We start from the raw sequence: 49,697 nt of genomic DNA, 5'->3' as shown, positions 1-49,697 counted from the left end.
GGCGGATGGGCCGTAAAAACCGGGAGGGGCGGGGAGGGGCCGCAAGTGCGGCCGGGGCGCCACAGGCCCGCTGGCACGCAGCCCTGCGCAGGGGCGGCGAGCGCCGCTAGAGCGCCTTGTCGGGGGCCGTGCCGCGCGGGCCGCTTTGGGCCGAGCGCAGGAACAGGCGCGAGACCGTGTCCATGGTCTGGCTGCGCTGGTCGGCATCGCCCTTGTGCAGCTCGGCCAGGGTGCCGTGCAGCATTTTCTGCGTGAGGCCGCGCGACAGGGCCTCCAGCACGGTGTCGATGTCTTCGCCCTTGGCCAGCAGCTTCTTGGCGCGCGCAATCTCCAGCGCACGCCATTCATCGGTCTGGGTGTTGAGCTGGCGGATCAGCGGCACAACGCCGGCCTGCGGGCGGCGCTGGTCCAGCCAGTGCATGAAGCTTTGCACCCCATGGTCGATGATGACTTCGGCCTGCTCGACCGCTGCCTGGCGCTGGGCTTGGCCCGTGCGCACCACGGTAGCCAGATCGTCCACGGTGTAGAGGTAGACGTCGCGCAGGTCCTTGACCTCGGATTCGATATCGCGCGGCACGGCCAGATCGACCATGAACATGGGACGGTGCTTGCGCTTCTTGAGCGCGCTCTCGACGGCGCCCAGGCCGATGATGGGCAGGCTGGACGCCGTGCAACTGATCACGGCATCGTATTCATGCAGATGGTCGGGCAGGTCGGCCAGCCGCATGGTGCCGGCGCCGAACTGGGCAGCCAGCTTCTCGCCGCGCTCCAGCGTGCGGTTGGCGATCATGATCTGCTTGGGGTGGCGGGCCGCGAAGTGGGTGGAGACCAGCTCAATCATCTCGCCCGCGCCCACGAACAGCACGCGGATCTGGGACAGGTCTTCGAACAGCTGGCCGGCCAGCCGCACGGCGGCAGCGGCCATGCTGATGCTGTGGGCGCCGATCTCGGTGGAGCTGCGCACTTCCTTGGCCACCGCGAAGCTGCGCTGGAACAGCTGGTTCAGCGTGCTGCCCAGGGCGCCTGCGTTCTCTGCGGCGCGCACGGCATTCTTCATCTGGCCCAGGATCTGGGCCTCGCCCAGCACCATGGAATCGAGCCCGCTGGCCACGCGGAAGGCATGGCGCGCCACATGGCCGTCTTCCAGCAGATAGGAGTGCGAGCGCAGCAATTCGGACGAAATACCGCCGCTGTTGGCCAGCCAGTGCAGGGTATGGTCCATGGCCGGCATCTCGGCCGCGCAGTAGATCTCGGTACGGTTGCAGGTGGAGAGAATGGCGGTCTCGACGGCGCTGTGCTGGCGGCCCGGGCCGGTCAGCGATTCGCGCAGGCCCTGCAGCGTGGGCACGATCTGGTCAAGCGCGAACGCGAAACGTCCCCGCATATCAAGCGGAGCCGTGTGGTGGTTGATGCCGAGTGCCCAGACTGCCATAACCCGGGATTATAAAATTTCGCGCAGTTTCAGGCATCCCTGATCACAACACCCTGGAATCGGAGCCCGCACATGGGATGGATTGCGAGTACGAATCATTGGCTGAACTTCCTGGCGCCTGCACTTTTCCTGTCGCCGGCCCTGATGTTGTGCGCGCTTTTGATCTATGGAAAATCGCAGCAATCCCTTGCCTGGTGGTTGCAGGTTGCTATCAATTTGGTTGTTGGCGCGCTGGTGTTGCTGGCCGGTTTGTGGTGGTTCGGGCGCGATGCAAAGATGGCGACCTACACCGCCCTGGTCCTCGTGATGGCGCTTTGCCAGTGGGTGCTTTCGCGCGGCTGGCGCTGATGGCCGACAGCAAAGATTGATGCAGATCAACGGAAGAGGGCGTTTCTCCCGGCGATCAGGGGCCTGAGACTGCAGCTGGAGGCACGGCACCCGGCGCGGCCTGCTCCAGAAGCCATGCGCGGAACTGGACAAAGGCTTCGGAAGGCGCCCGCGCGGCCGGCCGGCACAGAAAGTAGCCGCGTTCGATGTGGACGGGTGCAGGCAAGGCAAGGGCCACGCGGCCGGCGGCCAGGTCTTCCTCCACCAGGCAGCGCTGCACCAGGGCCACGCCCATGCCGGCGGCCACGGCCTGGACCAGCAGGGCCACCAGTTCGAAGTCCGCCGCAGGCGCGGGGCAGGGCCCGGGCAGGCCTAGGTGGCTCATCCAGCGCGCCCAGTTGCCCGGATAGTTGGTGTGAAACAGCAAGGGGCGCGTAAGCACATCCGCTGCGCTGCGAATGGCTTGCGGGCCCTGCAATTCGCGCGGATGGCAGATGGGCACCAGGTCGCGGCCCACCACATAGTCGGCCACCACATGGGCGGGCCAGGGCTCGCTGCCCACGCGCAGCCAGCCGTCGATCTCGGCGGCGGACAGCGGGTCATCGCGCCGGTAGGGGGCGAACGAAAGGACGATGCCCGGATGCAGGGCGTTGAATCGCGGCAGGCGTGGAATCAGCCAGTGGCTGAACAGCGTGGGCACCACCGACAACCGCAGTTGCGGGCCGAAGTGGCGCCTGCGTGCGGCGGCCGAGGCTGATTCGATGGACTGGACGGCAGGCTCGACGGCTTGCAGGTATTCACGGCCAGCCTCGGTCAGCACGCTGCGCCGGCCCTGGCGCTCGAAAAGGGCAAAGCCCAGGTGCTCTTCCAGCCGGGCGATGGCGCGGCTGATGCCGCCCTGGGTGACATACAGCTCCTGGGCTGCCAGCGAGTAGCTGCCCAGGCGCGCCGCCGCCGCAAAGGCGTGCAGCTCGGAAAGCGAGGGAGAGTGCATGCGCATGACGGACGCAATTATGACGGTTTGTCATAGTTGCTTGCCGTCTTGTCTCTTTTCGCGCGTGCGGCGGCTGTCCAGAATCGGCGCCTGTTCCGCGAAGCCCTGCCCTGCCGCAGGCCGCTCTTTCATCCATCACGAGAGGAAACACACCATGGCAATGCGCCGCACCCTGTTGTCCAGCCTGGCCGCCTGCGCCGCCACTGCTCTTTTGGCTCCCGTCGCCTGGGCCCAGGGCCCGGCTGCCGACTATCCCAGCCGGCCGATCCGCCTGGTCGTGCCGTTTGGCGCGGGCGGCTCCACCGACATGGTGGCGCGTCTGCTGGCCGAGAAGATGAGCGTGATCCTGGGCAAGTCCGTGGTGGTGGACAACCGGGGCGGGGCGGGCGGCTCCATTGGCGCCTCCGAAATTGCGCGTGCTGCGGCCGATGGCTACACCATTGGCATGGCCACGGTGAGCACGCATGGCTCCAACCCGGCCATCTTCCGCAAGCTGCCCTACGACCCGATCAAGGACTTCGCGCCCATCACCAATGTGATGTCCGTGCCCAGCGTGTTCGTGATCAACGCCAGCGTGCCCGCCAAGACCATGAAGGAGTTCATCGCCCTGGCCAAGGCCAACCCGGGCAAGTACAGCTTTGCCTCGCCGGGCACGGGCTCCCTGGGCCACGCCAACATCGAGAATTTCATGAACCTGGCCGGTATCGACCTGCTGCACATCCCCTACAAGGGCGCGGGCCAGGCCATCACCGACGCGCTGGGCGGCCAGGTCAATGCCATGACGGACAACCTGCCCTCCACGCTGCCCCACATCAAGGACGGCAAGCTGCGCCCGCTGGCCGTGCTGGCCTTCAAGCGCGCCGACGTGCTGCCCGACGTGCCCACCTACACCGAGCTGGGCTTCCCGCAGATGGGCGACGGCGGCTGGTTCGGCCTGGTCGCACCTGCCGGCACGCCGCGCCCCATCATCGACAAGCTCAATGCGGCTGCGCACAAGGCCATGGCCATGCCTGACTACCTGGAAAAGCAAAAATCCATCTCGGGCGAGTCCATGGGCAACACGCCCGAGGAATTTGCCAAGCAGATCAAGGCCGCCATCGAGCGCTACACGGCCGTGGCCAAGCGCGCCAACATCAAGCTCGACTGATGGACCGCATGGCACAGACCGATTTCCTGCGCCCCCGGCCGGACACCCCGGTCGTGGTGCACCCCGCCACCGGCGAGGTGCTGCCCATCGTCTGCGACTCGCCGCACAGCGGCACGTCCTATCCCGAGGATTTCGGCCATGCCGTGCCCATGTCCCTGCTGCGCCGTGGCGAGGACACGCATGTGGCCGCGCTCTGGGACCAGTGGCCCGCGCATGGCGCAACGCTGATCGAGGCCACCTTTCCGCGCACCTACATCGACCCCAACCGCAGCGAGGCCGACCTGGACCCCGCCCAGATCGACGGCCAGTGGCCCGTGCCCCTGGCGCCCAGCGTCAAGACCCGCCAGGGCCTGGGCCTGATCTGGCAGCGCATCAGCCGCGACGGCGTGGCCACGCCGCTGTATGAACGCCCGCGCACGGTGGCCGAGGTGGAGCACCGCATCGCGCGCTACTGGCGTCCCTACCATGCGGCGCTGGCGCAGGCCATCGATGACAGCGTGCAGCGCTTTGGCGGCGTCTGGCACCTGAACCTGCACTCCATGCCCAACGATGTCTACAAGCGCCTGGGCCGTACCGACGCGCCGCCGCTGGCCGACTTCGTGCTGGGCGACCGCGACGGCACGACCTGCGCGCCCCAGTTCATCCAGCTGGTGGGCGAGACGCTGGCGGGCTTTGGCTACAGCGTGGCCTACAACGAGCCCTACAAGGGCGTGGAGCTGATCGGCCGCATAGGCCAGCCGCACCTGGGCCGGCACAGCCTGCAGATCGAGATCCGCCGGCCGGTCTACATGGACGAGGACACGCGCGAGCCCAACGCGGGCTTCGAGCCGCTGCGCGGCCATCTGCGTGAGCTGATGGCCGTGGTTGCGGCGCATGTGCGATCTGAAATGGCAAGGCGCGGCTAGGCCGGGCTGGCGGGGTCGCCGGACATGGGCGGCGTGCCTGGCGAACCCGGCATGCCTGCCACCACCGGCGCCGCCACCGAGGTGGTGGCCGGTGGCGACAGGTACAGGCCCGCGCCCTTGAGCGAGGCCAGGATGCTGAACAGCACATCGCTGCGCACCCCGCCCGCATTGCGCGGGTTGCCCACGTAGCCGATGGCCAGGAAGGTCAGCGTGCCGTTGGCGATGCCTTCGAGCTGCACCAGAGGTTCGGGCGTGTCCAGGATGCCTTCATGCGTGCGAAAGGCCTCCAATATCAGGGTCCGCATGCGTTCGGCATCGGTGTCCAGCGGCGCGGGCAGGCGCAGCAGCACGCGCCCGGGCGCGCCGGCCAGCGTCATGTTGCGCACGGTCTTGGTGATGAATTCCGAGTTGGGCACGATGACGGTGGAGCGGTCGCCCAGCTGGATCTCGGTGGCGCGCACGTTGACGCGGCGCACGTCGCCCTCGGTATCGCCCAGCACCACCCAGTCGCCCACTTTCACGGGCCGCTCGGCCAGCAGGATCAGGCCCGAGATGAAGTTCTGCACGATGGCCTGCAGGCCAAAGCCAATGCCCACCGACAGCGCGCTGGCCACCCAGGCGATGCGCTCCACGCTGATGCCCAGCCCCGCCAGCGCCACGGCCACCACGAAGATGCCGCCCACATAGCCCAGCAGCGTGGTGATGGAGCTGCGCATGCCCGGCTCCAGCGAGGTGTTGGGGAAGTAGCGGTCCGTCAGCCAGCGCTTGATCACGCGGATCACGATCAGGCCCGTGACGATCACGGCGAATGCGGTGAACAGGGCCTGCGGCGCCATGGTGAAGTCGCCTACCTTGAGACTGTGGTTCACCGTGCTGCCGCGGCGAAATACCTCGTCCGGCCCCGTGCCCAGCGGGGCCAGCAGGGCGATCACCATGTAGAACAACAGGGCCACGCGCAGCAGGCCCGAGACCAGGACCGAGGCCTGGTCCAGCAGCCGGCCCTCGATGCCCAGGCTCTGGTTCAGCCGGGTGCCGAAACTGCCCTTGGACGACAGCAGGGCCTCGCACAGATCGTCGCCCAGCTGGAACAGCAGGTAGGTGGTGGCAAAGACCACGCCGGTCCACACCATCTGGCGCGCCAGCGTTCCGGCCAGAGCCACGTAGCCGGTCACGGCCAGCGCAATGGTGGCAATGCTGGCCACCGCCGCACAGGCCACGAGCAGGCCCACCCACAAGGGCCGGGGCGGCACGGGCTCTGCCTGGGCACCGTCTTCCTGCGCGACCGGTGCCGGCGCGCGCAGATGCCGCAGGGCCAGCATGACCACGGCCGAAATCAGCAGGGCCGACAGGGCGTGCACCGTGACCTCGGCGGCCAGGCTGGCGCCGATGATGGCGTTGACCTCGGTCACCAGGCCGTTGAGCGCGGCTCCGGCGGCAATCCACCAGGGATAGGGGCTGAGCCGCTCGGCCAGCTCGTCCGACACGCCGGGCAGGCGCCAGGAACTGCGCCTGCGCGACAGCAGGGTCTGGCCCAGCGACACCACGAAGGCGCCGAACAGCGTGACCTGCACACTGGCCTTGGCCAGCGCGTCCAGCGATTCGCTGAAGCCATCGCCGGCCTTGAGCACGCTCCAGGCCAGTTGCGCTGCCAGGCCGATCAGCAGCGTGTTGATCAGGACGGTGGCCGCCGCGCGCAACGAGCGGCGCAGGCGGCCGCTGGGCAGGCGCGCGGGCGCGGCGCGCACCAGCAGACGCTCGGCCAGCCAGGGGCCGAGCAGGGCGATCAGTAAGGCGGCGGCCAGGCTGGCGATGAAGCCGCCCCGGCGATCGGACGCCATGGTGGAGGCGACGGCCTGGCGCAGCTCGCGCCCCAGGCCCTGCAGGCGCGCCGCGTCCAAAGGCGCGGCAGCGCGCAGGTTGCGCCAGAAGGGGCGGCCCAGCGGTGAATCTGTGCGGGCCGTCAGTGCGGCCTGGAATTGTTCGCGGCGCTGGCGTATCAGCTCGTTGCCGCGCTGGTCGGCATCGACCGACACCAGCCGCGCGAGCTTGAGTTCGGAATCCACGGCGCTGCGCTGCCTGGCCAGGCTGGCGCGCTGCTCGGCCACATCGGGCGCATCGGCAGGGGCGCCTTTTTCGGGCGCGGGGCCCAGGCCTGCCAGGCGCGAATCGATGTCGGCCAGTTCCTCTGTGCGGCGGGCTGCGACCTGGTCGGCCGCCGTGCCTATGGCCGCAGCCTCGTCCAGCAGCTTGCGGCCGTCATCGTCCTCGGCCAGCTTGCGGGGAATGGCGTCCAGCTGCTTGCGCAGATCGTCCACGCTGGGCAGGGCGGGCCGGCCGTCGGGCGCCGCCGTGGCCGCGCGGTCCTGCGCATGGGCCGGAGCGGGCGCAGTGAGGACCAGCATGGCCAGGACCATCAGGCCGGTGGCCAGGCATTGGCGCAAGGCCTGCGCCCATGTAGGGCGCAGCGGGAGAGGGCACGGGCTGGGCGGTGTCATGGACGCACATTGTGCGGCGGGCCGCCGCGACGGTTGTTTCCAAAGGTCCGGCCCCGCCAGCCGGCAGCCGTCTCAGCGCGATGCGGGACTGAACATATCGACACGGTCGGTGATGACGCCGTCCGTGCCCAGGTCGATCAGGCGCTGCGCGGCCCATTCATCGTTGACCGTATAGCTGCTGCAGCGCAGGCCCGCGCCATGCACCTTGGCGACCAGGGCGGCATCCCACAGCGCATGGTTGAGCACCATGGCCGCGCAGCCCAGGTCCAGCGCGGTGCGCAGGTCGGCATCGCCCGTGGCATCGGCCAGCTTGTCCACCAGCAGGCCCCGCGGAATGTGCGGTGCCGTGTCGCGTGCGCCCTTGAGCGCATCGGTCTTGAACGAGGTGAACAGCGGCTGGATGCGGTCCTGGGGCCAGATGCGGTTCATCAGCTCGCCCGTGGCGCGGCCCGTGGCCTCTTCCTGGCCGGGCGTGGGCTTGATCTCCACATTCAGGAAGAAGTGGTTGGCCAGGCACCAGCGCGCCAGGGCTTCCAGCGTGGGCAGGGCCTCGCCCGCAAAGGCGCGCGAGTGCCAGCTGCCGGCGTCCAGCTGGGCGATCTCGCCCATGGACAGGTCGCCACCCGTGCCGTGGCCGTTGGTGGTGCGCTCCAGCGTGGCGTCGTGCATCAGGAACAGCACGCCGTCGGCAGACAGCTTGGCATCGCACTCGAACATGCGATAGCCGTGCGCAGCGCCCAGGCGGAAGGCGGCCATGGTGTTCTCGGGCGCCAGCTTGCCAGCGCCACGGTGGGCCACCCACAGGGGGTAGGGCCAGGATTTCAGGTTCTCGGTCATGGCGAGTCCGTCAAAAGAAGGGAGCTTGGATGGAAAAAGAGAGCCTCTGGGGCTCTCTTGGAAAAGGTCGGAGAGCCGGCCTTCAGGGGATCAGATCCGCTTTCCGGATTCTGCGTCGAACCAGTGCAGGCGACGCTCTTCGGAAGGACGCACGCGCATGGTCTCGCCGGACTTGGGGAAGGGCGCGCCTTCGTCGATGCGCACCGTCATCGTCTCGCCATTGAGCGAACCATAGACCAGGCGCTCGGCACCCAGCATTTCAACGGTGTCCACCTTGATTTCCCAGCCGCCTTCGTTGACGACGACCAAGTGCTCGGGGCGAATGCCCAGGATGCGGCCGGCCGTGCCGCCGGGCGCGTTCTTGAGCAGGTTCATCGGGGGCGAGCCGATGAAGCTGGCCACGAAGGTGGAGGCGGGCGTGTGGTAGACCTCTTCGGGCGTGCCGAACTGCTCCATCACGCCGCCGTTCATGACGATCATGCGCTGGGCCAGGGTCATGGCCTCGACCTGGTCGTGGGTCACGAACAGGCTGGTGATGCCCAGCTCGGCGTGCAGCTTCTGGATCTCGATGCGGGTCTGGCCGCGCAGCTTGGCGTCCAGGTTGGACAGCGGCTCGTCGAACAGGAAGACCTTGGGTTGGCGCACGATGGCGCGGCCCATGGCCACGCGCTGGCGCTGGCCGCCCGACAGCTGGCGCGGCTTGCGGTCCAGCAGGTGGGACAGCTCCAGGATCTTGGCGGCCTTGTCCACGCGGCGCTTGATCTCCTCGGGCGGCACCTTGGCGATCTTCAGGCCATAGGCCATGTTCTCGTAGTTCGACATATGCGGGTACAGCGCATAGTTCTGGAACACCATGGCGATGTCGCGCTTGGCCGGTTCCACGTCGTTGACCACCTTGTCGCCGATCAGCAGCTGGCCGTCGGAGATCTCCTCCAGGCCCGCCACCATGCGCAGCAGGGTGGACTTGCCGCAGCCCGAAGGGCCGACGATGACGACGAACTCGCCGTCCTTGATTTCGGCGTTGACGCCGTGCAGTACCTGGTTGGCCGACGGGCCCTGGCCGTAGCGCTTGATCAGGTTGCGAAAGGAAATGGATGCCATACGAAGATTCTGGTTGAGTCGCAGAGCGAAGGGCGCTGGCGCTTGCTCTGCGGGGTTCTATACGGTGGGTTGGGGCGGCGGCGGGCGGTTTACTTTTCGGTGTCCACCAGGCCCTTGACGAACCAGCGCTGCATCAGGATCACCACGGCGGCGGGCGGCAGCATGGCCAGCAGGGCCGTCGCCATCACCACGTTCCAGTCGTTGCCGGTATCGCCGCTGGCCACCATGCGCTTGATGCCGATGACCACGGGGTACATGTCTTCCGAGGTGGTCACGAGCAGCGGCCACAGGTACTGGTTCCAGCCGTAGATGAACTGGATCACGAACAGCGCCGCGATCGAGGTCTTGGACAGCGGCACCAGCACATCCTTGAAGAAGCGCATGGGGCCTGCGCCGTCGATGCGGGCGGCCTCCACCAGCTCGTCCGGCACCGTCAGGAAGAACTGGCGGAACAGGAAGGTGGCCGTGGCCGAGGCGATCAGCGGAATCGTCAGGCCGGCGTAGCTGTTGAGCATGCCCAGCGTGGAGACGACTTCGTAGGTGGGGCCGATGCGCACTTCCACGGGCAGCATCAGGGTCACGAAGATCAGCCAGAAGCAGATCTTCTTGAACGGGAAGCGGAAGTACACCAGCGCGAAGGCCGACAGCAGCGAGATCGCGATCTTGCCCACGGTGATCACCATGGCCGAGACGAAGCTGATCCACATCATGCGTGCCACGGGCGCGCTGGAGCCGGGGCCCGAGCCGCCGAACAGCGCGGCCTTGTAGGTTTCCCAGAAGTTGCTGCCGGGCACCAGGGGCATGGGCACCTGGATGATGTCCTGCGGCGTGTGCGTGGAGGCCACGAAGGCCAGGTACAGCGGAAAGCCGACGATGATCACGCCCAGCACCATGATCAGGTGCGAGAAAAAGGAGAGAAGGGGACTGCGTTCAACCATGATCAGTACTGCACTTTCTTCTCAACATAGCGGAACTGGATCACGGTCAGTGCAACCACGATCACCATCAGCACGACCGACTGCGCGGCCGAGCCGCTCATGTCCATGGCCTTGAAGCCGTCGTGATAGACCTTGTAGACCAGGATGGAGGTGTCCTGTCCCGGACCGCCCTGGGTCGTGGCGTCCACGATGCCGAAGGTGTCGAAGAATGCGTAGACCACGTTCATCACCAGCAGGAAGAACGTGGTGGGCGACAGCAGCGGGAACTGGATGTCCCAGAAGCGGCGCATAGGGCCCGCGCCGTCGATGGCGGCGGCCTCGATCAGCGACTTGGGGATGGACTGCAGGCCCGCAAGGAAGAACAGGAAGTTGTAGGAAATCTGCTTCCAGATCGCGGCGATGACGATCAGCGTCATGGCGTTGCCGGAGTTCAGCAGGTGGTTCCAGTCATAGCCGATCATGCGCAGCGCATAGGCCACGACGCCGATGGACGGCGAGAACATGAACACCCACAGCACACCCGCCACGGCGGGCGCAACGGCATAGGGCAGCAGCAAGGCGGTCTTGTAGGCAAGCGCGCCCTTGATCACGCGGTCCGCAAAGATGGCCAGCATCAGCGACAGCGCAATGCCGAACACCGCCACCAGCACGGAAAAGATGGCCGTGGTCTTGAACGAGGCCAGGTAGGCAGGGTCATCCAGCAGGTGCTGGAAGTTGGCAAACCCCACCCATTCGGTGGAGAAGCCAAACGTATCCTGCGCCTGGAACGACTGCACGATGGCCTGGCCTGCGGGCCAGAAAAAGAAGACCAGCACGATGACCATCTGTGGTGCTATCAGCAACCACGGCAGCCAGGCGGATCGAAAAAGAACGCGTTTTTCCATGACGGAACTCGGTAGAACAAAACAGCCCGCAAACCGGATGGCCGTGGGGCCGCCGGTTGCGGGCCTGTGATGCACGGTGCGGGCTGCCTGCGCAGCGGCCACACCGCAGATCACATGGGAGGATTACTTGTTGGCCCGGGCGAAGCGGCCCAGTTGCTCGTTGCCACGGGTGACAGCGGTGTCCAGGGCTTGCTGGGGAGTCTTCTTGCCGGTCCAGATCTGTTCGGTTTCCTCATCGATGATGGTGCGGATCTGAACGAAGTTGCCCAGGCGGATGCCGCGCGACTTGTCGGTGGTCTTGCGGATCATCTGCGTCACGGCGGTGTCGGTGCCGGGATGCTTTTCGTAGAAGCCCGAAGCCTCGGTCAGCTTGTACGCAGCGGTGGTCACGGGCAGGTAGCCGGTGCGCTGGTGGCTGGCGGACTGGATCTTGGTGTTGTTCAGGAAGTTGAAGAAGTCAGCCACGCCCTTGTAGCGTTCGGCGCTCTTGCCGGCCATCACCCACAGGGAGGCACCGCCGATGGCCGTGTTCTGGGGCGCGCCCTTCACATCGGCGTAGTAGGGCAGTTGCGACTGGCCGAAGGCGAACTTGCCTTCCTTGACCACGCGGGCATACAGGCCGGAGGAGCCGGTGATCATCGCGCACTCGCCGGAAGCGAAGGCGGCGTCAGGCACGTTGCCGCGGCCCTTGTAGACGAAGCTGCCATCCTTGGCGGCCTTGGCCAGGTTCTCGAAGTGCTTGACGTGCAGCGGCGAGTTGAACACCAGCTTGGCATCGGTGCCGTCAAAGCCGTTGTTCTTGGTCGCGTACAGGGTGTTGTGCCACAGCGAGAAGCTCTCCAGCTGGGTCCAGCTCATCCAGCTCGTGGTCAGTGCGCAGCGGTGGCCCGAGGCCTTGAGCTTTTCGGCGGCGGCGAACACTTCGGGCCAGGTCTTGGGCGGCTTGTTCTCGTCCAGGCCTGCCTTCTTGAAGGCGTCCTTGTTGTAGTAGAAGATGGTGGTCGAGCTGTTGAGCGGGTAGCTCATCATCTGGCCGTTGGGGGCGGTGTAGTAGCCGGCCACGGCGGAGATGTACTCGCCCTGGTCGAACTTGAAGCCGCCGTCGTTCATGATCTTGGTGACGGGCACCACGGCGCCCTTGGAGGCCATCATGGTGGCCGTGCCCACTTCGAAGACCTGCAGGATGTCAGGCGCGTTGCCGGCGCGGAACGCGGCGATGGCGGCCGTCATCGACTCGTCATACTGGCCCTTGTATGTCGGCACGATCTTGTACTGGGTCTGGCTGGCGTTGTACTCCTTGGCCAGGTCGTTCACCCAGTCGCCCAGGGCTGCGCTCATCGAGTGCCACCACTGGATTTCGGTTTGGGCTTGTGCCGAGATGGTGGTGGCCGCGATCGCGGCTGCCATGGCCAGTTGCTTCAGTTGCATGAGGACTCCTCTAGTTCGGTGACGGTTTCAGACCGCTGCCACGGTAAGGCAGGGGCATGACATGTCTGTGTCATTGTTTTCGGATGCTTCGTACCGCACTACAGGCCAAACCCGGTGAGCCGCTGGTCCCGTATGTCAGTCGTGTGACAAAAAATGACACGCGAAGCGGCGCTATTTTAGGTCAATACCATTTCGTTTCAAAAGCCGGGTTGTTCGTATTGGCTCGTTTGTGCTCTTTCTGTATAAGGCACCTTCACCGGGCTCCGCAAGATCCCGCCACGTTGGCGAGGGCTGGCTTCGCGGGCCAAGACGGCGCGCCGTCCAGAGCCCCGTGGGAAGCGCATCCTCGGGGCGCTCGCTTAAAATTGCGCTCCCACTTGGCTTAGCGGCGCCCCGAGAGCGCCAGACACGGTCTACCCCATGAATGTACCGATTGCGTTGGCAGCCCTGCAGGCACAGGCTGCCGAACCTGCACGTCTGCGAGAGATTCCCTACAACTACACCTCGTTTTCCGATCGCGAGATCGTGATCCGCCTGCTGGGCACGTCCATGTGGGATGTGCTCAACCAGCTGCGCCAGGAGCGGCGCACGGGCCGCTCCGCCCGCATGCTCTACGAGGTGCTGGGGGACATCTGGGTCGTTCAGCGCAATCCCTACCTGCAGGACGACCTGCTGCACAGTCCCGACCGCCGCAAGTCGCTGGTGGAGGCTCTGGAGCACCGCCTGGGCGAGATCGACAAGCGCCGTGCTCCGCAGCAGGACCCCGTGCGCGATGCGCTGGTGGGCCAGCTGGTGGATGCAGCGCGCCGCGCCGTGCATGAGTTCAACGCCACCTTCGTCGAGGCCGAGCAACTGCGCCGCCGGGTGCAAAAGAGCCTGGGCCGCCACACGGCCAAGGACAACATCAAGTTCGACGGTCTGTCGCGCGTGGCCCATGTGACGGATGCCACCGACTGGCGCGTCGAATACCCCTTCGTCGTGCTCACCCCCGATACCGAAGCCGAGATGGCCGCCCTGGTGCGTGCCTGCATCGAGCTGCGCCTGACCATCATTCCGCGCGGCGGCGGCACGGGCTACACGGGCGGTGCGATCCCGCTGACCTGGCGCAGCGTGGTGATCAACACCGAAAAGCTCGAAGCCATGACCGAGGTGGAGATGCGCCGCATTCCCGGCGTGGACCATGAGGTGCCCACCATCTTCACCGAAGCCGGCGTGGTCACGCAGCGCGTGGCCGATGCGGCCGAGCGCGCGGGCTTCGTCTTCGCCGTGGACCCCACATCGGCCGAGGCCTCGTGCATCGGCGGCAATGTCGCCATGAATGCGGGCGGCAAGAAGGCCGTGCTCTGGGGTACGGCGCTGGACAACCTGGTGTCCTGGCGCATGGTCACGCCCGATGCACAGTGGCTGGAAGTCACGCGCGTGGGCCACAACCTCGGCAAGATCCATGACGCCGAGATGGCCAGCTTCGAGCTGCAGTACTTCGAGGCAGACGGCAAGACCCCCATCCGCAGCGAGCGGCTGGACATTCCCGGCCAGAAATTCCGCAAGGAAGGCCTGGGCAAGGACGTGACCGACAAGTTCCTGTCGGGCCTGCCCGGCATCCAGAAGGAAGGCTGCGACGGCCTGATCACCAGCGCGCGCTGGGTCGTGCACCGCATGCCCGAGCACACGCGCACGGTCTGCATGGAGTTCTTCGGCAACGCCAAGGACGCCGTGCCCAGCATCGTCGAGATCAAGGACTTCATGTTCGCCGAGCAAAAGCGCTCGGGCGTGCTGCTGGCCGGCCTGGAGCACCTGGACGACCGCTACCTGAAGGCCGTGGGCTACGCCACCAAGAGCAAGAAGGGCAACGGCCATCTGCCCAAGATGGTGCTGCTGGGCGACATTGCCGGCGACAACGCCGACGATGTGGCCCGCGTGGCCGCCGAGGTGGTGCGCATTGCCAACTCGCGCAACGGCGAAGGCTTCACGGCCGTCAGCGCCGAGGCGCGCAAGAAATTCTGGCTGGACCGCAAGCGCACGGCCGCCATCTCGCGCCACACCAACGCCTTCAAGATCAACGAAGACGTGGTGATCCCGCTGCCCCGCATGTGGGAGTACACGGACGGCATCGAGCGCATCAACATCGAACTGTCGCTGCGCAACAAGCTCAAGCTGTGCGATGCGCTGACGGACTTCTTCCAGCACGGCGACCTGCCGCTGGGCAAGCAGGACGATGCGGGCGACATCCCCTCGGCCGAGCTGCTGGAGGACCGCGTGCAGCAGGCCCTGGCCCTGGTTGTCGACGTGCGCACGCTGTGGCAGGGCTGGCTCGACGATGTCGAGAACCTCTTCCCGCAGCTGCAGGACCACACGCTGCGCGCCAGCTGGAAGACCCAGCTGAAGGCGCCCATGGCCCAGATCTTCGCGGGCGCGGCCTTCCAGCCGCTGCTGGCCGAAGTCAACGCCATCCACCAGCGCGTGCTCAAGGGCCGTGTCTGGGTGGCGCTGCACATGCACGCTGGCGACGGCAACGTGCACACCAATATTCCGGTCAACAGCGACGACTACGAGATGCTGCAGACCGCCCATGAGGCCGTGGCACGCATCATGGTGCTTGCGCGCCATCTGGACGGCGTGATCTCGGGCGAGCACGGCATCGGCATCACCAAGCTGGAATTCCTCAGCGACGACGAGCTGGCGCCCTTTGCCGCCTACAAGCAGCGCGTGGACCCCGAAGGCCGCTTCAACAAGGGCAAGCTGATCCGCAACGAGAAGCTGCAGGCCGTGGTAGGCCAGAGCCATGACGGCCGCTCGCCGCGCGAATCGCTGATGTTCGCCGACCTGACCAACGCCTACACGCCCAGCTTCGGCCTGATGGGGCACGAGTCGCTGATCATGCAGCAGAGCGACATTGGCGCCATTGCCGACTCGGTCAAGGACTGCCTGCGCTGCGGAAAGTGCAAGCCCGTGTGCGCCACCCACGTGCCGCGCGCCAACCTGCTGTACAGCCCGCGCAACAAGATCCTGGCGACCTCGCTGCTGGTCGAGGCCTTCCTCTACGAGGAGCAGACGCGCCGCGGCGTGTCGCTGCGCCACTGGCAGGAGTTCGAGGACGTGTCGGACCACTGCACGGTCTGCCACAAGTGCTTCAATCCCTGCCCGGTGAAGATCGACTTCGGCGACGTGACCATGAACATGCGCAACCTGCTGCGCAAGATGGACAAGAAGAGCTTCAGGCCTGGCAACAAGCTGGCCATGGCCATGCTCAACGCCACCAATCCGGACACCATCAAGTTCATGCGCTCGGCCATGGTCGGCGTGGGCTTCAAGGCCCAGCGCCTGGCCTCCGACGTGCTGCACAGCCTGGCCAGGAAGCAGACCCAGCGTCCGCCCGCCTCGGTGGGGCGCGCTCCTCTCAAGGAGCAGGTGATCCACTTCGTCAACAAGAAGCTGCCCGGCGGCCTGCCCAACAAGACGGCGCGCGCCCTTCTGGACATCGAGGACAAGGACTACGTGCCCATCATCCGCAGCCCGCAGACCACGAGCGCGGACACCGAGGCGGTGTTCTACTTCCCCGGCTGCGGCTCCGAGCGCCTGTTCAGCCAGGTGGGCCTGGCCACCCAGGCCATGCTCTGGCATGCCGGCGTGCAGACCGTGCTGCCACCGGGCTACCTGTGCTGCGGCTATCCCCAGCGCGGCAGCGGCCAGTTCGACAAGGCCGAGAAGATGATCACGGACAACCGCGTGCTCTTCCACCGCGTCGCCACCACGCTCAACTACCTGGACATCAAGACCGTGGTGGTCAGCTGCGGCACCTGCTACGACCAGTTGCAGGGCTACGAGTTCGGCAAGATCTTCCCGGGCAGCCGCATCATCGACATCCACGAATACCTGCTGGAAAAGGGCGTGACGCTGCAGGGCAAGGAGGGCTACCTCTACCACGATCCCTGCCACTCGCCCATGAAGCTGCAGGACCCGATGAAGACCGTCAAGGCGCTGGTGGGTGAGGGAGTGGTCAAGAGCGAGCGCTGCTGCGGCGAATCGGGCACGCTGGGCGTCACGCGCCCCGACATCTCCACGCAGATCCGCTTCCGCAAGGAAGAGGAACTCAAGAAGGGCGAGGCCGCGCTGCGCGCCAGCGGCGCCCTGGCCGAGAAGGACAACGTGAAGATCCTCACCAGCTGCCCCAGCTGCCTGCAGGGCCTGTCGCGCTACGGTGGTGATATGAACAATGGCCTGCTGGAAGCCGACTACATCGTGGTCGAGATGGCGCGCCAGATCCTGGGCGAGAACTGGATGGCCGAGTACGTGCAGCGCGCCAACGCCGGCGGCATCGAACGGGTTCTGGTCTGATGGCTGCTCCCGCTTCCTGCCCCCTGTGCGCCACAGAAGGCGGCGTGCCCATCTGGCGCGGCCCGCGCCTGCGAGTGATCCGCGCGCAGGAAGAAGGCTTTCCGGCCTTCTACCGCGTGGTCTGGAATGCGCATGCGGCCGAGTTCTCCGACCTGGACGCCGCCGACCGCCAGCACTGCATGGATGCCGTGGTCCTGGTCGAACGCGTCTTGCGTGAGCGCCTTGCGCCGGCCAAGATCAACCTGGCGGCGCTGGGCAACATGGTGCCGCACCTGCACTGGCATGTGATTGCGCGCTTTGACTGGGACAGCCATTTCCCGGGCGCGGTCTGGGCTCCGGCCCAGCGCCCGCGCAATGGCGAGCGCGAGGCCGAGGTGGCAGCGCACTTGCCAGCCATAGACACGGCGCTGGTCCAGGCACTCGATGCCTGGCAGCAGCACCCCGCCACTGAATGAGGAGCACCGCATGGCCGGCCTGACCCCTGACACCCCAACCCCCGAAGCCCTGACCGTGCACGGCGCATCGCGCGTGCTGGAAGTGGCCTATTCCGACGGCGCAAGCTTTCGCATCCCCTTCGAGCTGCTGCGCGTGTACTCGCCCTCGGCCGAAGTCCAGGGCCATGGCCCGGGCCAGGAAGTGCTGCAGACGGGCAAGCGCGAGGTGTCCATCACGGCCATCGAGCCCGTGGGCAACTACGCCATCAAGCCCTTCTTCAGCGACGGGCATGAAAGCGGCCTTTACACCTGGGAATACCTCTACGAACTGGGCCGCCGCCAGGACGAGTTCTGGGCGCAGTACCTGGACCGGCTGCAGGAGTCCGGCATGGACCGCGACACGCCCATGCCCGGCAAGGCCAGCGGCGGCGGACACGGCTGCGGCAGCCACTGACGCCGCGCACGGGTGCGCGCTGTATGGCGCCGTTCCCCTCGCACCACATTCCGGACCTCTGTATGGCACAGGGTTATTGGGGGTAGTGCTATATTTAAAATAGCTTGAAAGTCTTTGTTTGAAGGCGTTTCAAGCTGTTTGTTCTTGATAACCCTTGCCCGGCAAAGCCCGTGGCCACACGGGGTTGTCGCTGTACGCATTACTACTGCTTGCTTAGCATCGTTGTTATGAGCACCACACATTTCGGATTCCAGTCGGTGGACGAGCGCGAGAAGGCCAGCCGCGTGCGCGGCGTGTTCGACTCGGTCGCTTCGCGCTACGACGTCATGAACGACCTGATGTCGGGTGGTCTGCACCGTGCCTGGAAGGCCTATACGGTGATGGTGGCCAACCTCAAGGAAGGCGACAAGGCGCTGGACATCGCGGGTGGCACGGGCGATCTGGCCCTGGCCTTCGCCAAGAAGGTCGGCTCCACCGGCCAGGTGGTGCACACCGACATCAACGAGGCCATGCTGCGCGTGGGCCGCGACCGCCTGATCGACAAGGGCGTCATCCTGCCCACCATGGTCTGCGATGCAGAAGCCCTGCCGTTTCCCGACAACCATTTCGATCTGGTCAGCGTGGCCTTCGGCCTGCGCAACATGACCCACAAGGATGCGGCGCTCAAGGAAATGAACCGTGTCCTGCGCCCCGGCGGCAAGCTGCTGGTGCTGGAGTTCTCCAAGGTGGCCAAGCCCCTGGAGAAAGCCTACGACTGGTACTCCTTCAAGATTCTTCCGGCCATGGGCAAGCTCGTGGCGGGCGATGACGCCAGCTACCGCTATCTGGCCGAGTCCATCCGCATGCACCCCGGCCAGGAGGATCTCAAGCGCCTGATGCAGGAATGCGGCTTCGGCCATGTGGACTATCACAACATGACGGGCGGCATTGCGGCCCTGCATGTGGGAATCAAGTGCTGAGCGCGCGAGGCGTTCGGTGAGGTGACGGCAACACGATTATTCGAGGAGATGACATGAAAAAGCTATGGTCTATGGTCTTGGTCGCGATGCTGGTGGTGGTCCACGGCACGGCCGACGCCAAGCGCATGGGCGGTGGCGGATCGGTGGGCAAGCAGTCGAGCAATGTGACGCAGCGTGAAGCTACGCGCGCGCCGGCGCAGAACACGCCGCCGCAGAACGCCGCCACACAGAACGCTGCGGGCAAGCCTGCCACGCCGCCTGCAGCCGCTCCGGCCAAGAAGCCCTGGGGCGCCATGCTCGGCGGCCTGGCCGCCGGCCTGGGTCTGGCATGGCTGGCCCACTCGCTGGGTCTGGGCGCCGCCTTCGGCCAGTTCCTGCTGATCGCCCTGCTGGCCCTGGTCATCATGGTCGTGGTGGGCATGGTCATGCGCTCGCGCCGTGCAGCGGCCGGCGCGCAGCAGGCATCGTCCAGCCCCTTCGCCTTCCAGAACGCGGCCCCTGCGGGCGCGGGCAACATGGGTGGCAACGTGGACAGCGCACCGCTGGCACGCCAGTACAACCCCGAGAAGGTCGGCAACGACGCCTCGGCCCGTCCCTGGGAGCAGAACCACCAGCCGGCCGCCCTGGCCTCGGGTTCCGGCGTGCAGATCGGCTCTGCCCTGGCAGGCTCGCAGAACTGGGGTGTGCCTGAAGGCTTCGACACCGAAGGCTTCCTGACGGCTGCCAAGCGCAACTTCGTCACGCTGCAATCGGCATGGGACCGCTCGGACATCGCTTCGCTGCGCGCCATGATGACCGACGAGATGCTGACCGAGATCCGTGGCCAGCTCAGCGAGCGCGAGGTGCAGCGCCCTGGCCAGCCCAACCAGACCGACGTGGTCATGATCGATGCCCAGTTGCTGGGCATCGAGGATCTGGGCAATGACTACATGGCCAGCGTGGAATTCTCGGGAATGATCCGCGAGGACGCCTCGGCAGGCCCCACGCCCTTCCGCGAGGTCTGGAACATGACCAAGCCCAAGAGCGGCAGCAGCGGCTGGCTGGTCGCCGGCGTCCAGGCACTGCAGTAAGTAATTTGCAGAGGACCGGCGCAAGCCAGGGATGCGACAGGCGGTCACGCCATGGGCTGGCCACTTGTCTCGACCGGATTTGCGTCGGCCGCATCCTCTTACTTCGGGAATAATCGGGGACTATGGCAACACAGTCCCCTTTTTCTTTTCTGAACGGTCTCATGGAACGCGTGATGGCCGGTCCGCAACCGCCGCAATGGCTGGTCAGCGAGGTGCATCAGCGCCTCGTGCTGTTCCTCAACCATGTGCTGATGCAGGAGAAAGAGGCGATGGAGCGCCTCGTGCGGCAAAAGGGCCGCGTGGCGCGCGTGCAGTGGCGCGGCTACTCCATGGCCCTGCAGATCACGCCCGCCGGCCTGTTCAACGTGGCTCCCGAAGGCGCGCAGCCCGACCTGCTGCTTGAAGTCACCGAGACCTCCCCGCTGGCCCTGGCCCAGGTGGCCCTGCGCGGCGACAAGCCCTCCATCCGCATCGAGGGCGACGTGCAACTGGCCGCCGACATCAACTGGCTGGTGGACCACGTCGAATGGGACGTGGAGGAAGACCTGGCCCGCATCATCGGCGATGCGCCCGCGCACACCGTGGCCAAGGTCGCGCGCAGCGCCGCCCAGGCGCTGCGCCAGTTCGTGGGCGCCCGCATGGCCGGCAAGCCCGATGCCGATGCCCCCGCCCCCGAGGCCGCACGTGCGGCAGCGCCCGCCAGCGCGCCCGTTGGTTCCCCCGTGGTATCCCTGCCCGGTTTCGAGAACGACAAGCCATGAGCCGGTTTCTTCGCGGGCTGACCATCCTCTGGGTGGTGTTCCGCTACGGACTCGACGAACTGGTGCTGTCGAGCTTCGAGCATCCCTGGATGCGCCGCGCACGCGCGGTGCTCACGCTCGGCCGGCGGCTGGATAAACCGCGCGGCCAGCGCCTGCGCGAGGCCCTGGAGGAGCTGGGGCCCATCTTCGTGAAATTTGGCCAGGTGCTGTCCACGCGCAGCGACCTGATGCCGCCCGACGTGGCCGAGGAGCTGGCCCGGTTGCAGGACCGCGTGCCCCCCTTCGATTCGCAGATTGCAGTGGACACCATCGAGCGCGCCTTCCGCAAGAAGCTGGACCAGATCTTCGTGAGCTTCGAGCGCGAGCCGGTGGCCAGCGCCTCCATCGCCCAGGTGCACTTTGCCGTGATCAGCGACCGCAACGGCGTGCAGCGCGACGTGGCCGTCAAGGTGCTGCGTCCGGGCATGAAGACCGTGATCGACAAGGACCTGGCGCTGATGCACATGATGGCGCGCTGGGTCGAGCGCCTGTCGGCCGACGGCAAGCGCCTCAAGCCCCGCCAGGTCGTGGCCGAGTTCGACAACTACCTGCACGACGAGCTGGACCTGATCCGCGAAGCCTCCAACGCCGCGCAGCTGCGCCGCAACATGGAAGGGCTGGACCTGGTGCTGATCCCCGAGGTGTACTGGGATTTCTGCCGCAACGACGTGATGGTCATGCAGCGCATGACCGGCGTGCCCATCAGCCAGGTCGAGCGCCTGCGCGAAGCCGGCGTGGACATCCCCAAGCTGGCACGCGACGGCGTGACCATCTTCTTCACCCAGGTCTTTCGCGATGGCTTCTTTCACGCCGACATGCACCCGGGCAACATCATGGTCAGCCTGGAGCCCGAGACCTTCGGGCGCTACATCTCGCTGGACTTCGGCATCGTCGGCACGCTGACCGAGTACGACAAGGAATACCTGGCGCAGAACTTCACTGCGTTCTTCCGCCGTGACTACAAGCGCGTGGCCGAGCTGCACATCGAAAGCGGCTGGGTGCCGCCGAGCACGCGCGTGGACGAGCTGGAGGCAGCCATCCGCGCCGTCTGCGAGCCATACTTCGACCGTCCGCTGGCCGAGATTTCGCTGGGCATGGTGCTGATGCGCCTGTTCCAGACTTCGCGCCGCTTTCAAGTCGAGATCCAGCCGCAACTGGTGCTGCTGCAAAAGACGCTGCTCAACATCGAAGGCCTGGGGCGCCAGCTGGACCCCAACCTGGACCTGTGGAGCACGGCCAAGCCCTTCCTCGAAAAATGGATGCTGGACCAGATGGGCCCGCAACGACTGTGGCGCGAACTGCTGGCCGAGGCGCCGCGCTATGCCAAGCTCATTCCCGAGCTGCCGCGCCTGATCCATCGCCGGCTCACGCGCAACTCCGGCGAGCACGACGAACTGCTCAAGGAGCTGCTGCAGCAGCAAAAGCTCACCAACCGCCTGTTGCAGGCCATCGTCAGCGCCGGCATCGGCTTTGTCATCGCGCTGATCCTGCTGCAACTGGTGGTGCGGCTGCGCTGGTACTGAGAACACTGACGGGTTTCCGGACCTCTCCCTTTTCCCACTTTGAAACAGGAGTGCCAGCGTGCTGCTCTCTATGGTGATCGCCTACCTGTTCGTGACCATCGCCATCGGCCTGTGGGCGGCCAGGCGGGTCAAGAACACGGCCGACTTCGCAATTGCCGGGCGCCATCTGCCCATGTACATGATCATCACCACCACGTTTGCCACGTGGTTCGGCTCGGAGATCGTGCTCGGCGTGCCCGCCAAGTTCATCGAGGGCGGCCTGCGCGGCGTGGTCGAAGACCCGTTCGGCGCTGGCATGTGCCTGATCCTGGTGGGCCTGTTCTTCGCGGGCAAGCTGTACCGCATGACGCTGCTGACCATCAGCGACTACTACCGCCATCGCTATGGCCGGTCCATCGAGATCGTCTGCTCGCTGATCATCATGCTCAGCTACCTGGGCTGGGTCTCGGCCCAGGTCACGGCCCTGGGCCTGGTGTTCAACCTGCTGTCGGGCGGCACGGTCAGCATTCCCGTGGGCATGGCCATCGGCGTGGTGTCCATCCTGGCCTATACGCTGTTCGGCGGCATGTGGTCGGTGGCGGTGACGGACTTCCTGCAGATGATCATCCTGGTCGTCGGCCTGGTGGTGCTGGCCTGGTTTGCCAGCGACATGGCTGGCGGTGCCGGCAAGGTCATCGACCTGGCCGTGAGCCGCGATCTGTTCCAGTTCTGGCCCGAGCCCAGCTGGCATGAAATCCTCTTCTTCTTTGGCGCGGCCATCACCATGATGCTGGGCTCCATTCCCCAGCAGGACGTGTTCCAGCGCGTGATGTCGGCCCACAGCGAGAAGGCCGCCACGCGCGGCACCGTCATCGGTGGCTCGGCCTATATCTGCTTCGCCTTCGTACCCATGTTCCTCGTGGCCAGCGCGCTGATCATCATGCCGCAGGAGGCTGCGGAACTGCTCAAGCAGGACCCGCAGAAGGTGCTGCCCACCCTGGTCATGGACAAGATGCCCTTCGTCATGCAGGTGCTGTTCTTCGGCGCGCTGCTGTCGGCCATCAAGTCCTGTGCCTCGGCCACGCTGCTGGCGCCCAGTGTGACCTTCACCGAGAACATCTGGCGCCAGTTCCGCACCCAGGCCAGCGACCGGGAAATGCTGCTGGCCATGCGCATCAGCGTGCTCGTCTTCAGCATCTGCGTGCTGGCCTACTCGATCAAGATGGAAGGAACGCCCATCTATGAGCTGGTCTCCAGCGCCTACCAGGTGCCGCTGGTCGGCGCCTTCGTGCCGCTGGTCTTCGGGCTGTACTGGAAGCGCGCCACCACGCAGGGCGCCATTTGCGCCGTGGCACTGGGCATTGGCGTGTGGGTGGTCTTCATGGCCACGCCGGCTTTGCACGAGGCATTTCCGCAGCAATTGGCGGGCCTGCTGGCGGCTGTGACGGGGATGGTGGGCGGGTCACTGGCACCGCAGTGGCTGGCCAATCGCAGCGCAGACATTCTTGAATTCAGCCCCGAAAGGTAAGCGCCGCTGCCTCGTTATTTGAGAAAACAATTGATGACAATCATCAATAGTTATTAACTATATAGTCGGCGGCTGGGATTGTGGAGGTCCCGGAATGCTGACTTGGGTGGTGTGAAGCACAGGTCGTGACAGTACGGCGGACCTCCGAATAGCAAACGCTTGGGAGGAAGCACCGTCATGAAAACACTCAAACTGATTGCGAGGGCTCGCCGGCTGAAGCTGCGGCCTGTCGCTGGCGTCCGGTTCCGATGGAGTTGGCTTGGAGGCGCCTTGCTTGTGCCAGCCCTGTGCGGCCAGGTGGCAATGGCTGCGCCGAGGATTCCGGTCGCTCCGGTCATTGTCTGGAGCGAGGACTTCGAAAACCCGCAGACACCCCCCATCACCACGGAGGGGCGGGATCTGCTGGTCTACCAGGGCGCGGACCCTGCGGGGCAGATGTATACCGCCGACCCCCTGTACCGGATGAGCGCCAACCAGTGCAATGGCATAGTCACGTCCTTCAACCAGGATCCAACTTCGGCGACGATGAGTGCGGCCTGCGGTTCCCAAGGCAATTGGAACGCCCTGCAGCAGATGGCGGAGGTCGCAGGGCGCTATCAGGGCCAGAGTGCGGCGGATGCGGTCAAAAATCACGTCATGGCGATGCTTACAGCGAATGGGACCTTTCCTGCTGGCGCAATTGCCTTTCGCACCAAGGCCAATATTCCGCAAAGTTCCGGCAGCAGATTCCTCACGGCCCGTGCCGATGTGGTGGCGAACTTCTGCTCGTCAGGATTCGTCGCTCCGTTGCTGCGTTTTTCTCTTGTCAATGACGCTAATGCGGAACTGCCCATCTCCATGAACGCTGTCGATCCATGCGTGGATGGTGTGTCGTTCAATACGATGCCTATCGGTATTGGGATCATACAAACGGCCAGGGCCCAGACAGTGACCTCTCCCGGAGCCCTGCTCTTCAGCGGAGCCTCTGTCGGGTTTGTTCTGCACAACGACCAGACCAGCTCCATGGGCAACGATTCGTCGATCGACAACGCGCAGATCATCGATGTCACGCCGCAGCTGGACAAGGCCTTCTCGCCTGCCAGCATCCACCTCGGCCAGGTCTCCCGGCTGACCATGACCATCACCAATACGACCGATCTGCTGCGCAAGCGAGGCTGGTCGTTTACCGACAACCTGCCTGCAGGACTGGTCGTCGAGGGCAATGCCAGCACCACCTGCCCCGGCACGACCGTGCAGGCTGCAGCAGGCGGCAGCACCGTGACCGTGTCCAACGGAGACCTGGCCCAGGGCGCCGCCTTCTGCGAGGTGAGCCTCGACGTGCGTCCGACCGCGACAGGCAGCTTCACCAACGGTCCTTCCAACCTCAGTCTTATTGGCCTGAACCAGCCGGCCACACTGGCTGTGCTGGCGGTTGCGCCAGCGGCCGACATGCAGGCCACCTCCATCACGCTTCCCACGACCATGACGGTGGGCGTGCCGGTGTCCGGCAGCTTCAGCTGCACCAATGCCGGCCCCAGTGCGGCGACGGCGGCTTCGTGCGTGATCTCCGGCCTGCCAGCCGGGGCGACCACGTCCTGCACGCCCAGCGTCCCCACGGCCTCGCCATTGGCATCGGGCGGCAGCATCGCCTGCACAGTGCAGTTCACGCCCACCACAACGGGCACCATCGCGGCCTTGGTGACGGCGAGCAGCAGCACGGTGGATCCGGTGCCGGCCAACAACACCAAGGCCCACCCCTTCAACCCCGTGGAGCGGGCCGACATGCAGGCCTCCAGCGTCACGCTGCCGGCCACCGCCAACGTGGGTGTTCCCGTGAAGGGATCGTTCGTCTGCACGAATGCCGGCCCCAATGCGGCGGCCTTTGCCAATTGCTCCATCGCAGGGCTGCCGGCAGGTGCCAGCACCTCATGCACGCCTGCGGTGCCGACTGGCGCGCCGCTGGCCTCGGGTGCCAGCATTTCCTGCACGGTGAGCTTCACGCCCACCACGCAGGGCAGCCTGACAGCCACGGTGACGGCGGTCAGTGGAACCACGGACCCGGAGCCGGCCAACAATTCGCGTGACCAGGAGTTGGTGGTTGCTGCCGCATTGACGCCGGAGCCGGTCCCCGCCACCGGGGTGCCTGCCCTGGTGCTGATGGGCCTTGCCGTCATGCTAGCCGGTATGGGGATGCAGCGGCGCCGGGCACGGCGCTGAACATGGACGCGGCAGGCGCCCCGGCAGCGGGGCTTGCCGGCACCGCCCTGATGGAATGCCAGTCCCCGCGACTGGCATTTTGCATTTCGGGGCCATCAGGTACCGACTGATGCATGCGGCTTGCGGCTCTCCGGCCTGGGCCTTTGGGGGCAAGGCAGCCGCAGTATCGGGCGGATGCCTATAATCGAAAGTTTTGCATCTTCTCTCGTATAAGCATTAGCGCCATGCCTATTTATGCATACAAGTGTGGCTCCTGCGGTCATGCCAAGGACGTGCTGCGGAAAATCTCGGATGCTCCGCTGACGACCTGCCCGGCCTGTGGTGCCGAGGCCTTTTCCAAGCAGCTGACGGCTGCCGGCTTCCAGCTCAAGGGCTCGGGCTGGTACGCGACCGACTTCAAGAACAGCGGCAGCAAGAGCGCCGCCACGCCGGCTCCAGCGGCAGACACCCAGGCCTCGGATACATCTGCCGCACCTGCGGCAACTGCGCCTGCTGCGGCCCCCGCATCTGCTCCCGCACCCTCCACGGGCCATTAATCAAGGCTTGCATTTCTCATGTCCGCTCTGCGCAAATGGCTGTTCGCCGGCCTGCTGGTGATTGTTCCTCTGGTGATCACGCTGGGCGTGCTCAACTGGATCATCGGCACGCTGGACCAGACGCTGGCCATCCTGCCCGAGGCCTGGCATCCGGACCGGCTGCTGGGTTTCCACATTCCCGGCTTCGGCGTGGTGCTCACGCTGCTGATCCTGCTGGTGGTTGGCGCTGCGGCCAGCAACTTCATCGGCCGCAAGCTTGTCTCCTGGGGCGATGCGGTGGTCAGCCGCATTCCCGTGGTGCGCTCCATCTATTCCAGCGTCAAGCAGGTGTCCGACACCGTCTTCTCGGACAGTGGCAATGCGTTTCGCACCGCCGTGCTGGTGCAGTGGCCGCGCGAAGGCGTCTGGACCGTGGCCTTCGTCACCGGCTCGCCCAGCGGAGAGGTCGCCGCCTATCTGCGTGACGAATACCTGAGCGTCTTCGTGCCGACAACGCCGAACCCGACGGGCGGCTATTTCGTCATCGTTCGCAAGAGCGATTGCATCGAGCTGGAAATGAGCGTGGATGCCGCGCTCAAGTACATTGTTTCGATGGGCGTGGTGACTCCTCCGGATCTCACACTGCCCGCGGAATCCAAATAACAAACTGTCGCGCCCGTCCCGGGCGCAGGAAGCTTTTCATCATGGCCATGCGCTCCCATTACTGCGGTCTAGTGACCGAAGCCCTGATGGGCGAAACCGTTACCCTGTGCGGCTGGGTGAACCGTCGCCGCGACCATGGCGGCGTGATCTTCATCGACCTGCGCGACCGCGAAGGCTATGTGCAGGTGGTCTGCGACCCCGACCGTGCCGAGATGTTCAAGACCGCCGAAGGCCTGCGCAACGAGTTCTGCGTGCAGGTCAAGGGCCTGGTGCGCGCACGTCCCGAAGGCACGACCAACGACAAGCTCAAGAGCGGCCAGATCGAAGTGCTGTGCCACGAGCTGAACGTGCTCAACGCCTCGGTTACGCCCCCGTTCCAGCTGGACGACGAGAACCTGTCCGAGACCGTGCGCCTGACCAACCGCGTGCTGGACCTGCGCCGCCCCTACATGCAGCGCAACATGATGCTGCGCTACCGCACGGCCATCCAGGTGCGCAACTTCCTGGACAAGGAAGGCTTCATCGACATCGAAACGCCCATGCTGGGCAAGAGCACGCCCGAAGGCGCGCGCGACTACCTGGTGCCCAGCCGCGTGCACGATGGCGAGTTCTTCGCCCTGCCGCAGTCGCCCCAGCTGTACAAGCAGATGCTGATGGTGGCCGGCTACGACCGCTACTACCAGATCACCAAGTGCTTCCGCGACGAAGACCTGCGCGCCGACCGCCAGCCCGAGTTCACGCAGATCGACTGCGAGACCTCGTTCCTGGACGAAGAGGAAATCCGCGCCATCTTCCAGCGCATGATCACCGAGGTCTTCAAGACCCAGCTGGACGTGGATCTGGGCGAGTTCCCGATGATGACGTACCAGGATGCGGCCTTCCGCTTCGGCTCGGACAAGCCTGACCTGCGCGTCAAGCTCGAGTTCACCGAACTGACCGAAGTCATGAAGGACGTGGACTTCAAGGTGTTCTCCACCCCCGCCACGACCAAGGGCGGCCGCGTGGTCGCGCTGCGCGTGCCCGGCGGCTCGCAGATCTCGCGCGGCGAGATCGACCAGTACACCGAATTCGTCAAGATCTACGGCGCCAAGGGCCTGGCCTGGATCAAGGTCAACGAAGTGGCCAAGGGCCGCGATGGCCTGCAGTCTCCCATCGTCAAGAACCTGCATGACGCGGCCATTGCCGAGATCCTCAAGCGCACGGGCGCACAGGACGGCGACCTCATCTTCTTCGGCGCCGACAAGGAAAAGATCGTCAACGACTCCATCGGCGCGCTGCGCCTGAAGGTGGGTCACAGCGAATTCGGCAAGGCCAACGGCCTGTTCGAGAACCGCTGGGCGCCGCTGTGGGTGGTGGACTTCCCCATGTTCGAGCACGACGAGGAAAACGACCGCTGGGCGGCCGTGCACCATCCCTTCACCTCGCCCAAGGACGGCCACGAGGAGCTCATGGTCACCGACCCGGCCAACTGCCTGGCCAAGGCCTACGACATGGTCCTGAACGGCTGGGAGCTGGGCGGTGGTTCGGTGCGTATCCACCGCGCCGACGTGCAGAGCAAGGTGTTTGACGCGCTCAAGATCTCGCCCGAAGACGCTCGCGCCAAGTTCGGCTACCTGCTGGACGCGCTGCAGTACGGCGCGCCCCCGCACGGTGGCCTGGCCTTCGGCCTGGACCGCCTGATCACGCTGATGACGGGTGCCGACTCCATCCGTGACGTGATCGCCTTCCCCAAGACCCAGCGCGCCCAGGACCTGCTGACGCAGGCACCTTCGCCCGTGGACGAAAAGCAGCTGCGCGAGCTGCACATCCGCCTGCGCAACCCGCTGGCGGCCACCCAGGGCTGAGGACCGGGCCTGGCGGCTTGATACGGACGGCAGAAGCTGGCACAGCTTCTGCCGTTTTTCTTTTTGCGGAGAGCTTTCATGCGTTTTCAAGGCATTGCATCGGTGGCGCTGGCTGTGCTGGCAGGGCTGAGCCTGTCCGGCTGCGGGGAAAAGAAGACCGAGCTGGGGCAGGGCGGCTCGGAGATCACCGGCTCCGCCGGGCCCCTGGGCGCGAACAATGGCTCGCGCGAACTCGTGCGCTGCGATGCGCCCGTGGCCACGCTGGCCCTGGCCGAGAATCCCAACGGCTACGTCATGGGGTCGGGCTACCAACTGCCCGCCTCGCCCGTGCCGCTGATCAAGCTGCTGGCCCAGCAAAGCGGGTGCTTCCGTGTGGTGGACCGGGGCGCGGGCCTGCGCGGCACGGTGCAGGAGCAGGACCTGAAGAACGCCGGCGTGCTGCGCGAGAGCTCCACGGTGCGCAAGGGCCGTGGCTATGAGGCGCAATACACGCTGACGCCCAGCCTGACCTTCAGCGAGCAGGACGCGGGCCGGGGCCTGGCCGGCGTGGTTGCCATGATTCCGGTGCTGCGGGACATCGCGGGGCTGGCCGGCATGGTCGAGCAGGTCAAGTTCAAGGAGGCGCAGACCGCGCTGCTGCTGTCGGACAACGAAACCACCGAGCAGGTGGCCGCTGCCACGGGCGCCGCCCGCACCACCGATCTGGGCGTGGGCGGCATGGTGCTGGGCCGCCTGGGCGCGGCGGGCGCGGGCTGGAGCAATACCAACGAGGGCAAGGTCATCGCCGCCGCCTTTCTGGATGCGCACAACCAGCTCGTGCATCAGGTGCGCGCGCTGCAGGCCAAGGAGCTGCCACCGCCCGTGGCGACCAAAGCGGTCCAGGGCAAGGGCTGATGCCTGCCATGCCAGGCTACAAGATCCCTGAATCGGTGCTGGTCGTCATCTACCGCGATGACGGGCAGGTGCTGCTGATGCGCCGCACGGCACCGGCGCCTGAGGGCGGGGAGTTCTGGCAGTCGGTGACGGGCAGCAAGGACCATGAAGGCGAGTCCTGGCGCGAGACCGCAGTGCGCGAGGTGCGGGAAGAAACCGGCATCGATCCCGAGGCGCCCGGCTGCCTGCTGCAGGACTGGGCGCTGGAGAACATCTACACCATCTACCCGGCCTGGCAGCACCGCTATGCGCCCGGTGTATGGCACAACCGCGAGAGGGTTTTCGGCCTGCGGATTCCGTCCTACACCCCTGTGTTCTTGAATCCGAGGGAACATACCGCATCTGCTTGGCATCATTGGCATGGCGCTGCCGAGCGCTGCTACTCCCCGTCCAATGCGGAAGCCATCCTGATGCTGCCGCGATTCGCTTCACTGGAGCTGGACTGATCCCGATTCCCTGTGTTCCTGACCGCCTATGACTGACAACGTGAAATCCTCCCACGAGGTGGACCCCGGCCCGTCCATACTGCGCGTCGCGACCTACAACATCCACAAGGGCGTGCAAGGCATGGGTCCCGTGCGCCGCCTGGAAATCCACAACCTGGGACACGCTGTGGAGCAGCTCGATGCCGACATCGTCTGCCTGCAGGAAGTGCGCAAGATGAACCACAAGGAGGCCGCGTACTTCGAGCGCTGGCCCCAGGTGTCGCAGGCGGAGTACCTGGCTCCCCTGGGCTACGAGGCCGTCTACCGCACCAATGCCTACACTCGCCACGGCGAGCATGGCAACGCGCTGCTCACCCGCTGGCCCGTGGTGGGCCACCAGCACGAAGACATCTCCGACCACCGCTTCGAGCAGCGGGGCCTTCTGCATGTGGAGGTGGAGGTGCAGAACCGGCGTGTGCACACCATCGTGGTGCACCTGGGCCTGATCCCCGGCAGCCGCGTGCGCCAGGTCTCCCAGCTCAAGCGCTTCATCGAGCGCGAGGTGCCGCCCGGCGCGCCCGTGGTGGTGGCTGGCGACTTCAACGACTGGGGTGGCCAGATCAAGCGCATGCTCGGCGGTTTCGGCCTGTACGAATACGACGAATTGCCCAGCGTGCCCACCTATCCCTCGCGCCTGCCGCTGGCCCAGCTGGACCACGTCTACGTGCGCGGCCTCACCCCGCTGGGCCTGCATGTGCCCAAGGGACGCATCTGGTGGCGCATGTCCGACCATCTGCCGCTGATTGCCGAATTCCGCCTCTAGCCCCGGGTTCTGTCACACAAGCCATTCTTTTGCTATTGAAATGATAGCTTTCAGCGCGGGCAGAACCTGCGTTTGGGTGGAAAATCCCTTGCGTGCCATGCCGCGGGTTTCGCTGTTACCATGCCAGCCATGTTCAGAGAACTCGTCGACATGAAACAAGACAGCCAGGCCGAGGGCACCCCCGTCTCGGTCAAGATCCGCGAACGGTTGAAGCAGGCGCAAAAGCGCTTTCATGCGAACGACAACATCTCCGAATTCATCGAGCCCGGTGAACTCGAGCAGTTGCTCGACGAAGTCCAGGACAAGATGCAGGGCGTGCTCGACAGCATGGTCATCGACACCACGCACGACCACAACACGCGCGCCACGGCGCGCCGCGTGGCCAAGATGTATGTCAACGAGGTGTTCCGCGGCCGCTATGTGGCGCAGCCCGCCATCACCGAGTTCCCCAACGCCGAGCACCTCAACGAGCTGATGATCGTCGGCCCGATCACGGTGCGCAGCGCCTGCAGCCACCATCTGTGCCCGGTGATCGGCAAGATCTGGATCGGCGTGCTGCCCAACAAGAACACCAATGTCATCGGCCTGTCCAAGTACGCGCGGCTGGTGGACTGGATCATGGGCCGCCCCCAGATCCAGGAAGAGGCCATCATCCAGCTGGCTGACCTGATCCTCGACAAGACCCGCCCTGACGGCCTGGCCGTGGTCATGGAGGCTTCGCACTTCTGCATGTCCTGGCGCGGCGTGCGCGAGATGGACAGCAAGATGCTGAACTCCGTCATGCGCGGCGCCTTCCTCACCAACCCGGAACTGCGCCGCGAGTTCCTCTCGCTGGTGTCCAGCCGCAGGTAACTCCCCGGGGTGGCGTCCCCGGACGCCTCAGACAAGACCCCAGGCTGCGCAGTGCGCGGCCTTTTTTCTTTCCCGCGCCACGCCCCGCTTTCCCCCGGACCTGCCCATGTCGCTGCAAGCCTTTGCCCTGATCATCGTCGCCGGCCTCATCCATGCCGGCTGGAACATCGTGGCCAAGAAGGCGGGCGGCGACTCGCGCTTCGCCTTCTTCACCTCGGTCATCATGATGGTGATCTGGGCACCGCTGGGCTGGTGGGTGGGGCGCGATGTGGTGCCTACATGGGGGCGCAACGAATGGCTGGTGGTGCTGGCCAGCGGCCTGCTGCACGTGGCCTACTACGTGACCTTGCTGCGCGGCTACCGCAGCGCGGACCTCACCGTGGTCTATCCGCTGGCGCGCGGCTCTGGGCCGCTGCTGTCGTCCATGGTGGCGGTGGTCTTCCTGGGGGAGCAGATTTCCTCGCTGGGTGTGCTGGGCATTGCCGGCGTGGTGGTTGGCGTGTTCCTGATCGCGGGCGGCCCCGGCCTGCTGCGCGCACGCCATGACCCCGAAGCGCGCGAGCGGTTGCGGCTGGGCCTGTGGTACGGCCTGCTGACGGGCGCCTTCATCGCCAGCTACACCGTGGTGGACGGCTACGGCGTGAAGATGCTGCTGATGTCGCCCATCCTCATCGACTACATGGGCAACTTCGTGCGCGTATTCCTGCTCGCTCCCGTGGTGCTGCGCGACCTGCCCACTGCGCGCAGCCTGTGGCGCACGCAGTGGCGCTTCGCGGCCCTGGTGGCGCTGATCAGTCCCATTGCCTATGTGCTGGTGCTCTACGCCATGCAGGATGCACCCATGTCGCACGTGGCGCCTGCGCGCGAAGTCTCCATGCTGTTCGCGGCGCTGATCGGCGGGCACATGCTGCGCGAAGGCGACCGCCTGGCGCGCATTGCAGGCGCGGTGTGCATTGCCGTCGGCGTGACGGCGCTGGGCCTGGGCTGAGCGCCATGGCGGCAATGCGGGTGCTGGGCTGCGATTTCAGCAGCCGGCCTACGGCGCGCAAGCCCATCACCATGGCCCTGGGCCGTCTGCTGGCTGGCGACACGGTGGTCCTGCAGGATTTGCTGGAGTTCGCCTCGCTGGAACCATGGGCCGCCTGGCTGGCCCGGCCCGCCGATTCGGCGCAGTCGGCGCAGTCGGCGCAGTCGGCCTGGGTGGGCGGTTTCGACCTGCCTTTTGGCCTGCCGCGCGAACTGGTGGAGCAACTGGGCTGGCCCACGGATTGGGCGGCCTGCATGGATCACTACGCCAGCCTCACGCGCCAGAGCTTGCGCGAGCAGTTCAGGGCCTTTTGCGCGGCGCGGCCCGCAGGCGGCAAGTTCGCGCACCGCGCCACGGATGGGCCTGCCGGTGCCAGCCCTTCCATGAAATGGGTGAACCCGCCCGTGGCCTACATGCTGCATGCCGGGCTGCCCTTGCTGCGCGCGGCCGGAGTGCATCTGCCGGGCCTGCAGCCGCCCGGCGAAGGCGATGCGCGCCGCGTGGCGCTGGAAGCCTATCCGGGCATGCTGGCGCGCGCCGTGATCGGCCGCCTCAGCTACAAGAGCGACGAACCCGCGCGGCAAACGCCCGAACGCCATCAGGCGCGTGTGCAATTGCTGGCGGCGCTGGAGAGCGGCGACAACCCGCTGGCGCTGCGCCTGCGTATCGACGCCGAAGAAACCCGCAACCAGTTGCTGGCAGATGGCAGCGGAGACCGGCTGGACGCCGTGATCTGCATGCTGCAGGCCGCCTGGGCCGCGGCCCGCCATGCGCAGGGCGATGCGCTCTACGGGCTGCCGCACGACCTGGACCCGCTGGAAGGCTGGATCGTCACGGCGCAAGCCTGACCCAAGCCGCGCTGGAACATGCGATGAATCGAAAAGAGAGAAGCGATGCCGACCTTTGAACCCCTGCTGGCCTTTTTTGGCGTGGCCGTGCTGCTGGGCCTGAGCCCGGGGCCTGACAACCTGTTCGTGCTCATGCAATCGGCCCAGCGCGGCTGGCGCGTGGGGCTGTGCGTGGTGCTAGGCCTGTGCCTGGGGCTGGTGGTGCATACGGCGGCGGTTGCGTTGGGCCTGGCGGCGCTGGTGGCTGCATCGCCCCTGCTGTTCACCGCCATCAAGCTGTGCGGCGCGGCCTATCTGGCCTGGCTGGCCTGGGGCGCGCTGCGCGCCGTGGCCCGGCCGGGCGAGATGCCGCTGGCCGGCGCAGCCGACCCGCTGACCCCCGCACGGGCGCTGCGCTGGGTGGGGCGTGGCGTGGTGATGAACCTCACCAATCCCAAGGTGCTGATCTTCTTCCTGGCCTTTCTGCCGCAGTTCGCGGACCCCGCGCGCGGCAGCGTGGCCACCCAGGTGATGGTGCTGGGCTGCGTGTTCATGCTGGCGGCGCTGCTGGTGTTCGGCGCCATCGCCTGCTGTTCGGGCTGGTTCGGCGTGCTGCTTCAGCGCTCCGTGCGCGCCCAGAACTGGCTCAACCGCGTGGCCGGGCTGGTCTTTCTGGGCATGGCCGTGCGGCTGGCCCTGGTGCAGCGTTAGGAATACTCTGCTTTTCGCTGCGGGCCACGGCGCAAGGGCCGGGCCGTGGCACAGTCCACGCCATGCTTTCCCGATTGCGCAATCTTTCATGGCCTGCCGCCTTGCTGATGGCGGGATTGTCCGGACTGGCCCTGCTGATGGCGGCGGCCTGGCTGGTGGGCAGCCTGTTGAGCCAGCCGGACCACCAGCCTGTCGGCGCGCCGCCCGCGGACTGGCCGGTCCAGACGCTGCAGTTGCCCACCGACGAGGGCGGGCAGGTCCGGGGCTGGTTCGCCAAGGGGCAGCCGGGCCATGGTGCCGTGCTGCTGCTGCACGGCGTGTACGCAGACCGGCTGGCCATGCTGGCGCGTGCGCGCATGCTCCATCGGCAGGGGTACTCCGTCTGCCTGATCGACCTGCCCGCGCACGGCGAAAGCAGTGGCGAGCGCATCAGCTTCGGCATGGTCGAAGGCGCAGGCGTGCGTGCCGCCATGGCCTATGTGCGGCAGCAGCTGCCGGGCGAGAAGGTGGCGGTGATCGGCACATCGCTGGGCGGCGCGGCCCTGCTTTTGTCCCATGTGGAGCCGGGGCCGGATGCGGTGGTGCTGGAGTCCGTGTTCCCCGACATACGGCAGGCCATAGACAACCGCGTGCGCGCGCACATCGGCTGGCTGGCGGACGTGGTCACGCCCTTGCTGGCGTGGCAGCTGCCGCTGCGCCTGCATCTGGAGCTGGCGCAACTGCGCCCCATCGACCATGTGAAGGCGCTGGGCGCTCCCGTGCTGATCGCGGCTGGCCTGCAGGACCGGCACACCACGCCCGCAGAAACGCGCGAGCTGTTCGATGCGGCGCGTGAGCCCAAGGCGCTGTGGATGGTGGAGGGCGCCGCGCATGTGGACCTGTACGACTACGCGCCCAAGCCCTACGAGCTGCGGGTGCTGGGATTCCTGGATCGATATCTGGGCCATTGATGGAGACAATGGCGGGCAGGCCTTGACCTGCCCATCTGATGCCGTCTCCACCAAGCCCATGCCACAGACCACGGCCCACACCATTGCCATTGCCCAGGTCCTGCAGATCGTGCAGGGCGTGCAGCGCAATGGCATGGATGTGCCGGCCATCCTGCGCCGCGCCGGCATTGCGCCTGCACTGCTGGATGCGCCGCTGTCGCGCGTGACCCAGGCGCAGTACGCGGCGCTGATCCGCGTGCTGCGCCGCGTCTGCCGTGACGAGCTGTGGGGCCTGTGCCGCCATCCGCTGCCCGTGGGCAGTTTTGCCCAGGCCTGCCGCACCATGCTGCCCTGCCGCACGCTGGGCGAGGCATTGCAGGCCGGGCTGCGTTTCTACCGCCTGGTGCTGCGCGACTTCGCTCCCCGGCTGCAGGTGGTGGATGGCGTGGCCCGCATCGCCATGGTGTCGCTGCGCGAGCGTGATGCGCCGCTGGCCTATGCCGAGCGTTCCTTTTGCTTTCTGGGCTATGGCGTCATGTCCTGGCTGGTGTCGCGCAGGATTGAGCTGACGGGCGTGTGTGCGCCGGCCGGAGCCAGCATGCCGTATGGCACGGAGGCGCAGCGCCTGTTCCTGGCGCCGCTGCAGCGTGACCGCGACTTCACGGGGCTGGAGTTCGATGCGCGCTGGCTGGAGCTGCCCGTGGTGCAGACCTCGGAGAGCCTGGCCGAATTCCTGGACCAGGCGGCCATGGGCCTGGTGATCCGCTACCGCGACCGCACGCGCCTGGGCGAGCGCATCCGCCGCCTGCTGCGCCGCGATCTGGCGGGGGAGCTGCCTTCGCTGGAGCAGGTGGGCGCCGCGCTGTCCATGACACCGCAGACGCTGCGCCGCCGCCTGCGCGACGAAGGCCTGGGCTTCCAATCCCTCAAGGACGACCTGCGCCGCGACGCCGCCATCGAATTGCTGAACCGCCCGGATCTGACCCTGGCCGACATCGCGGCCCGCGTGGGGTTTGCGGAGGCCAGCACCTTTCACCGCGCCTTCAAGGGCTGGACCGGCCTGCCGCCGGGCGCCTACCGGCAGGCCCAGCATCGCGGCCGCTGATCTTTTTTGCCAATCATTTTGAGACGATCGGCGATTGGTGGCTGAAGGCCCGGTGGCCACACTGTCCATGGACCCTGCCACTGCGGCAGGGCACACCGCCCCGCCAACGAGGGCGGAGCACCGAAGGACAAGGAGACAAGCCATGGAATCGAGCCGACGCGGCTGCCTGCGGGCAGCGCTGGCATGCGCCGCCAGCGCCTCACTGGGCGCCGCCCTGGGAACGGCATCGCCGATCGCCTTTGCACAGCCGGCAGGCGGTGCCTATCCGTCCAAGCCGCTGCGCATGGTGATTCCCTATCCGGCGGGTGGCGGCACGGACATCATCGGCCGCATCATTGCCCAGCAACTGAGCCAGGCCTGGGGCCAGCCCGTGGTGGTGGAGAACCGGCCGGGCTCCAGCGGCATCATCGGCGGCGATGTGGTGGCCAAGTCGGCGCCCGATGGCTATACGCTGCTGCTGGGGATCACGGCCATGATCCAGTCGCCGGCGCTGTACGCCAGGATGCCTTATGACGTGCTCAAGGACTTTGCCCCCGTATCGCAGGTGGCCCTGTCCTCGGACCTGTTCGTGGTGCCGCGCGACGTGCCGGCCACGACGCTGCAGGAGTTCATCGCCCTGGTCAAGGCCCATCCGGGCAAGTACAGCAACGGCAACTACGGCAACGGCACCTCCTCGCACATGCATGGCGAGCTGCTGCGTGCCCGGGCCGGGCTGGATCTGGCGCTGATTCCCTACAAGGGCGCGGCGCCGCTGGTCAACGATGTGCTGGGCGGGCAGCTGTCGTCGGGCTTCATCGACGTGTCCTCGGCCAATGCGCACCTGAAGTCGGACAAGATCCGCATCCTGGCCATCACCGGCATGCAGCGCCATCCGGCGCTGCCCGATGTGCCCACCTTTGCCGAGCTGGGGCTGGCGGGCTTCGAGGCCAATGGCTGGTTTGCCACCTTCGTGGCGGCGGGAACGCCCCGGCCCATCGTGGACAAGCTCTCGGCCGAGGTGCGGCGCATCGTGGCCTCGCCCGAACTCAGCGGGCGCCTGGCGGCCATGGGGTTGCGTCCGGTGGGCGGCACGCCCGAGGAGCTGTCAGCGGCCATGGCGCGCGACTTGCCGCGCTGGGCGCGCATCGTCAAGGATGCGGGAATCAGGCTGGAGTAGCCGACGCTGCCCGTGCCTGTGCGCCGTCTTCGCTGTCGCCAGTGCTCTGGCCCGGCGGCAGGGGCTGTGGCCAGGCAGGCTGCGGCGGCCGCAACTGCTCCAGCACGCGGCTGAGCCGCAGCACGCCCAGGTCGTCAAAGCGCCGGCCCGCGATCTGCACGCCGATGGGCAACTGCCCGTCATGCCCGCAGGGCACGGACGCGGCGGGCTGCTCGGACATGTTGTAGGGCACGGTGAAGGCAATGTGCTCCAGCGGTCGCAGCGGGTCGTTGGTGGGGCTGGGCAGGTGGGCCGGGAAAGCCGTGATGGGCGCCACGGGCGACAGCACATAGTCGAAGGCCGCCGTGGCACGCACCGTGGCCACGCGCAGCAGGTGCGATTGCTGGCTGGCCACGAACAGCTGGGTGGCGGTGATGGACCCGGCACTGTCGGCCCAGTCGCGGATGAAGGGCAGGACCACGCGGCGCTGGGCGTCCGGCAGCGACTGCATTTCCACATGCGAGCGCATGCGCCAGAAATGGTCGAGGCCGTCGAGCATGTCGCGGGTAAGCCAGGGCTGGATGATCTCGATATGGGCGCCGGCCGATTCCAGCCAGGCAGCAGCCTGCTCCACCACGGCACGCACGCGGGGCTGCAGGGGCAGGCCGCAGCCGGCATCCAGCAGCAGGCCTATGCGCAGGCCGCGCACCTGGGCGGGGTCCATGTCGAAGCCGCTCCAGGCAATGTCCTGGTGCGGCAGGCCCATGCTGTCGCGCGCATCGGGCAGGGACAGCGCCTGCATCATCAGCGCGGCATCGGCCACGCTGCGCGTCATGGGGCCGGCGCAGCGGCCGGTATAGGGCGGGTCTATGGGCACGCGGCCCAGGCTGGGCTTGAGGCCGAAGATGCCGCACCAGCCTGCGGGCAGACGGATGGAGCCGCCAATGTCCGTGCCCACATGCAGCGGCCCGTAGCCGGCTGCCGCAGCGGCGCCCGCGCCTGCGCTGGAGCCGCCCGGCGTCTTGTCCGGATCCCAGGGGTTGAAGGTGTTGCCGTGCAGCGAGGACAGGCCCGAGGACAGCATGCCGTAGTCGGGCATGGTGGTCTTGGCGAAGAGGATGGCGCCCGCTTCGCGCAGGCGCGCAGCGGGCGGTGCGTCCAGCGGGGCCGCGACCTGCGGCATGGCGGCCGTGCCCACGGGCGTGGGGTCGCCGCGCGTGGCGATGTTGTCCTTGACCGTGGCGGGGACGCCGTCAAGCAGGCCTGCCGGCTCGCCGCGCAGCCAGCGGGCCTCGCTGGCGCGTGCCTGGGCCAGTGCGGCCTCGGGGCGCAGCAGGTAGGTGGCGCCCAGGGCCGGCTCCCAGCGCTGCACATGGGCCAGCAGGTCTTGCATGACCTCGACGGGCGAGAGGCTGCGCTCCCGGTAGGCGCGCAGCAGCGCATGGGCGGGTAGGTCGTGCAGAGCCTGTGTCGTTCCAGTCATCGCGGCTTCCTTGAGGATGGCGGTTCCAGCGGCAGATCTGCCGCAGTGTGGCCCGGGGCCACCGACGCACCTGTCGCCTGTGGCTCAGCCGGTGCGCGGCTCAGGTGGCCCAGGACAGTGCCGAGAGATCGTTGACGAAGATGGGCATGTCCTTCCACAGTCCGCGCAGGTTCTTGTTGGCCACGGTGACCCATTGCGGCGTGTAGAGGAAGGCGTGCACGCAATCCTGGGCCAGCAGGCGCTGGGCATCGCCCAGCAGGCGCGAGCGGTCGGCGGGGCGCGAGGCGTTCTTGATCTTGTCGTACAGCTCGTTGAACTGGGCGGACTCGTAGCCCCAGTAGTAGTCGGGCTTGGCGAAGTTGCCCAGGTCGAAGGGCTCGACATGGGAGATCAGCGTCAGGTCGTAGTTCTTGAGGGTGTAGGTGCCCGACAGCCACTGCGCCCATTCGACGTTCTGCAGCTTGGCGCGGATGCCGATCTTGGCCAGCTGCGCGGCAATCACCTCGCCGCCCTGGCGCGCGTAGGGCGTGGGCGGCAGGGTCATGGTCAGCTCCAGCGGGGTTTTGACGCCGGCCTCGGCCAGCAGCGCCTTCGCCTTTTCCACGTCGAAGGGGTTGATGCCCGTGGTGTCCACGTAGCCGAAGGCCGTGGGCACGTAGTAGCTGCCGATGGGCAGGCCGTAGCCGTCGCCCGCGCCGTCGATCACGGCCTTGCGGTCGATGGCCGCGGCGATGGCGCGGCGCACGCGCGCGTCGCCCAGGGGCTTGCGTGCGTTGTTCATGGCCAGGATGGTCTTGGCGCGCGAGCCGCTGACCACGACCTGGAAGCGCCCGTTGGCCTTGAACTGGGCCACGCTGCGCGGCGTCACGCGCGGGAAGGCATCGACGTCGCCAGCCAGCAGCGCAGCGACCTGGGCCGCAGGATCCGAGATGAAGCGAAAGCTGGCGCGGCGAATCCGCAGGCCGGAGGCCATGCGGTGCTGCGGCCACGCCGTGAGCGTGACCGAGGCGCCCTTGCTCCAGTTGCCCAACTGGTAGGGGCCCGTGCCCACGGGGCGCGTGGCGTTGGTGGCCGCGCTCTTGGGCTCGACGATGATGGAAGTCGCCTGGCCGAGCACGAAGAGGAAGTCCGGATCGATGTCCTTGTTGATCACGACCACGGTGTGGTCGTCCACCACGCGCGTGGACAGGGAGGCGAAGGTCCGCTTGTCCTTGTTGGTGCTCTTGTCGTCGCCCGCCCGGTCGAAGGAATACTTCACGCTGTGGGCGTTGCAGGGCTCGCCGTTCTGAAAAATCACGCCCTTGCGCAGGCGGAAGGTGTAGGTCTTGAGGTCGGGCGAGACCTCCCAGCTCTCGGCCAGCAGCGGCGAGACGCTGCCGTCCGGGTTGATCTTGGTCAGCGTCTCGAACAGGTTGTAGAGCACGATCTCGCCGATGGACGATGCGGCGCCAGCCGTGGGGTCCAGCCCCGGGGGCTCCAGCGTCATCGCCAGCGTGATGCTGTCCTTGCGGCTCTGGGCCAGCGCAGGCCAGGGCATCAGCAGGGGCAGGCCGGCAGCAGCGGAGCTGGCCAGCAGGGAACGGCGGTTGAACATGAACAGGTCTCCGGAAATTCTTGCAGATGGTTCTCGGGCCGCTGTCTGCGGCCTGCAGCAGTGTTTTTACACCACGGCGCACGGGTGCGTGGCCCTGGGGGCCTGGTCCGCGCGGGCGGCCGTCAGCTTTCAGGCCCGGTGCTGCAGGGCGATGCGCGGCACGGCCCGGACCAGGGCCTGCGTATACGGGTGCTGCGGGGCGTGGAACAGCTGCTGCGGCGCTCCGCGCTCGACGATGCGGCCCTCGCTCAGCACGATGGCGTCGTCGCACAGGTGCTGGACCACGGCCAGGTCGTGGCTGATGAACAGATAGGACAGGCCCAGCTGCTGCTGCAGATCGTGCAGCAGGTTCAGCACCTGGGCCTGCACCGATACGTCCAGCGCACTCACGGGCTCATCGGCCACGATGAGGCGGGGCCGTGTGATCAATGCCCGCGCAATGGCGATGCGCTGGCGCTGACCGCCCGAGAACTCATGCGGGTACTTGTCCAGATCCTGCGCGCGCAGGCCGACCTGTTCCAGCGTGGCGCGGGCCAGGTCGCGCCGGGCGCTGCGCTCGGGCGACGCAGGCTGTGCGAGCAGGGGTTCGCAGACGATGTGCTCCACCGTCATGCGCGGGTCCAGCGAGCCGTAGGGGTCCTGGAACACCATCTGGAAGTCGCGGCGTGCCGTCCGCAGTGCCTGGCGGTCCAACTTGTGCAGATCCTGGCCCAGCAGCCGCACGCTGCCGGCGCTGGGCGTGTCCAGCGCCATGACCAGGCGTGCCAGCGTGGACTTGCCTGAGCCCGACTCGCCCACCACGCCCAGGCTGCGCCCCGCCGTCAGCGTGAAATCCACGCCGCGCAGCGCATGCACCTGCTCCGGCGCGCGCCACAGCGACCGGCGCGGCAGCTGGTAGCTGCGGGCCAGGCCTGTCACTTGCAGCAGGGGTGCATCGGCGGCCGGTGGCGTCTGGACCGGTGGCGTCTGGAGGGGGTGCCCTGTCATGCGCATTCCTGTGCAGGCAGGCCCTGTGCAATGGCCTCGGGGCGCAGGCAGCGCACCACATGCGGCTGTGCCCAGGCCTGCAGGGATGCGGGCGTGGGCCGCTGCGGGCGCTCCAGTACCACGGGGCGCGGGCGCTCGCTGTGGCAGGCCGGCTCGGTGAAGCTGCAGCGGCCCGCGAAGGCGCAGCCGGCCGGCAGGTCCACCAGCTCGGGCACGGTGCCGGCAATGGTGGGCAGCCGGGCAGGCGGCAGGCTGCCTGGGGCGGACAGGTCCAGCTGGGGCCTGGCCGCGAACAGGCCGCGCGTATAGGGATGGGCGCGGCGCGCGAAGATGGCCTCGGTCATGCCGCTTTCGACCACGCTGCCGCCGTACATGACCAGCAACTGCTCCACGTTCTGCGCGATCACGCCCAGGTCGTGCGAGATCAGCAGCAGGGCCATGGAATGCTCGGCCACCAGTTCCTGCAGCAGGTCCAGGATTTGCTGCTGAACGGTCACGTCCAGCGCCGTCGTGGGTTCGTCGGCAATCAGCAGGTCGGGCCCGCAGGCCAGGGCCATGGCGATGGTGATGCGCTGGCGCTGGCCGCCCGAGAACTGGTGCGGATAGTCGTCATAGCGCTGGGCCGCACGGGCAATGCCCACGCGCTCCAGCAGCGCCACCGCATGCGCGCGCGCGGCCTGGCGGCCCAGGCGCAGGTGATGGCGCAGCGGCTCGGCCACCTGGCGGCCGATGCCGTGCACGGGGTTCAACGCCGTCATCGGCTCCTGGAACACCATGGCCATGCGGTTGCCGCGCAGGCGGCACAGCGCGTTCTCGTCCATGTCCAGCAGCTCCTTGCCATTGAGCTGGATGCTGCCGTCCACCTGCGCATGCTCGGGCAGCAGGCCCATCAGCGCCAGGGCGGTCAACGACTTGCCGCAGCCCGACTCGCCGATCAGGCCCAGCGTGGCGCCGCGCTCCAGGATGAACTCCAGGTTCTGCACGGCGCGCGCGCGGCCGCGCGGGGTCTGCAAGGTGATGGTGAGGCCGGAGACTTCGAGCAGGGGCATGGGCGCGTGCCTTCCTCAGCGCTGGCGCGACAGGCGCGGGTCGAGCAGATCGCGCAGCCCGTCGCCCAGCAGATTGAGCCCGAGCACCGACAGCGCAATGGCCAGGCCCGGCCACACGGCCAGCAGCGGTGCCTGGAACATGAGGGTCTGCGCCTCGCTGAGCATGCGGCCCCAGGAGGCCTGGGGCGGCTGAGTGCCCAGGCCCAGATAGGACAGGGCGGCCTCGGCCAGAATGGCCAGCGCGAACTGGATGGTGGCCTGCACCACCAGCACCGGCAGGATGTTGGGCAGCACATGGCGCCAGGTGATGCTGGCGCGGCCATGGCCGCAGGCGCGTGCGGCCAGCACGTATTCGCGCGCCCACACGGCCTTGGCCGATGCCCGCGTGATGCGCGCGAAGGTGGGAATGTTGAAGATGCCGATGGCAATGATGGCGTTGACGATGCCCGCGCCGAACACGGCCGTGAGCATGATGGCCGACAGCAGCGCGGGAAAGGCAAAGCTGAAATCGGCCAGCCGCATGATGGCCTCTTCCACCCAGCCCCTGCAGGCTGCCGCGACCAGGCCCAGCGCCACACCCATCAACAGCCCGATGCCCACGGCAATCACGCCGACCAGTATGGAGCTGCGCGCGCCCAGGAACAGCAGCGAGGCCACGTCCCGCCCATAGGCGTCGGTGCCCAGCCAGTGCAGGGCGCCCGGTGCAGCCAGCTTGGCGTCCATGTCCATGTCGTAGGCAGAGCCCGGCGTCCACCAGAAAGACAGCAGGGCCGTGAGCAGCAGCAGCGCGGTCAGCACCGCTCCCAGCAGGAAGCTGCGGTGGCTCAGCATGCGCCGGCCCGCTCCGGCGGGCGCGCCCAGGGTGACGACCCGCGTGGGCCGGTGGCCCGGTGGCGGGGCGGAGGGCGGGGGCGAAGGAGGGCTGTGCGGCTGGCTCATACGTCGCTGGCCTCGATGCGCGGATCAATGGCCGCGTACAGCACGTCCACGATGAAGTTGATGACCACCACCATGGCCGCCAGCAGCAGCACGCAGTTGCGCACCACGATCAGGTCGCGGTTGGCGATGGACTGGAAGATCAGCCGGCCCAGGCCCGGCAGGTAGAACACGTTCTCCACCACGATGGTGCCTGCCAGCAACTGGGCGAACTGCAGGCCCATGACCGTGAGCACGGGAATCATGGCGTTGCGCAGCACATGGCCCCAGAGCACGGCACGGCGCGACAGGCCCTTGGCGCGGGCCGTGCGCACGAAGTCCTCGCGCAGCACCTCCAGCACGGCCGAGCGCGTGATGCGCGCCAGGATGGCCGCCTGCACCACGGCCAGCGAGATGGCCGGCAGCAGCAGCGCCTGCAGTGCCTGCAGCGGGCCGCCGCCGTCAGCTTCGCTCCAGCCGGGAAAGCCGCCGGCGGAAAACCATTGCAGCTTCACCGAGAACACCAGGATCAGCAGGATGGCAAACCAGAAGTTGGGGATGGCGATGCCGACCTGTGCCAGGCCCATGATGCCCAGATCGCCCCAGCGGTTGTGGCGCGATGCGGCATAGATGCCGGCGGCCAGTGCCAGCACGGTCGTGATGAGCATGGCCATCACGGCCAGCGGCACGGTGACGGCCAGCCGCTCCAGCACCAGCTCGCTGACCGGTGTGCTGTAGGCGTAGCTCAGTCCCATGTCGCCGTGCAGCAGCCCCTGCAGCCACTGCAGGTAGCGCTGCCAGGCCGGCTGGTCCAGCCCCAGTTGCACGGCCAGCGCCTGCACCGCCTCTGGCGCGGCATCGGGGCCCATCAGCGTCTGGGCGGCATTGCCGGGCAGCACTTCCAGCACGCCGAAAACCACGGCCGATGCGCCCAGCAGCGTGGCTGCCAGCATCAGCAGGCGCTTGAGCAGAAAGATGCTCATGGGCAATCGGCCTCGGCAAGGTGGGTGGCGGTCACGTCGGCGGAGTGGGTGGATTGTTCTTGGAAGGGCCCGAATGGTACTGCGCACGGCCCATGCGCGCAGCATAGCGGCCTTTGAAGGGGCAGGGCCCCGATGGACGGGGACGCGGCCATCGATTTCAGGGCGCCGGGCTTGCCCGTGCAGCCTCCATGCTTATGTGGCGGACAGGATAATGGCGGCATGACTGATGCCACCTTGCTGCAAGGCCCCTTCGGGGCGCATGGGCCCGCCCGGCCCGGAGCGTGGCTGGCACTTGCGAGGGACCTGCCATGGCTTTGATGATCACCGACGAATGCATCAACTGCGATGTCTGCGAGCCCGAGTGCCCGAACGATGCGATCTCCATGGGCGAGGAGTACTACGAGATCGAGCACAGCAAGTGCACGGAGTGCGTGGGCCATTTCGATGAGCCCCAGTGCGTGCAGATCTGCCCGGTGGCCTGCATTCCCGTGAATCCCGCCCATGTGGAAGACCGCGAGACGCTGATGCAGAAATACCTGCGTCTGCAGTCCCAGGCTCCCGCTTCTTCCTGAACGTTCAGCCCTTGTCGCTCTCGGCCGTGGCCGGGCGTGCGGGCTTGGGGCGCGGCGGCTTGGTGGTGTGGATCAGCAAGGTTGCCTTGTCCATGTTGCCGGCCTGCAGTTCGGGCCAGGCCTTGAGGGAGTGGGCGATGCTGTCCTCGATCAGCTGGCGCTGGTCGGGTGCGGGCTTCTTGAGCACCCAGTTGGCGACTTCGGCCTTGTGGCCCGGATGGCCTATGCCGATGCGCAGCCGCCAGTAGTCGGCCGAGCCCAGCTGGGCATGGATATCGCGCAGGCCGTTGTGGCCACCGTGGCTGCCGCCGCGCTTGAGCTTGACCTGACCGGGCTCGAAGTCCAGTTCGTCATGGACCACCAGGACTTCCTCGGGCTGGATCTTGAAGAAGCGCGCCAGCGCGCCCACCGACTTGCCCGACAGGTTCATGAAGGTCTGCGGCTGCAGCAGCCAGACGTTCTCGCCGCGCACGCTGGCACGGGCCATGAGGCCGAAGTAGCTGCGCTCGGGCACCAGCTGGACCTTGAGTTCGCGCGCCAGCGCATCAATCCACCAAAAGCCCGCGTTGTGGCGGGTGTCCTCATACTCCGGCCCGGGGTTGCCCAGGCCGACAAACAATTTGATCATCGGGCGATTATCTCCATGGCGGCCGCAGCAGGCGGGTGAGGGTGCTTCCCCATGCAAAAGGCCCACGCGAGGTGGGCCTTTTGCAGGTTTGCGGCAGCCGGGGCCACCGCAAGGGAAAGCCAAGAATTACTTCTTGCCCTTCTTGGCCGGAGCGGCCGGGGCTGCCACGGGAGCTGCCGATGCATCAGGAGCCACTTCGGGCAGCTTGATGGAGATCAGGGCGGGGTTCTTGTTGGAACCGCGCACCACGGCCTTCACGCCGTTGGGCAGCTTGACGCCTTGCAGGCCCAGGGTGGACTTGGAAGTCAGGCCGCTCAGGTCGACGGTGATGAACTCGGGCAGTTGGGCGGGCATGCACACCACGTCCAGTTCATGGACCAGGGGAGTGATCGTGCAGTTCTCGACCTTGACGGCCTGGGACTGTTCCATGCCTTCGAAGTGCAGCGGCACCTTCAGGTGAACCTTGGTCTTGTCGTCAACGCGCTGGAAGTCCACGTGCAGGATGAGCTGCTTGTAGGGGTGGAATTGCACGTCGCGCAGCACGACCTTGGAGGTCTGGCCGTTGACTTCCATGTCCAGGATGCTGGAGTGGAACACTTCCTTCTTCAGGGCGTGCCACAGGGCGTTGTGATCGATTTCGATCAGTTGGGCTTCGGCAGCACCGCCGTAGACGATGCCAGGGGCCTTGCCCGAATTGCGCAGACGGCGGCTCGCACCCGTACCTTGCTTGGCGCGCTCAAAAGCGACGAATTGCATAACTAACTCCTAGATGGATGGACCGCGACCAGCCTCATCCGTTGATAAAAGAACGCCTGTCCGATGCGGACCAGGCTGCTCTTGCGGTGTCCCGGGGTGGTCCTGAAACCACTCCGGAACGCGCAAACCTCCCGAAGGAGGTTTGCTGGGTTCCGACCACAGGGGCCGATATTTTATTCAGAGAACAGGCTCAGCACCGAATCACCGGTGGAAATCCGCTGGATCGTCTGGGCAATCAGGGGCGCCACGGACAGTTGGCGGATCTTGCCGCAGGCCTGTGCCTCGGCGCTCAGGGGAATGGTGTTGGTCACCACGACCTCGTCCAGGGCGTTGCCGTTGCCGATGCGCTCGATGGCCGGACCCGAGAAGATCGGGTGCGTGCAGTAGGCATAGACACTCTTGGCGCCGCGCTGCTTGAGCACTTCGGCCGCCTTCACCAGCGTGCCGGCGGTGTCGATCATGTCATCCATGATCACGCAGTTGCGGCCGTCGATATCGCCGATGACATGCATGACTTCGGAGACATTCGCCTTGGGGCGGCGCTTGTCGATGATGGCCAGGTCGCAGCCGAGCTGCTTGGCCAGCGCACGTGCGCGGACCACGCCGCCGACGTCAGGGGAGACGACGATCAGGTCTTCGTAGTTCTTCTGGCGCAGATCGCCCAGCAGCACCGGCGTGGCATAGATGTTGTCCACGGGGATGTCGAAGAAGCCCTGGATCTGGTCTGCGTGCAGGTCCATGGTCAGGACGCGCTCGACACCCACGGCCTGCAGCATGTTGGCCACGACCTTGGCCGTGATCGGCACGCGGGTGGAGCGCGGGCGGCGGTCCTGACGGGCGTAGCCGAAGTAGGGAATCACCGCGCAGATGCGCTCGGCCGATGCACGCTTGAGCGCGTCCACCATGACCAGCAGTTCCATCAGGTTGTCGTTGGTCGGTGCGCAGGTGGATTGCACGACGAAGACGTCGCGCGTACGCACGTTCTGCTTGATCTCGACGGCGACTTCTCCATCGGAGAAGCGACCCACGTCGGCTGCGCCCAGCGTGGTGCCGAGGTGCTGAACGATTTCAGTGGCCATGCCAGGATTGGCATTGCCGGTGAAGACCATGATGTCAGGATGATGTGAATGCATTGAGCGCCCCAGTACGATGGGTTTGCCTTGACGCGAAAGACGTTTGGCAGGGGAGGAAGGACTCGAACCCTCGCATGCCGGAATCAAAATCCGGTGCCTTTACCAACTTGGCGACTCCCCTACACAGGCCTTCTGCCGCAGGCAGACAGCCTATAAACTTTCATCTTTCAGCCAATCCTTGAGAGGATGGGCCTGCAGATTGCTGCAAACTCTGACGTTCCAGGCGCCAGGGGCATCCTTTAAGTCAATCGTTTGCGTCAGTGGTGCAAATACTGCACTTCCTGAGCCCGTCATTCTAGCATGCAGTTTTAGTGAGTTTAGCCAATCGATGGCTTTTTTCACTTCAGGCTGCAGCCTTTCGGCGACAGGCTGCAAGTCGTTTTGGCCAAAGCCATAGTGATCTGCAGCAAAGTCTTCGATTGTAGCATGGGCATGATCGCGCTTGAGGGTTGCGTCGCGGAAGATGGACAGGGTCTCCAGCCCCGCCTCGGGCTTGACCACCACGAACCGCTGGGGCGGCAGGGCATTGGCCTGTTCCAGCGGCGTGATGTGCTCGCCTATGCCTTCCACCCAGGCGGAGTTGCCGCACAGAAAGAAGGGCACATCGGCGCCCAGGTCCAGTGCAATGCGCTGCAGCTCGCGCCGCGTCAGGTTCAACTGCCACAGGCGGTTCAGTGCGATCAGGGTCGATGCCGCATCCGACGAGCCCCCGCCCATCCCCGCCTGCGCCGGCAGGCGCTTTTCCACGCCGATATGCACGCCCGCGCTGCAGCCGGTGGCCTGCTGCAGGGCCCGTGCGGCCCGCACGATGAGATCGTCGGCAGGAAGTGCCATGCCCGACAGGTCCTCGCGGCTGATCTGGCCGTCGCCACGCCTGTCGAAATGCAGCGTGTCATGCCAGTCCAACAGCATGAAGACCGATTGCAGCAGGTGATAGCCATCGGCGCGGCGGCCGGTGATGTGGAGGAACAGGTTGAGCTTGGCCGGAGCCGGCACGTCGTGGAGCGAGCGCATGGGCTGGAGAGGATGAGGAAAAAGAGGCAGGGGCGGCAGGTGGGGATGGAGCAGGCGCGCCCGGCGGAAATCAGGGCGTGTCGAGCACGATGCGCAGCGCGGCCGGCGGCTGCGGGTCATTGCGCCGGGCGGACAGGCGGCCCTGCTCCATGCGGGAGAGGTCGACCTGCCAGCCTGCGGCAGCGGTGGCCCGGCCCTGCAGCCAGTCGAACAGGGCGGCAATGGGCAGATCGCTGCCGGTCAGCTCCTGCACCAGTGCGGGCAGCGAGTCCGAGGTCTTGCGCTCCTCGCCTTGTTGCAGGCTTGCCTGACCCGGCTCCCAGAGCAGACGCGCCAGTGTCGAGCCCAGGGGCGTGAACAGCAGCAGCTCGCCGCGCTGGGGCGTGCCCAGCAGCTCGAAGCCTGCGCTGAAGGATTGGTTTTGCGCATCTTCCACCTGCAGCGCCAGCCGGCCCGCCCAGTGGCCTGCAGCGGTGGGGGCGGCTGCATCGGCCTGCAGCTGGCGGGGTGGCAGGGCGCAGCCGGCCAGGGCCAGCAGTGCGGCGGCGGCCGCCGTGGCGCACAGCTGCCGGCGTGCAAGGGCGGGATGCGGAAACCCGGGCACGGCGCGGTAGCTCAAAGCGAGACGCCCAGGCGGCGCAGGGTTTCGCGCAGGGTCGTGTTGTCGGGACTGGTGGCCAGGCCCTGGCGCCAGATCTTCTGCGCGCGTTCGCGATCACCCTTGGCCCAGAGCACTTCGCCCAGGTGTGCGGCGATCTCCACGTCGGGGCGTGATGCGTAGGCGCTTTCGAGCAGCCTGAGGGCTTCGTCCAGGTCGCCCCGGCGGAATTTCACCCAGGCAAGGCTATCGGTGATGAAGGGGTCGCCAGGCGACATTTCCAGCGCCTTGCCGACGAGCTTTTCGGCTTCATCCAGATGGATGCCGCGTTCGGCGAAGGAGTAGCCCAGCGCGTTGTAGGCGTGCTGGAAATCAGGCTGGCGCGCGATGATGCCGCGCAGCAGCCGCTCCATTTCGTCATGCTTGCCAA

At 66.6% G+C, this 49,697-nt stretch carries 46 protein-coding genes and 1 tRNA gene (1 of these 47 only partly in view); 26 read left to right on the top strand and 21 right to left on the bottom strand.

The window, feature by feature from the left end; all coding sequences use genetic code 11:
- Nucleotides 1-106: 106 nt before the first annotated feature.
- A complete protein-coding gene (hemA, locus tag IAE24_RS11795) occupies nucleotides 107-1,432 on the bottom strand; it encodes a glutamyl-tRNA reductase (protein ID WP_012207273.1) in 1,326 nt (441 codons plus the stop codon).
- A 72-nt stretch (nucleotides 1,433-1,504) separates the two neighbouring features.
- Between hemA and IAE24_RS11790 the strand changes: the two genes are divergently transcribed.
- Nucleotides 1,505-1,780 carry a hypothetical protein gene (locus IAE24_RS11790; protein ID WP_013800828.1) on the top strand — a complete coding sequence of 92 codons (276 nt, stop codon included), beginning with the start codon at nucleotides 1,505-1,507 and terminating at the stop codon, nucleotides 1,778-1,780.
- Nucleotides 1,781-1,835: 55 nt separating this feature from the next.
- Here the strand turns inward: IAE24_RS11790 and IAE24_RS11785 are convergent, their stop codons facing one another.
- On the bottom strand, nucleotides 1,836-2,759 hold the full coding sequence (locus IAE24_RS11785; RefSeq protein WP_199960346.1) for a LysR substrate-binding domain-containing protein: 924 nt from the start codon (nucleotides 2,757-2,759) through the stop codon (nucleotides 1,836-1,838).
- 148 nt (nucleotides 2,760-2,907) lie between these two features.
- Here IAE24_RS11785 and IAE24_RS11780 point away from each other — a divergent pair, with 148 nt between their 5' ends.
- Together IAE24_RS11780 and IAE24_RS11775 are read left to right on the top strand one after the other, a co-directional pair.
- Nucleotides 2,908-3,900, top strand: coding sequence for a tripartite tricarboxylate transporter substrate binding protein BugE (locus IAE24_RS11780; protein WP_012207270.1), 993 nt, complete (start codon nucleotides 2,908-2,910; stop codon nucleotides 3,898-3,900).
- Nucleotides 3,900-4,805, top strand: a complete 906-nt coding sequence (locus IAE24_RS11775) for an N-formylglutamate amidohydrolase (protein ID WP_199960345.1) — start codon at nucleotides 3,900-3,902, stop codon at nucleotides 4,803-4,805. The genes IAE24_RS11780 and IAE24_RS11775 overlap by 1 nt, the downstream gene beginning before the upstream one ends.
- Here IAE24_RS11775 and IAE24_RS11770 read toward each other — a convergent pair.
- The 6 genes from IAE24_RS11770 to ugpB form a co-directional block, all read right to left on the bottom strand.
- The gene (locus tag IAE24_RS11770; protein ID WP_199960350.1) at nucleotides 4,802-7,219 is read right to left on the bottom strand and encodes a DUF3772 domain-containing protein; all 2,418 of its coding nucleotides are present in this window, start codon (nucleotides 7,217-7,219) and stop codon (nucleotides 4,802-4,804) included. The two genes, IAE24_RS11775 and IAE24_RS11770, sit on opposite strands and share 4 nt — an antisense overlap.
- Before the next feature lie 153 nt (nucleotides 7,220-7,372).
- Nucleotides 7,373-8,137, bottom strand: coding sequence for a glycerophosphodiester phosphodiesterase (ugpQ, locus tag IAE24_RS11765; protein ID WP_180318888.1), 765 nt, complete (start codon nucleotides 8,135-8,137; stop codon nucleotides 7,373-7,375).
- A 90-nt stretch (nucleotides 8,138-8,227) separates the two neighbouring features.
- Nucleotides 8,228-9,238 (bottom strand): sn-glycerol-3-phosphate ABC transporter ATP-binding protein UgpC, encoded by a 1,011-nt coding sequence (gene ugpC / locus IAE24_RS11760; protein WP_013800833.1) that lies wholly within the window; start codon nucleotides 9,236-9,238, stop codon nucleotides 8,228-8,230.
- An 89-nt stretch (nucleotides 9,239-9,327) separates the two neighbouring features.
- Nucleotides 9,328-10,176 (bottom strand): sn-glycerol-3-phosphate ABC transporter permease UgpE, encoded by an 849-nt coding sequence (gene ugpE / locus IAE24_RS11755; RefSeq protein WP_012207265.1) that lies wholly within the window; start codon nucleotides 10,174-10,176, stop codon nucleotides 9,328-9,330.
- A 2-nt stretch (nucleotides 10,177-10,178) separates the two neighbouring features.
- Nucleotides 10,179-11,060: a sn-glycerol-3-phosphate ABC transporter permease UgpA gene (gene ugpA / locus IAE24_RS11750; RefSeq protein WP_012207264.1), complete on the bottom strand. Its 882-nt coding sequence runs from the start codon at nucleotides 11,058-11,060 to the stop codon at nucleotides 10,179-10,181.
- A 123-nt stretch (nucleotides 11,061-11,183) separates the two neighbouring features.
- Complete coding sequence (gene ugpB / locus IAE24_RS11745) at nucleotides 11,184-12,488, bottom strand: sn-glycerol-3-phosphate ABC transporter substrate-binding protein UgpB (RefSeq protein ID WP_013800834.1); 1,305 nt, start codon at nucleotides 12,486-12,488, stop codon at nucleotides 11,184-11,186.
- Between the two features lie 420 nt (nucleotides 12,489-12,908).
- Here ugpB and IAE24_RS11740 point away from each other — a divergent pair, with 420 nt between their 5' ends.
- The 22 genes from IAE24_RS11740 (at nucleotide 12,909) to IAE24_RS11635 (ending at nucleotide 37,576) form a co-directional block, all read left to right on the top strand.
- Nucleotides 12,909-16,823 (top strand): DUF3683 domain-containing protein, encoded by a 3,915-nt coding sequence (locus IAE24_RS11740; protein WP_199960344.1) that lies wholly within the window; start codon nucleotides 12,909-12,911, stop codon nucleotides 16,821-16,823.
- Nucleotides 16,823-17,278: an HIT family protein gene (locus IAE24_RS11735; protein WP_199960343.1), complete on the top strand. Its 456-nt coding sequence runs from the start codon at nucleotides 16,823-16,825 to the stop codon at nucleotides 17,276-17,278. Before IAE24_RS11740 ends, IAE24_RS11735 begins: the two co-directional genes overlap by 1 nt.
- 10 nt (nucleotides 17,279-17,288) lie before the next feature.
- Nucleotides 17,289-17,711 (top strand): gamma-butyrobetaine hydroxylase-like domain-containing protein, encoded by a 423-nt coding sequence (locus tag IAE24_RS11730; RefSeq protein ID WP_013800837.1) that lies wholly within the window; start codon nucleotides 17,289-17,291, stop codon nucleotides 17,709-17,711.
- A 227-nt stretch (nucleotides 17,712-17,938) separates the two neighbouring features.
- Entirely contained in the window at nucleotides 17,939-18,670 is a 732-nt protein-coding gene (gene ubiE, locus IAE24_RS11725) for a bifunctional demethylmenaquinone methyltransferase/2-methoxy-6-polyprenyl-1,4-benzoquinol methylase UbiE (protein WP_013800838.1), read from the top strand.
- A gap of 53 nt (nucleotides 18,671-18,723) precedes the next feature.
- Complete coding sequence (locus tag IAE24_RS11720; protein WP_012207258.1) at nucleotides 18,724-19,740, top strand: Tim44 domain-containing protein; 1,017 nt, start codon at nucleotides 18,724-18,726, stop codon at nucleotides 19,738-19,740.
- Between the two features lie 122 nt (nucleotides 19,741-19,862).
- Nucleotides 19,863-20,501: a ubiquinone biosynthesis accessory factor UbiJ gene (locus IAE24_RS11715; protein WP_065345757.1), complete on the top strand. Its 639-nt coding sequence runs from the start codon at nucleotides 19,863-19,865 to the stop codon at nucleotides 20,499-20,501.
- Nucleotides 20,498-22,063: a ubiquinone biosynthesis regulatory protein kinase UbiB gene (gene ubiB, locus IAE24_RS11710; protein WP_013800840.1), complete on the top strand. Its 1,566-nt coding sequence runs from the start codon at nucleotides 20,498-20,500 to the stop codon at nucleotides 22,061-22,063. Before IAE24_RS11715 ends, ubiB begins: the two co-directional genes overlap by 4 nt.
- A 58-nt stretch (nucleotides 22,064-22,121) precedes the next feature.
- Nucleotides 22,122-23,570, top strand: coding sequence for a sodium:solute symporter family protein (locus IAE24_RS11705; RefSeq protein WP_199960342.1), 1,449 nt, complete (start codon nucleotides 22,122-22,124; stop codon nucleotides 23,568-23,570).
- Nucleotides 23,571-23,747: 177 nt separating this feature from the next.
- Nucleotides 23,748-25,766 carry a DUF7933 domain-containing protein gene (locus IAE24_RS11700; protein ID WP_199960341.1) on the top strand — a complete coding sequence of 673 codons (2,019 nt, stop codon included), beginning with the start codon at nucleotides 23,748-23,750 and terminating at the stop codon, nucleotides 25,764-25,766.
- Between the two features lie 224 nt (nucleotides 25,767-25,990).
- Nucleotides 25,991-26,302, top strand: a complete 312-nt coding sequence (locus IAE24_RS11695; RefSeq protein ID WP_034396889.1) for an FmdB family zinc ribbon protein — start codon at nucleotides 25,991-25,993, stop codon at nucleotides 26,300-26,302.
- 18 nt (nucleotides 26,303-26,320) lie between these two features.
- Nucleotides 26,321-26,944: a DUF502 domain-containing protein gene (locus IAE24_RS11690; protein WP_012207252.1), complete on the top strand. Its 624-nt coding sequence runs from the start codon at nucleotides 26,321-26,323 to the stop codon at nucleotides 26,942-26,944.
- A gap of 41 nt (nucleotides 26,945-26,985) precedes the next feature.
- The gene (gene aspS, locus IAE24_RS11685; RefSeq protein ID WP_013800843.1) at nucleotides 26,986-28,788 is read left to right on the top strand and encodes an aspartate--tRNA ligase; all 1,803 of its coding nucleotides are present in this window, start codon (nucleotides 26,986-26,988) and stop codon (nucleotides 28,786-28,788) included.
- Nucleotides 28,789-28,866: 78 nt separating this feature from the next.
- On the top strand, nucleotides 28,867-29,682 hold the full coding sequence (locus IAE24_RS11680) for a curli production assembly/transport component CsgG (protein ID WP_199960340.1): 816 nt from the start codon (nucleotides 28,867-28,869) through the stop codon (nucleotides 29,680-29,682).
- Nucleotides 29,683-29,690: 8 nt separating this feature from the next.
- A complete protein-coding gene (gene nudB, locus IAE24_RS11675) occupies nucleotides 29,691-30,167 on the top strand; it encodes a dihydroneopterin triphosphate diphosphatase (protein ID WP_141835246.1) in 477 nt (158 codons plus the stop codon).
- A 28-nt stretch (nucleotides 30,168-30,195) separates the two neighbouring features.
- Nucleotides 30,196-30,969, top strand: coding sequence for an endonuclease/exonuclease/phosphatase family protein (locus tag IAE24_RS11670; protein WP_012207248.1), 774 nt, complete (start codon nucleotides 30,196-30,198; stop codon nucleotides 30,967-30,969).
- Between the two features lie 129 nt (nucleotides 30,970-31,098).
- A complete protein-coding gene (folE, locus tag IAE24_RS11665; RefSeq protein WP_052155430.1) occupies nucleotides 31,099-31,821 on the top strand; it encodes a GTP cyclohydrolase I in 723 nt (240 codons plus the stop codon).
- 106 nt (nucleotides 31,822-31,927) lie between these two features.
- Nucleotides 31,928-32,809, top strand: coding sequence for an EamA family transporter (locus IAE24_RS11660; protein ID WP_199960339.1), 882 nt, complete (start codon nucleotides 31,928-31,930; stop codon nucleotides 32,807-32,809).
- Between the two features lie 14 nt (nucleotides 32,810-32,823).
- The gene (locus IAE24_RS11655; RefSeq protein ID WP_199960349.1) at nucleotides 32,824-33,696 is read left to right on the top strand and encodes a DUF429 domain-containing protein; all 873 of its coding nucleotides are present in this window, start codon (nucleotides 32,824-32,826) and stop codon (nucleotides 33,694-33,696) included.
- Nucleotides 33,697-33,741: 45 nt separating this feature from the next.
- Nucleotides 33,742-34,386, top strand: coding sequence for a LysE family translocator (locus IAE24_RS11650; protein ID WP_199960338.1), 645 nt, complete (start codon nucleotides 33,742-33,744; stop codon nucleotides 34,384-34,386).
- A gap of 62 nt (nucleotides 34,387-34,448) precedes the next feature.
- Nucleotides 34,449-35,336 (top strand): alpha/beta hydrolase, encoded by an 888-nt coding sequence (locus IAE24_RS11645; RefSeq protein WP_099732906.1) that lies wholly within the window; start codon nucleotides 34,449-34,451, stop codon nucleotides 35,334-35,336.
- A gap of 58 nt (nucleotides 35,337-35,394) precedes the next feature.
- Nucleotides 35,395-36,420 (top strand): AraC family transcriptional regulator, encoded by a 1,026-nt coding sequence (locus tag IAE24_RS11640; protein WP_199960348.1) that lies wholly within the window; start codon nucleotides 35,395-35,397, stop codon nucleotides 36,418-36,420.
- Nucleotides 36,421-36,562: 142 nt separating this feature from the next.
- Nucleotides 36,563-37,576, top strand: coding sequence for a Bug family tripartite tricarboxylate transporter substrate binding protein (locus IAE24_RS11635; protein ID WP_199960337.1), 1,014 nt, complete (start codon nucleotides 36,563-36,565; stop codon nucleotides 37,574-37,576).
- Here the strand turns inward: IAE24_RS11635 and IAE24_RS11630 are convergent.
- The 6 genes from IAE24_RS11630 to IAE24_RS11605 form a co-directional block, all read right to left on the bottom strand.
- Entirely contained in the window at nucleotides 37,563-39,038 is a 1,476-nt protein-coding gene (locus IAE24_RS11630) for an amidase (RefSeq protein WP_199960336.1), read from the bottom strand. The two genes, IAE24_RS11635 and IAE24_RS11630, sit on opposite strands and share 14 nt — an antisense overlap.
- A gap of 100 nt (nucleotides 39,039-39,138) precedes the next feature.
- On the bottom strand, nucleotides 39,139-40,632 hold the full coding sequence (locus IAE24_RS11625; RefSeq protein WP_199960335.1) for an ABC transporter substrate-binding protein: 1,494 nt from the start codon (nucleotides 40,630-40,632) through the stop codon (nucleotides 39,139-39,141).
- Between the two features lie 129 nt (nucleotides 40,633-40,761).
- Complete coding sequence (locus IAE24_RS11620; protein ID WP_199960334.1) at nucleotides 40,762-41,619, bottom strand: ATP-binding cassette domain-containing protein; 858 nt, start codon at nucleotides 41,617-41,619, stop codon at nucleotides 40,762-40,764.
- Nucleotides 41,616-42,668 carry an ABC transporter ATP-binding protein gene (locus tag IAE24_RS11615; RefSeq protein WP_063328213.1) on the bottom strand — a complete coding sequence of 351 codons (1,053 nt, stop codon included), beginning with the start codon at nucleotides 42,666-42,668 and terminating at the stop codon, nucleotides 41,616-41,618. The genes IAE24_RS11620 and IAE24_RS11615 overlap by 4 nt, the downstream gene beginning before the upstream one ends.
- Nucleotides 42,669-42,683: 15 nt before the next feature.
- Nucleotides 42,684-43,607, bottom strand: coding sequence for an ABC transporter permease (locus IAE24_RS11610; protein ID WP_199960333.1), 924 nt, complete (start codon nucleotides 43,605-43,607; stop codon nucleotides 42,684-42,686).
- Nucleotides 43,604-44,566, bottom strand: a complete 963-nt coding sequence (locus IAE24_RS11605) for an ABC transporter permease (protein WP_013800857.1) — start codon at nucleotides 44,564-44,566, stop codon at nucleotides 43,604-43,606. The genes IAE24_RS11610 and IAE24_RS11605 overlap by 4 nt, the downstream gene beginning before the upstream one ends.
- Before the next feature lie 308 nt (nucleotides 44,567-44,874).
- Between IAE24_RS11605 and IAE24_RS11600 the strand changes: the two genes are divergently transcribed.
- Nucleotides 44,875-45,138 (top strand): YfhL family 4Fe-4S dicluster ferredoxin, encoded by a 264-nt coding sequence (locus tag IAE24_RS11600; RefSeq protein ID WP_012207234.1) that lies wholly within the window; start codon nucleotides 44,875-44,877, stop codon nucleotides 45,136-45,138.
- A gap of 4 nt (nucleotides 45,139-45,142) precedes the next feature.
- Here the strand turns inward: IAE24_RS11600 and pth are convergent, their stop codons facing one another.
- From pth to IAE24_RS11565, 7 genes are all read right to left on the bottom strand, one after another.
- Nucleotides 45,143-45,766, bottom strand: coding sequence for an aminoacyl-tRNA hydrolase (gene pth / locus IAE24_RS11595; RefSeq protein ID WP_012207233.1), 624 nt, complete (start codon nucleotides 45,764-45,766; stop codon nucleotides 45,143-45,145).
- A gap of 126 nt (nucleotides 45,767-45,892) precedes the next feature.
- On the bottom strand, nucleotides 45,893-46,522 hold the full coding sequence (locus IAE24_RS11590) for a 50S ribosomal protein L25/general stress protein Ctc (protein ID WP_013800859.1): 630 nt from the start codon (nucleotides 46,520-46,522) through the stop codon (nucleotides 45,893-45,895).
- A gap of 173 nt (nucleotides 46,523-46,695) precedes the next feature.
- Entirely contained in the window at nucleotides 46,696-47,655 is a 960-nt protein-coding gene (locus IAE24_RS11585; protein ID WP_012207231.1) for a ribose-phosphate pyrophosphokinase, read from the bottom strand.
- A 44-nt stretch (nucleotides 47,656-47,699) separates the two neighbouring features.
- Nucleotides 47,700-47,776 (bottom strand) — tRNA-Gln (locus IAE24_RS11580).
- Between the two features lie 29 nt (nucleotides 47,777-47,805).
- Nucleotides 47,806-48,669: a 4-(cytidine 5'-diphospho)-2-C-methyl-D-erythritol kinase gene (gene ispE, locus IAE24_RS11575; protein WP_096913894.1), complete on the bottom strand. Its 864-nt coding sequence runs from the start codon at nucleotides 48,667-48,669 to the stop codon at nucleotides 47,806-47,808.
- A gap of 70 nt (nucleotides 48,670-48,739) precedes the next feature.
- Nucleotides 48,740-49,288, bottom strand: coding sequence for an outer membrane lipoprotein LolB (locus IAE24_RS11570; RefSeq protein WP_172642944.1), 549 nt, complete (start codon nucleotides 49,286-49,288; stop codon nucleotides 48,740-48,742).
- Nucleotides 49,285-49,697, bottom strand: partial view of a tetratricopeptide repeat protein gene (locus IAE24_RS11565; protein ID WP_199960332.1) — the final stretch only. It continues 1,375 nt past the right edge of the window; only the last 413 of its 1,788 coding nucleotides appear in the window; its start codon lies beyond the right edge, outside the window — the gene reads right to left on this strand; the stop codon is at nucleotides 49,285-49,287. The genes IAE24_RS11570 and IAE24_RS11565 overlap by 4 nt, the downstream gene beginning before the upstream one ends.

Source organism: Delftia sp. S65, from assembly GCF_016516495.1.
GTDB classification, from domain to species: domain Bacteria; phylum Pseudomonadota; class Gammaproteobacteria; order Burkholderiales; family Burkholderiaceae_C; genus Comamonas; species Comamonas acidovorans.
Note: the sequence above shows the minus strand (reverse complement) of the source record. Positions and strands in the feature narration are given on the sequence as shown.

What these genes read in the sequence shown, in the direction of transcription:
- hemA (WP_012207273.1), bottom strand. Translation starts at nt 1,432, where the DNA reads ATGGCAGTCTGGGCACTCGGCATCAACCACCACACGGCTCCGCTTGAT.
- IAE24_RS11790 (WP_013800828.1), top strand. Translation starts at nt 1,505, where the DNA reads ATGGGATGGATTGCGAGTACGAATCATTGGCTGAACTTCCTGGCGCCT.
- IAE24_RS11785 (WP_199960346.1), bottom strand. Translation starts at nt 2,759, where the DNA reads ATGCGCATGCACTCTCCCTCGCTTTCCGAGCTGCACGCCTTTGCGGCG.
- IAE24_RS11780 (WP_012207270.1), top strand. Translation starts at nt 2,908, where the DNA reads ATGGCAATGCGCCGCACCCTGTTGTCCAGCCTGGCCGCCTGCGCCGCC.
- IAE24_RS11775 (WP_199960345.1), top strand. Translation starts at nt 3,900, where the DNA reads ATGGACCGCATGGCACAGACCGATTTCCTGCGCCCCCGGCCGGACACC.
- IAE24_RS11770 (WP_199960350.1), bottom strand. Translation starts at nt 7,219, where the DNA reads ATGGTCCTGGCCATGCTGGTCCTCACTGCGCCCGCTCCGGCCCATGCG.
- ugpQ (WP_180318888.1), bottom strand. Translation starts at nt 8,137, where the DNA reads ATGACCGAGAACCTGAAATCCTGGCCCTACCCCCTGTGGGTGGCCCAC.
- ugpC (WP_013800833.1), bottom strand. Translation starts at nt 9,238, where the DNA reads ATGGCATCCATTTCCTTTCGCAACCTGATCAAGCGCTACGGCCAGGGC.
- ugpE (WP_012207265.1), bottom strand. Translation starts at nt 10,176, where the DNA reads ATGGTTGAACGCAGTCCCCTTCTCTCCTTTTTCTCGCACCTGATCATG.
- ugpA (WP_012207264.1), bottom strand. Translation starts at nt 11,060, where the DNA reads ATGGAAAAACGCGTTCTTTTTCGATCCGCCTGGCTGCCGTGGTTGCTG.
- ugpB (WP_013800834.1), bottom strand. Translation starts at nt 12,488, where the DNA reads ATGCAACTGAAGCAACTGGCCATGGCAGCCGCGATCGCGGCCACCACC.
- IAE24_RS11740 (WP_199960344.1), top strand. Translation starts at nt 12,909, where the DNA reads ATGAATGTACCGATTGCGTTGGCAGCCCTGCAGGCACAGGCTGCCGAA.
- IAE24_RS11735 (WP_199960343.1), top strand. Translation starts at nt 16,823, where the DNA reads ATGGCTGCTCCCGCTTCCTGCCCCCTGTGCGCCACAGAAGGCGGCGTG.
- IAE24_RS11730 (WP_013800837.1), top strand. Translation starts at nt 17,289, where the DNA reads ATGGCCGGCCTGACCCCTGACACCCCAACCCCCGAAGCCCTGACCGTG.
- ubiE (WP_013800838.1), top strand. Translation starts at nt 17,939, where the DNA reads ATGAGCACCACACATTTCGGATTCCAGTCGGTGGACGAGCGCGAGAAG.
- IAE24_RS11720 (WP_012207258.1), top strand. Translation starts at nt 18,724, where the DNA reads ATGAAAAAGCTATGGTCTATGGTCTTGGTCGCGATGCTGGTGGTGGTC.
- IAE24_RS11715 (WP_065345757.1), top strand. Translation starts at nt 19,863, where the DNA reads ATGGCAACACAGTCCCCTTTTTCTTTTCTGAACGGTCTCATGGAACGC.
- ubiB (WP_013800840.1), top strand. Translation starts at nt 20,498, where the DNA reads ATGAGCCGGTTTCTTCGCGGGCTGACCATCCTCTGGGTGGTGTTCCGC.
- IAE24_RS11700 (WP_199960341.1), top strand. Translation starts at nt 23,748, where the DNA reads ATGAAAACACTCAAACTGATTGCGAGGGCTCGCCGGCTGAAGCTGCGG.
- IAE24_RS11695 (WP_034396889.1), top strand. Translation starts at nt 25,991, where the DNA reads ATGCCTATTTATGCATACAAGTGTGGCTCCTGCGGTCATGCCAAGGAC.
- IAE24_RS11690 (WP_012207252.1), top strand. Translation starts at nt 26,321, where the DNA reads ATGTCCGCTCTGCGCAAATGGCTGTTCGCCGGCCTGCTGGTGATTGTT.
- aspS (WP_013800843.1), top strand. Translation starts at nt 26,986, where the DNA reads ATGGCCATGCGCTCCCATTACTGCGGTCTAGTGACCGAAGCCCTGATG.
- IAE24_RS11680 (WP_199960340.1), top strand. Translation starts at nt 28,867, where the DNA reads ATGCGTTTTCAAGGCATTGCATCGGTGGCGCTGGCTGTGCTGGCAGGG.
- nudB (WP_141835246.1), top strand. Translation starts at nt 29,691, where the DNA reads ATGCCAGGCTACAAGATCCCTGAATCGGTGCTGGTCGTCATCTACCGC.
- IAE24_RS11670 (WP_012207248.1), top strand. Translation starts at nt 30,196, where the DNA reads ATGACTGACAACGTGAAATCCTCCCACGAGGTGGACCCCGGCCCGTCC.
- folE (WP_052155430.1), top strand. Translation starts at nt 31,099, where the DNA reads ATGTTCAGAGAACTCGTCGACATGAAACAAGACAGCCAGGCCGAGGGC.
- IAE24_RS11660 (WP_199960339.1), top strand. Translation starts at nt 31,928, where the DNA reads ATGTCGCTGCAAGCCTTTGCCCTGATCATCGTCGCCGGCCTCATCCAT.
- IAE24_RS11655 (WP_199960349.1), top strand. Translation starts at nt 32,824, where the DNA reads ATGCGGGTGCTGGGCTGCGATTTCAGCAGCCGGCCTACGGCGCGCAAG.
- IAE24_RS11650 (WP_199960338.1), top strand. Translation starts at nt 33,742, where the DNA reads ATGCCGACCTTTGAACCCCTGCTGGCCTTTTTTGGCGTGGCCGTGCTG.
- IAE24_RS11645 (WP_099732906.1), top strand. Translation starts at nt 34,449, where the DNA reads ATGCTTTCCCGATTGCGCAATCTTTCATGGCCTGCCGCCTTGCTGATG.
- IAE24_RS11640 (WP_199960348.1), top strand. Translation starts at nt 35,395, where the DNA reads ATGCCACAGACCACGGCCCACACCATTGCCATTGCCCAGGTCCTGCAG.
- IAE24_RS11635 (WP_199960337.1), top strand. Translation starts at nt 36,563, where the DNA reads ATGGAATCGAGCCGACGCGGCTGCCTGCGGGCAGCGCTGGCATGCGCC.
- IAE24_RS11630 (WP_199960336.1), bottom strand. Translation starts at nt 39,038, where the DNA reads ATGACTGGAACGACACAGGCTCTGCACGACCTACCCGCCCATGCGCTG.
- IAE24_RS11625 (WP_199960335.1), bottom strand. Translation starts at nt 40,632, where the DNA reads ATGTTCAACCGCCGTTCCCTGCTGGCCAGCTCCGCTGCTGCCGGCCTG.
- IAE24_RS11620 (WP_199960334.1), bottom strand. Translation starts at nt 41,619, where the DNA reads ATGACAGGGCACCCCCTCCAGACGCCACCGGTCCAGACGCCACCGGCC.
- IAE24_RS11615 (WP_063328213.1), bottom strand. Translation starts at nt 42,668, where the DNA reads ATGCCCCTGCTCGAAGTCTCCGGCCTCACCATCACCTTGCAGACCCCG.
- IAE24_RS11610 (WP_199960333.1), bottom strand. Translation starts at nt 43,607, where the DNA reads ATGAGCCAGCCGCACAGCCCTCCTTCGCCCCCGCCCTCCGCCCCGCCA.
- IAE24_RS11605 (WP_013800857.1), bottom strand. Translation starts at nt 44,566, where the DNA reads ATGAGCATCTTTCTGCTCAAGCGCCTGCTGATGCTGGCAGCCACGCTG.
- IAE24_RS11600 (WP_012207234.1), top strand. Translation starts at nt 44,875, where the DNA reads ATGGCTTTGATGATCACCGACGAATGCATCAACTGCGATGTCTGCGAG.
- pth (WP_012207233.1), bottom strand. Translation starts at nt 45,766, where the DNA reads ATGATCAAATTGTTTGTCGGCCTGGGCAACCCCGGGCCGGAGTATGAG.
- IAE24_RS11590 (WP_013800859.1), bottom strand. Translation starts at nt 46,522, where the DNA reads ATGCAATTCGTCGCTTTTGAGCGCGCCAAGCAAGGTACGGGTGCGAGC.
- IAE24_RS11585 (WP_012207231.1), bottom strand. Translation starts at nt 47,655, where the DNA reads ATGCATTCACATCATCCTGACATCATGGTCTTCACCGGCAATGCCAAT.
- ispE (WP_096913894.1), bottom strand. Translation starts at nt 48,669, where the DNA reads ATGCGCTCGCTCCACGACGTGCCGGCTCCGGCCAAGCTCAACCTGTTC.